This window comes from Campylobacter geochelonis (assembly GCF_013201685.1).
GTDB classification, from domain to species: Bacteria; Campylobacterota; Campylobacteria; order Campylobacterales; family Campylobacteraceae; genus Campylobacter_B; species Campylobacter_B geochelonis.
This window is the reverse complement of record NZ_CP053844.1, coordinates 346028-403698: the sequence shown is the minus strand read 5'-3', so window position 1 is coordinate 403698 and position 57671 is coordinate 346028. Positions and strand designations below refer to the sequence as shown.

At 34.9% G+C, this 57671-nt stretch carries 56 protein-coding genes and 1 pseudogene (2 of these 57 running past the window's edge); 13 read left to right on the top strand and 44 right to left on the bottom strand.

Annotated elements, in window-relative coordinates:
* A protein-coding gene (gene bamA / locus CGEO_RS01940) for an outer membrane protein assembly factor BamA (protein WP_075494002.1) crosses the window boundary here: on the top strand, positions 1-505 show its final stretch. It extends 1739 nt beyond the left edge of the window; only the last 505 of its 2244 coding nucleotides appear in the window; the start codon falls outside the window, past its left edge; the stop codon is at positions 503-505.
* Between the two features lie 578 nt (positions 506-1083).
* On the opposite strand, the pseudogene CGEO_RS01935 reads toward bamA, so the two are convergent.
* The 6 genes and pseudogenes from CGEO_RS01935 to accD all read right to left on the bottom strand — a co-directional run bounded on the left by CGEO_RS01935 (position 1084) and on the right by accD (position 5962).
* Positions 1084-1801: pseudogene (locus CGEO_RS01935) on the bottom strand (IS1595 family transposase).
* 501 nt (positions 1802-2302) lie between these two features.
* The gene (locus tag CGEO_RS01930; RefSeq protein ID WP_075539806.1) at positions 2303-3226 is read right to left on the bottom strand and encodes a tRNA dihydrouridine synthase; all 924 of its coding nucleotides are present in this window, start codon (positions 3224-3226) and stop codon (positions 2303-2305) included.
* Positions 3226-4224, bottom strand: coding sequence for a hypothetical protein (locus CGEO_RS01925; RefSeq protein WP_075539807.1), 999 nt, complete (start codon positions 4222-4224; stop codon positions 3226-3228). The genes CGEO_RS01930 and CGEO_RS01925 overlap by 1 nt, the downstream gene beginning before the upstream one ends.
* An 11-nt stretch (positions 4225-4235) precedes the next feature.
* Positions 4236-4589, bottom strand: coding sequence for an RNA polymerase-binding protein DksA (dksA, locus tag CGEO_RS01920; protein ID WP_075493520.1), 354 nt, complete (start codon positions 4587-4589; stop codon positions 4236-4238).
* Between the two features lie 9 nt (positions 4590-4598).
* Positions 4599-5051 carry a 23S rRNA (pseudouridine(1915)-N(3))-methyltransferase RlmH gene (locus CGEO_RS01915; protein ID WP_075493522.1) on the bottom strand — a complete coding sequence of 151 codons (453 nt, stop codon included), beginning with the start codon at positions 5049-5051 and terminating at the stop codon, positions 4599-4601.
* A gap of 2 nt (positions 5052-5053) precedes the next feature.
* The gene (gene accD / locus CGEO_RS01910; RefSeq protein ID WP_075531394.1) at positions 5054-5962 is read right to left on the bottom strand and encodes an acetyl-CoA carboxylase, carboxyltransferase subunit beta; all 909 of its coding nucleotides are present in this window, start codon (positions 5960-5962) and stop codon (positions 5054-5056) included.
* 152 nt (positions 5963-6114) lie between these two features.
* On the opposite strand from accD, the gene recO reads away from it, so the two are divergent.
* Positions 6115-6729: a recombination protein RecO gene (recO, locus tag CGEO_RS01905; protein WP_075539808.1), complete on the top strand. Its 615-nt coding sequence runs from the start codon at positions 6115-6117 to the stop codon at positions 6727-6729.
* Here the strand turns inward: recO and CGEO_RS01900 are convergent.
* Positions 6726-7058 carry a DMT family transporter gene (locus CGEO_RS01900; RefSeq protein WP_075493528.1) on the bottom strand — a complete coding sequence of 111 codons (333 nt, stop codon included), beginning with the start codon at positions 7056-7058 and terminating at the stop codon, positions 6726-6728. The genes recO and CGEO_RS01900 overlap by 4 nt on opposite strands.
* 63 nt (positions 7059-7121) lie before the next feature.
* Positions 7122-7952 carry a thiamine-phosphate kinase gene (locus CGEO_RS01895; RefSeq protein WP_075539809.1) on the bottom strand — a complete coding sequence of 277 codons (831 nt, stop codon included), beginning with the start codon at positions 7950-7952 and terminating at the stop codon, positions 7122-7124.
* Between the two features lie 99 nt (positions 7953-8051).
* Between CGEO_RS01895 and CGEO_RS01890 the strand changes: the two genes are divergently transcribed.
* On the top strand, positions 8052-8237 hold the full coding sequence (locus CGEO_RS01890; RefSeq protein WP_133147181.1) for a hypothetical protein: 186 nt from the start codon (positions 8052-8054) through the stop codon (positions 8235-8237).
* Between the two features lie 303 nt (positions 8238-8540).
* On the opposite strand, the gene bioA is transcribed toward CGEO_RS01890, so the two are convergent.
* The 29 genes from bioA to CGEO_RS01745 all read right to left on the bottom strand — a co-directional run bounded on the left by bioA (position 8541) and on the right by CGEO_RS01745 (position 32735).
* Positions 8541-10505 carry an adenosylmethionine--8-amino-7-oxononanoate transaminase gene (gene bioA, locus CGEO_RS01885; RefSeq protein ID WP_075539810.1) on the bottom strand — a complete coding sequence of 655 codons (1965 nt, stop codon included), beginning with the start codon at positions 10503-10505 and terminating at the stop codon, positions 8541-8543.
* 44 nt (positions 10506-10549) lie between these two features.
* Positions 10550-11293 (bottom strand): tRNA 2-thiocytidine biosynthesis TtcA family protein, encoded by a 744-nt coding sequence (locus tag CGEO_RS01880; RefSeq protein WP_075531390.1) that lies wholly within the window; start codon positions 11291-11293, stop codon positions 10550-10552.
* Positions 11290-11973, bottom strand: a complete 684-nt coding sequence (locus CGEO_RS01875) for a 5'-methylthioadenosine/adenosylhomocysteine nucleosidase (protein WP_075539811.1) — start codon at positions 11971-11973, stop codon at positions 11290-11292. Before CGEO_RS01875 ends, CGEO_RS01880 begins: the two co-directional genes overlap by 4 nt.
* Entirely contained in the window at positions 11970-12899 is a 930-nt protein-coding gene (gene fabD, locus CGEO_RS01870; protein WP_075539812.1) for an ACP S-malonyltransferase, read from the bottom strand. The genes CGEO_RS01875 and fabD overlap by 4 nt, the downstream gene beginning before the upstream one ends.
* A gap of 3 nt (positions 12900-12902) precedes the next feature.
* Positions 12903-13517, bottom strand: a complete 615-nt coding sequence (locus CGEO_RS01865) for an FKBP-type peptidyl-prolyl cis-trans isomerase (RefSeq protein ID WP_075493540.1) — start codon at positions 13515-13517, stop codon at positions 12903-12905.
* 61 nt (positions 13518-13578) lie between these two features.
* Positions 13579-14481 carry a tetratricopeptide repeat protein gene (locus tag CGEO_RS01860; protein ID WP_075539813.1) on the bottom strand — a complete coding sequence of 301 codons (903 nt, stop codon included), beginning with the start codon at positions 14479-14481 and terminating at the stop codon, positions 13579-13581.
* A 6-nt stretch (positions 14482-14487) separates the two neighbouring features.
* A complete protein-coding gene (locus CGEO_RS01855) occupies positions 14488-14967 on the bottom strand; it encodes an OmpA family protein (protein WP_075493549.1) in 480 nt (159 codons plus the stop codon).
* A gap of 66 nt (positions 14968-15033) precedes the next feature.
* A complete protein-coding gene (tolB, locus tag CGEO_RS01850; protein WP_075539814.1) occupies positions 15034-16281 on the bottom strand; it encodes a Tol-Pal system protein TolB in 1248 nt (415 codons plus the stop codon).
* A gap of 51 nt (positions 16282-16332) precedes the next feature.
* Positions 16333-17223 (bottom strand): TonB C-terminal domain-containing protein, encoded by an 891-nt coding sequence (locus CGEO_RS01845; protein WP_075539815.1) that lies wholly within the window; start codon positions 17221-17223, stop codon positions 16333-16335.
* A gap of 3 nt (positions 17224-17226) precedes the next feature.
* On the bottom strand, positions 17227-17619 hold the full coding sequence (locus tag CGEO_RS01840) for a biopolymer transporter ExbD (RefSeq protein ID WP_075531385.1): 393 nt from the start codon (positions 17617-17619) through the stop codon (positions 17227-17229).
* 1 nt (position 17620) lies between these two features.
* On the bottom strand, positions 17621-18199 hold the full coding sequence (locus CGEO_RS01835) for a MotA/TolQ/ExbB proton channel family protein (RefSeq protein WP_075493557.1): 579 nt from the start codon (positions 18197-18199) through the stop codon (positions 17621-17623).
* Positions 18200-18592, bottom strand: a complete 393-nt coding sequence (gene atpC / locus CGEO_RS01830) for an ATP synthase F1 subunit epsilon (RefSeq protein WP_075493559.1) — start codon at positions 18590-18592, stop codon at positions 18200-18202.
* 13 nt (positions 18593-18605) lie between these two features.
* A complete protein-coding gene (gene atpD, locus CGEO_RS01825; protein WP_075493561.1) occupies positions 18606-20003 on the bottom strand; it encodes a F0F1 ATP synthase subunit beta in 1398 nt (465 codons plus the stop codon).
* Between the two features lie 14 nt (positions 20004-20017).
* Entirely contained in the window at positions 20018-20905 is an 888-nt protein-coding gene (gene atpG, locus CGEO_RS01820) for an ATP synthase F1 subunit gamma (RefSeq protein ID WP_075493563.1), read from the bottom strand.
* A 9-nt stretch (positions 20906-20914) separates the two neighbouring features.
* Positions 20915-22432, bottom strand: a complete 1518-nt coding sequence (atpA, locus tag CGEO_RS01815) for a F0F1 ATP synthase subunit alpha (RefSeq protein ID WP_075493565.1) — start codon at positions 22430-22432, stop codon at positions 20915-20917.
* Positions 22433-22445: 13 nt separating this feature from the next.
* Entirely contained in the window at positions 22446-22976 is a 531-nt protein-coding gene (locus tag CGEO_RS01810; RefSeq protein ID WP_075493567.1) for a F0F1 ATP synthase subunit delta, read from the bottom strand.
* The gene (locus CGEO_RS01805) at positions 22976-23494 is read right to left on the bottom strand and encodes a F0F1 ATP synthase subunit B (protein WP_075493569.1); all 519 of its coding nucleotides are present in this window, start codon (positions 23492-23494) and stop codon (positions 22976-22978) included. The genes CGEO_RS01810 and CGEO_RS01805 overlap by 1 nt, the downstream gene beginning before the upstream one ends.
* 2 nt (positions 23495-23496) lie before the next feature.
* Entirely contained in the window at positions 23497-23919 is a 423-nt protein-coding gene (locus CGEO_RS01800) for a F0F1 ATP synthase subunit B family protein (RefSeq protein WP_075531384.1), read from the bottom strand.
* 85 nt (positions 23920-24004) lie between these two features.
* Complete coding sequence (locus tag CGEO_RS01795; RefSeq protein ID WP_075531383.1) at positions 24005-24871, bottom strand: ParB/RepB/Spo0J family partition protein; 867 nt, start codon at positions 24869-24871, stop codon at positions 24005-24007.
* A 2-nt stretch (positions 24872-24873) separates the two neighbouring features.
* On the bottom strand, positions 24874-25653 hold the full coding sequence (locus CGEO_RS01790; protein ID WP_075493574.1) for a ParA family protein: 780 nt from the start codon (positions 25651-25653) through the stop codon (positions 24874-24876).
* Positions 25650-26285, bottom strand: a complete 636-nt coding sequence (locus CGEO_RS01785; RefSeq protein ID WP_075539816.1) for a biotin--[acetyl-CoA-carboxylase] ligase — start codon at positions 26283-26285, stop codon at positions 25650-25652. The genes CGEO_RS01790 and CGEO_RS01785 overlap by 4 nt, the downstream gene beginning before the upstream one ends.
* The gene (gene fmt, locus CGEO_RS01780) at positions 26266-27177 is read right to left on the bottom strand and encodes a methionyl-tRNA formyltransferase (protein WP_075539817.1); all 912 of its coding nucleotides are present in this window, start codon (positions 27175-27177) and stop codon (positions 26266-26268) included. The genes CGEO_RS01785 and fmt overlap by 20 nt, the downstream gene beginning before the upstream one ends.
* Complete coding sequence (gene proB, locus CGEO_RS01775; RefSeq protein ID WP_075539818.1) at positions 27174-27956, bottom strand: glutamate 5-kinase; 783 nt, start codon at positions 27954-27956, stop codon at positions 27174-27176. The genes fmt and proB overlap by 4 nt, the downstream gene beginning before the upstream one ends.
* A 1-nt stretch (position 27957) precedes the next feature.
* On the bottom strand, positions 27958-28998 hold the full coding sequence (gene obgE / locus CGEO_RS01770; protein WP_075539819.1) for a GTPase ObgE: 1041 nt from the start codon (positions 28996-28998) through the stop codon (positions 27958-27960).
* 99 nt (positions 28999-29097) lie between these two features.
* Entirely contained in the window at positions 29098-29532 is a 435-nt protein-coding gene (locus CGEO_RS01765) for a redoxin domain-containing protein (protein WP_075493584.1), read from the bottom strand.
* Positions 29533-29903: 371 nt separating this feature from the next.
* A complete protein-coding gene (locus CGEO_RS01760) occupies positions 29904-30713 on the bottom strand; it encodes a transporter substrate-binding domain-containing protein (RefSeq protein WP_075493586.1) in 810 nt (269 codons plus the stop codon).
* A gap of 290 nt (positions 30714-31003) precedes the next feature.
* Positions 31004-31258 carry a 50S ribosomal protein L27 gene (gene rpmA / locus CGEO_RS01755; protein ID WP_075493588.1) on the bottom strand — a complete coding sequence of 85 codons (255 nt, stop codon included), beginning with the start codon at positions 31256-31258 and terminating at the stop codon, positions 31004-31006.
* A 10-nt stretch (positions 31259-31268) separates the two neighbouring features.
* Positions 31269-31577, bottom strand: coding sequence for a 50S ribosomal protein L21 (gene rplU, locus CGEO_RS01750; protein ID WP_075493590.1), 309 nt, complete (start codon positions 31575-31577; stop codon positions 31269-31271).
* A gap of 147 nt (positions 31578-31724) precedes the next feature.
* Entirely contained in the window at positions 31725-32735 is a 1011-nt protein-coding gene (locus tag CGEO_RS01745) for a cytochrome-c peroxidase (protein WP_075493592.1), read from the bottom strand.
* 215 nt (positions 32736-32950) lie between these two features.
* Here CGEO_RS01745 and CGEO_RS01740 point away from each other — a divergent pair, with 215 nt between their 5' ends.
* Complete coding sequence (locus CGEO_RS01740; RefSeq protein WP_075493594.1) at positions 32951-33343, top strand: hypothetical protein; 393 nt, start codon at positions 32951-32953, stop codon at positions 33341-33343.
* Between the two features lie 35 nt (positions 33344-33378).
* Here the strand turns inward: CGEO_RS01740 and CGEO_RS01735 are convergent, their stop codons facing one another.
* Together CGEO_RS01735 and CGEO_RS10325 are read right to left on the bottom strand one after the other, a co-directional pair.
* Positions 33379-34710 (bottom strand): sodium-dependent transporter, encoded by a 1332-nt coding sequence (locus tag CGEO_RS01735; RefSeq protein WP_075531380.1) that lies wholly within the window; start codon positions 34708-34710, stop codon positions 33379-33381.
* Positions 34711-34929: 219 nt separating this feature from the next.
* Positions 34930-35040 carry a hypothetical protein gene (locus CGEO_RS10325; protein WP_367188333.1) on the bottom strand — a complete coding sequence of 37 codons (111 nt, stop codon included), beginning with the start codon at positions 35038-35040 and terminating at the stop codon, positions 34930-34932.
* 943 nt (positions 35041-35983) lie between these two features.
* Between CGEO_RS10325 and CGEO_RS01730 the strand changes: the two genes are divergently transcribed.
* Genes CGEO_RS01730 through CGEO_RS01705 form a run of 6 tightly spaced genes read left to right on the top strand, consistent with a single transcriptional unit; the run spans position 35984 to position 44067 of the window.
* Positions 35984-36223: a helix-turn-helix domain-containing protein gene (locus CGEO_RS01730; RefSeq protein WP_075539820.1), complete on the top strand. Its 240-nt coding sequence runs from the start codon at positions 35984-35986 to the stop codon at positions 36221-36223.
* Positions 36216-37061 carry a DNA damage-inducible protein D gene (gene dinD / locus CGEO_RS01725; protein WP_075539821.1) on the top strand — a complete coding sequence of 282 codons (846 nt, stop codon included), beginning with the start codon at positions 36216-36218 and terminating at the stop codon, positions 37059-37061. The genes CGEO_RS01730 and dinD overlap by 8 nt, the downstream gene beginning before the upstream one ends.
* 25 nt (positions 37062-37086) lie before the next feature.
* Positions 37087-38907 (top strand): HsdM family class I SAM-dependent methyltransferase, encoded by a 1821-nt coding sequence (locus CGEO_RS01720; RefSeq protein WP_075539822.1) that lies wholly within the window; start codon positions 37087-37089, stop codon positions 38905-38907.
* Positions 38904-40121 carry a restriction endonuclease subunit S gene (locus CGEO_RS01715; protein ID WP_075539823.1) on the top strand — a complete coding sequence of 406 codons (1218 nt, stop codon included), beginning with the start codon at positions 38904-38906 and terminating at the stop codon, positions 40119-40121. The genes CGEO_RS01720 and CGEO_RS01715 overlap by 4 nt, the downstream gene beginning before the upstream one ends.
* Positions 40122-40123: 2 nt before the next feature.
* A complete protein-coding gene (locus CGEO_RS01710) occupies positions 40124-40909 on the top strand; it encodes a DUF1883 domain-containing protein (protein ID WP_075539824.1) in 786 nt (261 codons plus the stop codon).
* 14 nt (positions 40910-40923) lie between these two features.
* The gene (locus CGEO_RS01705; protein ID WP_075539825.1) at positions 40924-44067 is read left to right on the top strand and encodes a type I restriction endonuclease subunit R; all 3144 of its coding nucleotides are present in this window, start codon (positions 40924-40926) and stop codon (positions 44065-44067) included.
* 133 nt (positions 44068-44200) lie between these two features.
* On the opposite strand, the gene CGEO_RS01700 is transcribed toward CGEO_RS01705, so the two are convergent.
* The gene (locus CGEO_RS01700) at positions 44201-45241 is read right to left on the bottom strand and encodes a cytochrome-c peroxidase (protein WP_075493604.1); all 1041 of its coding nucleotides are present in this window, start codon (positions 45239-45241) and stop codon (positions 44201-44203) included.
* 392 nt (positions 45242-45633) lie between these two features.
* Here CGEO_RS01700 and CGEO_RS01695 point away from each other — a divergent pair, with 392 nt between their 5' ends.
* Complete coding sequence (locus tag CGEO_RS01695) at positions 45634-46944, top strand: sodium-dependent transporter (protein WP_075539826.1); 1311 nt, start codon at positions 45634-45636, stop codon at positions 46942-46944.
* Between the two features lie 352 nt (positions 46945-47296).
* On the opposite strand, the gene CGEO_RS01690 is transcribed toward CGEO_RS01695, so the two are convergent.
* The 4 genes from CGEO_RS01690 to polA all read right to left on the bottom strand — a co-directional run bounded on the left by CGEO_RS01690 (position 47297) and on the right by polA (position 54044).
* Positions 47297-49789: a molybdopterin guanine dinucleotide-containing S/N-oxide reductase gene (locus tag CGEO_RS01690; protein ID WP_075539827.1), complete on the bottom strand. Its 2493-nt coding sequence runs from the start codon at positions 49787-49789 to the stop codon at positions 47297-47299.
* Positions 49790-49799: 10 nt separating this feature from the next.
* Complete coding sequence (locus CGEO_RS01685) at positions 49800-50360, bottom strand: hypothetical protein (RefSeq protein WP_075493610.1); 561 nt, start codon at positions 50358-50360, stop codon at positions 49800-49802.
* 143 nt (positions 50361-50503) lie between these two features.
* A complete protein-coding gene (rarD, locus tag CGEO_RS01680) occupies positions 50504-51397 on the bottom strand; it encodes an EamA family transporter RarD (RefSeq protein WP_082255630.1) in 894 nt (297 codons plus the stop codon).
* 16 nt (positions 51398-51413) lie between these two features.
* Positions 51414-54044: a DNA polymerase I gene (gene polA, locus CGEO_RS01675; RefSeq protein ID WP_075539828.1), complete on the bottom strand. Its 2631-nt coding sequence runs from the start codon at positions 54042-54044 to the stop codon at positions 51414-51416.
* Positions 54045-54355: 311 nt separating this feature from the next.
* Here polA and CGEO_RS01670 point away from each other — a divergent pair, with 311 nt between their 5' ends.
* Positions 54356-55201, top strand: coding sequence for a ChaN family lipoprotein (locus tag CGEO_RS01670; RefSeq protein WP_075539829.1), 846 nt, complete (start codon positions 54356-54358; stop codon positions 55199-55201).
* Positions 55202-55714: 513 nt separating this feature from the next.
* A protein-coding gene (locus CGEO_RS01665) for a TonB-dependent receptor domain-containing protein (RefSeq protein ID WP_075539830.1) crosses the window boundary here: on the top strand, positions 55715-57671 show its 5' portion. 263 nt of this gene lie beyond the right edge of the window; the window shows 1957 of its 2220 coding nt (coding positions 1-1957); the start codon lies at positions 55715-55717; its stop codon lies off the right edge, out of view.

Here is a 57671-nt window from a genome sequence, read left to right as displayed (position 1 = left end):
CGATATCGAGTATACAAAAGCTATGGCGAATTTTGACTGGTATTATGGCTTGAAAGATATTATAGGTTGGGATTTAATCTTTAGATATAAAGCTGATGTTGGCTATATATTTGATGATAAAGAGATGCCGGTTAATAGAAAGTTATTTCTTGGCGGTATGAAATCGGTTCGTGGATTTGATAGCAGAAGCATACCTAAAAAGCAAATTTGCTTACCTAATAAAGGCTGCAAATACATCGAAATAGGCGGCAAAAAGAGTTTTAACAACTCTGTTGAGCTAAGTATGCCATTGATTGAGAGAATTAAAATGAGACTTGTTACCTTCTTTGACTATGGAACGATAGGCGATGATAGTTGGAATGAGGCTAAAAGATACAGCGCGGGCGCTGGTATAGAGTGGATGACGCCGATTGGACCACTTCAACTGTTTTGGGTAAATCCGCTTAATGATGAACCATACGATGATACAAGTAGTATCGAATTTACAATCGGACATAGATTTTAAAACTAAGAGGGTGTTTTGCCCTCTTTAACTCTTCTTTTATCCTGCTATTTTTAAAATTTTCTAACTAAATTTATCTTTTTATACAACCAGTTTTTAAATTTATTATTTTGTAAAGCTTCTTTGAAATTAGCGAATATTTCTTTATATTTATGCGATAAAAACTGTTAGAAATAAGCTGATAAGCATTTAAATTCTTTGCAGTAATCAACTCAAAAAATTTGTTTAATAAAGTGCCAAAGTAGGAAATCTTAATAAATTTAGCTAATAAATTAATCAAATGGCTATGAAATTTAGAATGGTTTACAAATTTTTAGTTTTAAAACGTGTTTTAAAATTTTAAAATTGTTATAAAATTTATACTGTTAAATTTATGAAAAACTTGTAAATTTATTTATCAAATTTAGAAGTATTTATACTTTTTTGTTATGAATTAAATGTTGAAAATAAAATTTAATTCACAGAAATACAGTTAAATTTAAAGCTGAGTTTAAAATAGCAAATCCAACAGTTGTATTTAAACACATTTTAAAATGCACTAAAATCAAGCATAACAGATAAATCAGATAAAAATTCAAGGCTCAAAACAAGTTAAGCGGATTTTCTCTTATCAATTTAAGTAAAATTTGATATAAGTTTTCTCTGTTATTAAACCTAAATTCACACTCTTTTAAGTGCAATATAAAATTATCTTTTTTATGCCTTTAAATTTACTTAACCTATGCTTTGCATAACCCCAGAAATTCTCTATACCATTTATGTAATTTTACCATTAGCGAATTCATTTTTGCAGTGTTTTATACGGTAATGAGCTTTTGCTCCATAATCCACTAAACCATCATAAGCTCTGCAACTATCAGAGTAAATAATACTCTCATTTAGCTCACTAAACTCTCTTAATATTGACACTAGCTCACTTGCACTGCAGTTTTTAACTACTTGTGTATAGACCTTATCATCTTGTTTTAACATACCAAATACTGGTTGTTTATTAGCTGCACCTGCCTCTTTTGCCTCTTACTCTTTTAGCTTCTTCTATTTACAGTTACTAGCAAAGCGAAGTAAAAAGTAGCTTTCATCTATTTCTATCTCGCCATCAAATTTAGAAATTTTCTCGCATTCTTGTGCCATTAAAATTCTTATCTCTTTTAGAATTTTATTGATAGAATTTCTAGAAGTATTACAAATTTCAGCTATCTTTACAGCTTCTAAATCAAGGCAAAAATACTTGAGAATTTCACGAAATTTCTTTTCAGAAATTAGGAAACGGTATATGTATTTGTTTTTCATCGACAGCATAGTAGTTAAAAACCCCTTTAAAAGTTTTTAACTTGTCTTGAACCTAAATTAAAATAAAAAATTTATGACAGATGCCACAAGAATTTATTGCAAAAGAAATTTTAACACTTAAAAATACAAAGAATTTTTAGACAAAATTTAAGTTGTAATAAAACTAAATTTAAAGATTAAATTTTAAAACCAAATTTCTCAAACATATATTTTGCCGCGCTAAAAGAAGATAGAATTTATTAGACATATCTTAAATTTAAATTGTCACAAGTGCTTTAAATATTTTATTTAGTATCAAAATAGAGATTTTTATAAAAAAATTTAAGTATTTTACTATAAACAGCTGCTTAAGTCTGGCTAAAATTTTAGATTTTGCAAGTTTGCATGCGAATATAAGAGATTTTACGCGAAGTATTTTGCAACTATTTTTAAGAAACAATTTAATTAAGCTAAATTAAAAGTTAAATTTACATTAGAGCAGAATTTAATGATATAACTAAATTTAGCAATTTAAATTTTAAAAAATTCCAAAATTTTATCTCTCATCAAATCACAATCATTTATATGATTTACCTCTTCTCGAAAGCTTGAAGCATTTTCCAAACCCTTTGAGTATTCGTGCAAATGTTTCCTAAAAATGGCTACTCCATGCGCTCCATAGTATTTTATCATCTCTTCAAAATGACATAAAATAATGCGGTTTTTAGTAGTTTCATCTACGCTATCGCCAGTTTTTATCTCATGGAAAACCCACGGCTTGCCGATACTTCCTCGCCCTATCATCAGCCCATCAGCTTTTGTCGCGCTTAAAATAAATTTAGCATTTTGCGAACTTATATCTCCATTTGCAACCAAAGGAATGCTTACTGCCTCTTTGGCTTCTAAAATCGCCTCATAATCGACCTTTGCGCTATATCCGCCACTTCTAGTTCGCCCATGAACTGTGATAAAATCCACTCCAGCGTCCTCAACTCTTTTAGCTAAAATTCTAGGAATTTTCTCATCAAAACCAAGCCTAATTTTTGCGCTAAGTAGCTTTTTGTTTGAGTATTTTCTAATCGTTTCAAGTATCGTCGATAAGTTATCAAGATCAAGTAAAAGTGCCGAACCAGCGCATTGTTTGACAACTTTTTGAACTGGACATCCACAGTTTAAATCAATCCCATCAATCCCATCAAATTTGTTAATCACCTCAACAGCTTTTTTTATAACCAAAGCGTCGCTTCCTGCGATTTGAACGATAAATGGCGTCTCAAGCTCACTTTTTTCTAGCATTTTTAACGTTTTATCATTTTCAAACACAAGAGCATTTGAGCTTATCATCTCGCTAACCGTAACATCACAACCAAACTGCTTTACAACGCTCCGAAGTGGCGGATCTGAAAAACCCGCCAAAGGAGCTAAAAAAAGAGGTTTATTTAAAAAATCTATCATCAAAAAAGATATGACGCTGGTATGGCTTTGCCATTTTCTCGTAGTTGAAGCAGTAGGCTAAATTTCTCATTTTCTTCGCCATCGCTATAAGCTAGCTTCTCTTTAAGCTGATCTATCATACCAAGCTCATAAAGTAGGTATAAATACGCTTCCCCTGCATCTTCTTTTTCATTTTTAAGTCTATCAAACATAGCAAGTAAAATCTCAGGATTAAGCCTATCTCTTAGCTTTTTCACAAGCTGTATATACTCGCTCTCTGAGTAATCTGCCGCTACTATAAGAGCATAAAAGTCCTCTTTTGACATTTCAAAATTAGTATCATTTTCATATCTGTTAATCAACGCCAAAGCATCTTCTTTTGTAATAACTGTTTGATACTTTTTGATTTCTAAATATGAGGCTGTATTTAGTAAAACTTCATGAGCTTTTTTAACTAATTTTTCATCCAAATTTGAACCATTTTTTAAAATTTCGCTAGCGTAAGCGCTATCGTGCGCAAGTTTGTTAAATTCATTTTTTATATAGATTGGATTTTGTTTATCAAGCTTGTATTTTTTAAGCTCGACAACCTCGCCATCTTTAAGCATTTTAAGCATATTTATGATTTCTACTATCTCTTTGTTGTCTATCTCTACAGAATTTTCATGCCACGGAGATAAGAATTTAGTTACCTCTTTTGCAGTTTTATAAATTTCTGTTTTGAACTTTTTATCGGTCTCAACAGCTAAGAGTATCTCTTTTGCAAAGACTTCATAAAGCGCAGAATCGCTTTGTATAGCCTTTTTTCTTCTATATAAAGACAAGCCATTATACGCCATATGAAGCAAAGTCAAAATCGCAAACAAAAGCAACGGCAACACAAACCAAAGCGCCACCGGAAGCGTAAGTCCTATCCCGAAAATCGACGCAGTAAAACTAGAACCGTTTTGCACAAAAACTAAAATTCCAACCAAACCTATATAAATAAGCGAATAAACCATAAATTGCTTGAGTTTCATAAACTATCCTTCTAAACCTTATTTTTTTCTGAAATTTCCTTGCAAGATATACAAAGTTTAGCATTTGGTTTTGCTTTAAGCCTCGCCACGCTAATCTCCTCTTCACACATTTCGCAAATTCCATATGTTCCATTTTTTATCTTAGATAAAGATATATCGATATCATAAAGCTCTTCTCTTTGTTTGGCGCTTATAGAGTATTCTAAATTTGAGTCGCTGTTTATACTTGCCATGTCAAACTCATCAACAGCCCCACTCTCTCTTAGCTCATTTATCTCATTTGCAGAGACATTTATGTTCTTAACTATTTGAACTCGCCGCTCTTCAAGCATCTTTTTAAAAAATTCAAGCTCACTTTTCTTCACGCGTTTCCTTTATTTATGATATGGGTGATTTGCATTTATGCAAAGTCCCCTAAAAATCTGCTCATGTAGCATAAGTTTGGCTATTTTATGTGCTAAAGTTAGCCTACTTAAGCTTACTATTCTATCCATTTTTTTCTTAAATTCACCACTAAGCCCATACGCCCCACCTATAAAAAACGAAATTTGGCTTTTTGATGAGATAAGTTGTGCAAATTCTTTGCTATCTAGCATATCTCCACTCTCATCAAGTGCTATGCAAAAACCTTTGATTTTTGGCTCATAAATACTATCATAAGCAAGCAAAGACTCATCTTTTGACTTTGCTTGTGCTTTTGCTATCTTATCGTTAAAAATGGTAGTATCGTTTATCTTAGCATACTTTTTTGACATCTTTATATACTCTAAAATTTGCTCTTTGAACTCATCGCTATTTTTTTGTATAGAGTATACCGATATCTCCAAGCCTACTCCTCATCATCTTCGTTATCTAAATTTTTATCTTCTAACGCAGCTAATGCTTTTTCATCTTTTTTAGTTTTACTAAGAAGTTCTATCATATCGCTGATGTATTTTTTATGATCTTGTCTAGCAACAATGGCATCTATCAGCCCATGTTCTAGTAAAAACTCAGAGCGTTGGAAACCTTCTGGTAAATCCGCTCCAATCGTTTGCTTTATAACTCTTTGTCCAGCAAACCCAATCAAAGCGCCCGGTTCAGCCATGATAATATCGCCAAGCCACGCAAAAGAAGCGCTCACGCCGCCCATTGTTGGATCTGTTAAAACTGAGATAAATGGTAGTTTTTCATCTGCTAGTTTTTTAACCGCAGCTGAAGTTTTACTCATCTGCATTAAAGAGTAGGTGCTTTCTTGCATTCTAGCGCCGCCACTTGCGCTTACTATGACTAATGCTCTTCGTTTTTCTATACAGCGTTTTACCGCTCTTACAATTTTTTCGCCCTCAACTGAGCCTAAGCTTCCACCCATAAAAGCAAAGTCAAAAACCACAAGCTCTACATCAACGCCATTGATTTTAGCCTCGCCACTTATAACAGAGCTGTGTCTTCCTGTCTTTGCTTCGCTTTCGCTAACTCGTTTTTTATATGATTTTTTATCGACAAATTTTAAAGGATCAACAGGCTCAAGAGTTTTATCAAATTCAACAAAACTTCCCTCATCAGCTAAAAGCGCTATTCTTTGATCTGCTGTTAATCTCATGTGATGACCGCATTTTGGGCAGACATTATGACAAGCCTCCACCTCTTTATAATACATCAAAGAGTGGCAGTTTGGACACTTAATCCAATGCGCTGGTGCCTCGCTAGGATCGGCTTGCTTCCTTCTTATTTTTGAAAATATATCACCAAAATTCATTATATCAACCTTATACAAAAATTATATGATTATAACTAAATTTTCCTTATCTTTGCTTAGACTTACTAAATTTAGCCTTTTTGCGCCTTTGCAAGCATTAAATTTAGCTAAATTTATTGTATTTAAATCCTAATTTTTATACAATACAACCCATGCAAGGATATATTTTACAAATTCAAAAAATAAAAGATGAAGACTGCATTGTCTACATTTTAACTAACTCTTCGCTAGTCAAATCATACAGATTTTATGGAGCTAGGCACTCTAAAATCACGCAAGGTTACAAGCTTGATTTTGAGTTAGAGCACTCGATGACTTTTTTACCACGCCTTGTAAACACAATGCACCTTGGGCATAGATGGCTTATAAATCGTGATAAACTTTTTTTATGGCAGCAGTTTATCAGGCTATTTTATGAACATTTAAAAGAGTTAAATGATGTTGAAGAAATTTATTTTAACGTGCTTGAAGAGTGCGCACTAAAGCTTGATAAACAAAACGCAAAACGCCTTTTTATCGAAGCTTACGCTAAGATTTTAGATGCTGAAGGAAGGCTTCATAATTGCGATTTTTGTTTTTTGTGCGATTATGAGATTGGTGATAAAGTAGCACTTGCAAGAGGTTTTTTACCATCGCATGAGCACTGTATGAATCAAAATGGCTTTGATAAAGATGAGATTGAAGAGTTTTTTAAAACAAAAAAAAGCCTAAATTTAAGTGATGAAACTGTAAATAGGCTTTATAATATCTTGCTTGATGGGTTTTAACTTACAATTTTAAGACCTATGATTGATAAAATCAGCGTAGTTAAGAAAAATATCCGCCAAAACGATACCGCATCGCCAAAAAAGACTATCCCACAAACCACGCTAAGTGCCGCGCCGATTCCAGCCCAAACAGTATAAGCAGTCCCAACAGCTATGGCATTATCCCCACTCATGGCTTTATACAGTAAAAACATACTCAAGCCAACACTTAGTAAAAATGCACCTATATAAAGCCAAAACTTAAGCCCATCACTTTGCCCAGCTTTAGCTAAACTCGCCGAAAACCCAGCCTCAAAAAGACCGCCAACTATCAAATATATCCAGTTCATAAATCTAATTTTATATAATTTTACTTAAAATAATGTGAAATTATATAAAAACTTAAATTTAGCCTAAAAATGGTGCTCTTTGCACTTATTTATAAATTTTGTATTCTCATCTAGTTCAACGCACTGCCCAAAAATGGTTATTTTAGTATTAGTTTTGCAAGCGATTTTTAAAATTTTATCTTTAAATTTTGGCTTAAAAGCAAAAAGAATTTCATACTCTTCGCCACTACAAAGCTCATCTTTGCTAAGCTTTAAAAGCGGCTTAAATCCTAAAGAATTTACCTTAAGCAAACGACTTAAATCTTTACTTAAACCATCGCTTATATCCATCGCCGCATTGATGAATTTAGCCACTTTGTAAAAAAATTTGTCTTTTAAATTTGGAATGTAGAATTTAGAATCATTTGAAATCTTACCACCATTTTCAAGGATTTCAAACTCTTTTTTTACATCTCCCAAATTTCCAGTAAAAGCTAGCAAATCCCCATTGCTAGCACCTTTTCTATAAATCGGATTTTTTGTTTTTGAGATGATTGTTATACTAATAACGATTTTTTCATCGCTGATTGTATCGCCACCGATGATTTGCACCCCATACTCACGCGCAATTTTTAAAAACCCATTTGTAAGTTCATCAATCTCGCCAACGCTTATATCTTTTGGCAAGGAAACTCCCAAAAGCGCGTATTTTGGAACAGCATTCATAGCAATTGCATCAGAGATATTTACTAGCATACTTTTAGTTGCGATTTGAGTTAGACTCATCCACTCTCGCCTAAAATGCACACCCTCAACAAACAAATCCTTACTATAAACACACTTGCCAACAACTGCGCCATCATCGCCGTTTAGCGAGTTTTTAAATTTGTTAAATATATAGCTTTCTTTGTCCAAATTTTACCCTTTAAATGCGCTATTGTTTAAAATGCCAACATTATATCATTAAGCATGGCGATAAACTCCAAATTTCTACTTAAAGACATGGCATATGTTATGAAAAATTATAGCAAAAACAGACTTAACCATGCTTGCCAACACACACCTTATTTTCTACAAAATGATAGCTTAAAGCACTTTTGTCATAACTGCACAAGCGCCAACTCCAACTCCATAAAACAAGTATCATACAACGACAAATTTAATTTCATTATCACAAATCATAACAAAAACGCTGGCTGACAAACTGCTTTTTACTAAAGCAAGCTTAGCCAGTAAAATTGCGCCAAACCACGCAGAATAACTGCTAAAATAGTTTGTATTTACCAATAACTCTTTTATAATTTCAAGCACAGTTAACGTGCGAGTTTGCTTAATGATTTTAGTTAAAAAGCAGCCTTAGTCCAACAAAATCAAAATAGCCAAACTTGTGGCTGTAAAAAAGTAAATTTATACGTTTTAGTATCTGTTTATAACTAAAATTTGCTACATATTTTTACACTCAAAACATCTAAAAAGCTAGTAAAACCGCATAAAGGTTTAAAATTATCCTCTGAATTTATCCTCTTTAATCGCTACGCAAACCGCATCTGTTAGCTTTACAAGCTCATCTTTTGAGATGATAAATGGCGGCATAAGATATATATTTTTACCAAATGGACGTATCCAAACTCCACGCAAGACAAAAAACTCTTGCAAGCTTTGCACATTTACATCTTCTTTTAGCTCCACCACGCCAATAGCTCCAAGAACGCGAACATCACGAACTACGCTAAATTTAGCACATTTTGCAAGCTCTTGTTTTAAAATTTGTTCTATTTTAGCTACATTTTCACGCCAATTTGAACGCATTAAAATCTCTATGCTTTTAAGACTTACCGCACATGCTAAAGGATTTGCCATAAAGGTTGGTCCATGCATGAAAACTCCGCCATTTTGGCTTATACCATGCGCTACTTCTTTTGTCGTCAAAGTCGCCGCAAAGCTCATAAATCCACCAGTTAGAGCCTTGCCTATGGTTATAATATCAGGAGAAATTCCAGCGTGTTGATATGCAAACATCTCGCCCGTTCTTCCAAATCCAGTCGCAATCTCATCAAAAATCAAAAGCGCACCAAACTTATCACACAACTTCCTAAGTCCACGAAGATATTTAGGGTGATAAAACCACATTCCACCAGCCCCTTGAACAATTGGTTCTATGATTAAAGCTGCGATTTTGTTTTGATTTTGTTGGAAAATCTGGCTTATCTCATCAAGAGAATGCGGGTCAAAATCCTTGTTAAACGCGCATTTTGGCTTAGGAGCAAAAATCTGCTTTGCTAAAACACCATTAAACAAAAAGTGCATGCCATTTTGTGGGTCACACACACTCATCGCCCCAAACGTATCGCCATGATATCCGCCAAGCACTGTTAGGATTTGATTTTTTTCTTTGTTTTTGTTTTGTTGGTATTGAAGTGCCATTTTCAGGGCAACTTCAACGCTAACTGAACCGCTATCGCTATAAAAAATTTGATTAAATTCAGGCATGATTTCAAGCAGTTTTTTGCCTAAATTGATAGCCATCTCATGCGTTAGCCCACCAAACATAACATGTGAGAATTTATGAATTTGCGCCGTTGCAGCCGCGTTTAACTCGTCGTTGTTATACCCATGAATTTCGCACCACCACGAACTCATACCATCGATTAACTCACCACTTTTTGTGTAAATTTTAGCACCTTTTGCATATATAACCTCATGTGTTTTAAGTGGATGAAGTGCCGAGGTGTAAGGGTGCCAAAGATGTTTTTTATCAAATTCAAGGTTATCGTTTTTAAAAATTTGCTCTTTTAAAAGCTTGCTTTGAGTTTTGACAAAAGTGCTAAATTTAGCCGCCGCTGTTTTTATACTAGCATCTTTTTGATTTGGTACGCAAACAATTTCGCCTTTAAATTTAGCTCTTAAAAAATCTAAATTTGAAAGACAAATTTCATCATTTTCATCATGAAAATTTAGCACTAAAAGCGGAATTTTAACGCCACGATTTTGTAAAGCTTCAATGCTAAGTAGTATGTGGTTTAAACATCCAAGCTCATTTTTAGCTACTAAAATTGCTGGAATTTGACTAGCGCTTATAACATCGATGAAATTTTCACTCTCGTTTAAAGGAACAAAAAGCCCACCAGCGCCTTCAACTAGCGTTATATCGGCATTTTTTGCGTGATTTTCTATATATCGTAAAATCGCGCTCATTTTTATTTCTACATTTTCTAAATTTGCACTAAAGTGTGGAGAGGCTGGAAATTTAAGAGCAAAAAGTGGCTCATAGTCGTTTTTAGGATTTATTCTTTCATACTCTTTTACATCTGGCGCTTTAAGTTTTCCATCACAAATTTCGCAACCAGTTTGAACCGGCTTTATCGCTTTTGCATTAAATTTAGCATCTAAAAAAGCTTGTAAAATAGCACAAGTTATAAAAGTTTTGCCAACATCTGTATTTGTCGCAGTTATAAAAAAAGAGTTCATCTAACGCCTCGTTTATCATAAATTTAGGACAAATTTAGCTTGTCCTAACAGTTAAAAAATGTATCTGTGTGTATGTTTTCAAAAGCAGATTTTAAGCTTATGAAAAATTTCGGATTTTCTTTTTCAAATTTAGCCAAAAGCTCTTTTGTTTCAGCTCTTGCGCGCGGCTCTTTGTTGCCGTATTGTTTGGCTGGACAAGAGTCCTCTTCGTTCATTATCGGCAATTCGTTTTTTATAGCACAATCCCTTAGTTGGCGCTCTCTTGCTAAAATCAATGGGCGGATTAAAACCAACCCATTTTCGGCAGTATACTTTGGCGCAAGAGTTCTTAAAGCACCATTATAGGTTAAATTCATAAAAAAACTCTCCGCAGCATCGTCAAAATGGTGCGCGATAGCGATTTTGTTAAAACCATTTTCAATCGCATAACTATAAAGATAACCTCTTCTCATGCGACTACAAAAGCTGCAAAATGTCGTATTTTCGCGAATTTTTTCCTTACCATACTCAAAAATTCTACTATTTATCACATGATGAGGGATTTTATGCTCTTTAAGATGAGCTGAAACTGCGCTAAAATCCTCACCTATACCATAGCTTAAAGTTGCAGTTTGAAACTCCCAATCTAGCGGACTAACGCGCGAAAAATGTTTTAGCAAATGAGCTAAAACCATACTATCTTTTCCGCCACTTAATCCTAGCAAAATTTTATCTCCAGCTTCAAACATACTGTATTTTGCGTTAGTCTGTCCAACTACACGCAAAAGCTTTTTGCTAAGTTCAATCATAACCTATCAACCATCTTTAAAACAAAATTTGCACTTGTTTTTGCCGAATTTACCATAAACTCATCAAAATCAAACTCCGCTTTTTCGCCAGCTTCATCGCTGATTGCTCTCATTATAAAAAATGGCATACCAAGCGCAAAGCAAACTTGCCCAACACTTGCCCCTTCCATCTCTACAGCAGCAGCATCAAAAGTGCGTAAAATCCACTCTTTTCTACTCTCATCACAAACAAACTGATCTCCACTTGCAATAATTCCGCTGGTTAAATTTATACCAAGTTCGTTTGCAACATCAACTGCGATTTTATTTAACCTCTTATCAGTTTCTACAAAAACAGGGCTTCCAGGAACAAATCCAAAAGGGTGCCCAAAAGCAGAGATATCAAGATCGTGCTGCACTACTTTAGTAGCAAAAAGCACATCGCCGATTTTAAGTCCAGTTTTTAAAGCTCCAGCCACGCCGGTAAAAAGCAAAACTTCAGCACCAAATTTTTCACGCATTATAGTAGCGCTCATCGTTGAGTTTACCTTGCCTATCTTTGAATAAGCGATGATAAGCTCGTGGTTTTTATAGTTTGCTAGATAAAATTTATTATTAGCGTAATCAATCTCTTTAGTTTCAATTCGTTCTAAAAGTGGTGCGATTTCTTCTGGCATAGCACCTAAAATAGCCACTTTCAAAACTCACCCTTAGCAAAGCTCATAAACTCTTCAAGGCTTTTTATATCAGTTATCGAATAAGTTGGCTTAGAGGTGATTTTTTTATTCATTCCTTTTAAAACACCAGCGCCAAACTCAACATAGCAATCAACGCTAGAATCGATGTTTTCTATGCTTTGTTTATATAAAACCGGCTTAACAAGTTGCGCTTTTAAAAGTTGTAACGCTTCATCTTTGCTTGTATATGCTCTAGCTATCACGTTTGATACAACGGGATCAAATTCATCTTTTATAAGTGGCTCTAACTCTTTTACTAAATTTTCACTCGCATCTTTTAGTGTCGGACAGTGACTAGCTACGCTCATGTTTAAAAGCATAGCTCTTTTTGCGCCAGCTTCTTTAAATGTGCTTTCTAATTTGGCTAAGTCATCTTTGTTTCCAGCGACGACGATTTGTCCATCGCAGTTGTAGTTTGCTGCCCAAACTTGAGCGCCATTTTCTCTAGCATTTTGACAAATTTCTTCAACTTTGCTATCTTCAAGACCTAAAATCACCATCATAGAGGCATTTTTACCTTCGCAAGCTGCTTGCATAAATTTACCTCTACTGTTTACTAGCTTTATAGTATCAATCAAATCAAGCCCACCGCTCACTCCAAGAGCGCTAAATTCGCCCAAAGAGTGCCCAAGAGTTAAATCTGCTTTTAAAGCCATACTCTCTTCAAGGGCTAAATAACACATGAAAGAATTTAGCACTATTGCCGGTTGAGTAAACTCAGAGATAGCCAAATTATCATTTGGCTCAAATAGCAATTTTTTAAAATCAATACTGCAAAAATCGCTTGCTCTATCTAAAATTTCTCTTGCTTGAACAAAATTTTCATATATCTCTTTGCCCATGCCAACAGCTTGTGAGCCTTGACCAGGGAAAATAAAAGCGTATTTCATAAATTACGCCTTGTGTTTTCCGCAGCATCCACCATTTTGTCCATGATGCTCGCCACCACAACACTCATCTTCATCACTATGGTGTCCATGCCCACCACAACATCCGCCTTCTTCACCATGGTGATGTCCGCCACCATTTCCGCATGCACAAGATGCCGCACCTGCTACTACGCCACTTGCTGCTTCATCAGCGTCAGCTTCTCTGTTTTCTACTATCTTTACTTTAAACTCTAAATCTTTTCCAGCATATGGGTGGTTAAAATCTATCATAACCTCTTCATCGCCGATTGCTTTAACGATAACTCTAGCAGTTGAACCATCTTCGCCTTGACCAAAAAGCTCCATGCCTTCTACTAGCTCAATACCTGCAAATTGCTCTTTTGGTAAGCTTTGAACAGCTTCGTTGTTATACTCGCCTATACCTTCTTTTGCCTCAATTTTGATAGTTTTTTCATCATTATTTTCTAAATTTACAACATCATCTTCAAGTTTTTGTAAAATTTGACCAAGTCCTGTTACAAATGATATAGGCTCTTTGTCCCAATTTGTCTCTAAAAGTTCGCCACTATTAGCATCTTTTAGCTCATAAAACATAGTTATTACTCTGTTATTAGCCATAATATTTCTCCTATTTAATTAAATTTTGTTGATTTTACATAAAAAAAGTTAACAAGCTATTTTATTTTTTTATAGCTTTTGCTTCTGCACTATTTGGGTATTTGCTCTTTAACACACTGTAGAATTTATCAGCACTACTTTTATCGCCTATTTTTTCTAAGCTGATTGCTGTATGGCTAAGAAGCGTTGGCATGTAGGTTGCATCATCTTTGTGTTTGATACTTTTTTGATAGCTAGTTATAGCGCTAGAATATGACTTTTGATTATACGAAATTTCTCCAAGCATAAAATTTGTAAAAGCTGGTTTATAATTTTTACTAGCTAAATAATCATAATTTACTTTTGCTTTTGAGAACTCTTTTTTGTTAAAAAGATCTTGTGCATCTTGTATAATATCTTCTTTTTTCATATCATCGAAAGCCACGACCTTTTTTGCTGGTTTTTTTGTTTGAGTTTGGCTTGATTTTTCTTGTGTTTTAGTAGTAGTTTTTTTGGCTTGAACTACCTTTTCATCGCTTTTTTGAACTAAATTTTCATTTTTTTTTACGCCTTGTGTTCCAAGCTTTTGATTAATCACTGCAATTTGTGCTTTTAACTCTTGTATATCTTTTTTTAATCCTGCAATATCTTCGCTTGTTACTGTAGATGCCGATTTGTCTGCTAACTTACTAACTTTTCCAGTAGTTCTAATCTCTAAATCAGACACTCTGCTTTCAAGTTTTGAAATTTGAGAATTTGAACCCTCAAGAACGCTTCTTAAACCAACTATATCTTCTTCGTGGGTTTTTAAAGTAGCTTGTATGTTATCAACTCTTTTTTTATTAGCAAGAAGTACTTGTTCATTTTCTGTAAGTCCGTATGGATTATCAGAAGCTATATTACCCGCTTCAAAAACAGAAACTTCCTCAGCAAAAGTGAAAGAAGTGGCTCCTATAAGAGCCACCATTAATAAAATTTTCTTCATATAAGATTAGAAAGAAACTTTAAATTCATCACGTCTGTTTTGAGCATCGCAAGATTTTGTTTTATCTGTACAAACCGGATTGCTCTCGCCATAGCTTACTACAGAAACTCTATCAGCGTTGATACCTTCACTAACCAAAGCATCTTTTACAGCTTTCGCTCTTTTTAAGCCAAGCGCATAGTTATACTCATCTGTTCCCCACTCATCGCAGTTGCCTTCTACTTTAACATTTAAAGCCTCTGCGCCAGCTTGGTTGAAAAGTGCTGCATTGCTGTTTACAACTGGTTTTTGATCAGCTTTTACATTGTATTTATCGAAGTCAAAATATACATTTTGAACATCGTTTTGAATTTGTGATGCAAGTTGCGCAAGCTTCTCAGCATCTGTCATTTGAGTTTGACTCATGTCAACCTCTGGAGTTTTCTTGCTACAACCAGCTACAAAAAGAGCAACTACTGCTACTGAAGTTAAAACTATATGTTTCATACTACTACCACCTTTTATTAAGATTTTTGTGAATTATATCACAAATTTAAAAAAATTACTATAAGCTCACCAATCCAAAGATTGAATTTTACCGATTTTTAATGGAAATTGAAAACTTCTGTTTTCATTAACTCTTATTATACCAACCGCACTTTGATAACCTGAATCTTTTATATAAATAATACTTCCGCCATCGCTTGAAAATCTAGGGAACATATTTTTACCACCAGCTGTTAGCTGTCTGATATAATCAGTTTGAGTTGATATCATATATATGTTAAATTCTCCATTACTTTCACGACTTGAATAGACTATATAACTTCCATTTGTGCTAATCGAGTTGTTATTTTTACCATGAAATACCATCTGTTCGACATTTCCGCTACCTATATCTTGCGCGAAAATATTTGGATAACCAAGTCTATCGCTTACAAAAACAACCCTACTGTCATTATCAACAAAATTTCCATTAACATCGATTCCTGGATAGTTTGTTACCTTTGTTTTACTTCTACTTCTCATATCATATATAAAAATATCTGCTTGCTCTTCTGGCGCATCTGTTATAAGCAGTTTTGAGCCATCAAGGCTAACATCAGACGCTATAGTCATGCCTCTACCGGTAAATATTTGACTTTTTCCGCCATTTGAAAGATTATATTTATAAATAGTTGGAATATTTCCATTTATATAAGTTGTGTAGTAAAATGCCTCTTGGGCGGCTCCTGCCCATTTTGGAAATATATTTAAGCCGCCATTAACCACGCTTTTTTGATAAGTTAAAGTATAATCGGCTATTAAAATTTCACTTGTTTTTGCAGATGTGTATCTTGAAAAAAGTATCATCTTGTTCATCCAATCAACATCTGAATAACCCAAACTCTTAACTATCTCAGCAACCACGCGATGAGCTAAAAATGGGAATTTGTTTCCATCTTGCATATCAAATTTAGACTCATAAACAACGCTTCCATTAGTTGCATTTAAAACCTTTGTTTTAAGACTCATAGATGAGTTTTTAGAACCACTTACTTCATATCTTACAATCAGCGCTGGAGTTGAAGCTAAATTTGTAGTGTAATCTCCATCATATGAGCTTTGGTAATAACTACTATCTACTTCAAAAGTTGCTCCAACTTTTAAATCACCAACCATAAGTTTAAAAAACTGGTTTTGCAAATTTACATCACTTAAATTTGATGCATCTTGGACAACTATCTTGGGTAAAGAAACGCCTTGATTTACGATAGTTGTCGTTGCATCATCTGCAAAAAGAGCTAAACAAAATGAAAAAATTAAAAAAATTTTTTTCACACTTTCTCCTTTAAATTTTATTTTCTAATTCTATTATATATTTTTAAATTTCTAGTTATTTATCAGATCTTTCATCTTGTATCTGTGTATATAAGGCTTGCCATCTGGTGGCGAAGGGAACTGTATGCGCTCGACGCGAGATAGAAAATCTCTAAATTTTTGATTAAATTCAGTACTAAAAGAAAGCTGCGTTATAGTATAACTTAGCTTTCCGTTTTTATCTATAGTTATCTCAACTGTAGCATCTTGGTTTGGTAGCGCACGATACGTTGACCATATGTTTGTTAGCGTACTATCAACCTCGCCTATAAATTTATTATAAACGCCTGTTCTTTGTGACTTTCCTCGAGCCTCGTCGCCTTTGGTGGTTGCATTTTGAGTGCTTGTGTTTTTCTTAGTCGCACCAGTCGTTACTTTGTCGCTTTTTTTTCTGCTTTGAACCGCTTCTTCGTTTTTCTTAATAGCATCTTGATCAATGCTAGCAAAAAGATCACTTAAACTATCCTCTTTTTTTACCACTTTTTCTGGCTCTTTTTTAGATGTTTTATTCTCATCAACTTGTTTTTGCGCAAGTGGAGATAGCGTGGTTTTTTCCTCTTTTGCTTTATCTTCGCTTTTAGCTTTTTCTGTTTTTTTAGGAGCTTCTTCTACTTTTTTATTTGTAGTTTTAAGTTTTTCTTCTTCATCTGGTTTCTCTGCTTTTTTATCTATATTTTTCTCTTTAGTATCTGCTTTTTGAGGTGCGATTGGTGTTGGCGAGTCATCTATATCTTGCAGATAAATATCCATATAGGCATCTTTATCTTTTGTATATTTTACAGATGCAAGCTCACTTTTAGTCGCCGTATAAAGTAACGCTGATATAGCAAAAATATATATGATTATAGCTACTAGAAGCGATGAAAGCTCTGGAAAATTTACGCCAACTTTTTTGGTTTGCATATTTTACCCAGCAGTTTGAAGAGCGACTTTTATAAATCCTGCTTTTTTGAGTGTTTTTAAAACAAACATAACATCGTTATATACCAAATTTTTATCAGCTTGGATATAAACAGGAGAATTTAAACTATATTGCGATGAAAGCAAGGTAAGATTATCTGGAAATTCTGCCAAACTCATAGAGCTATTATTTATATGAACTACACCTTTAGCATCAACTCTTACAATCATATCTTGCTTTGTGTTGTTTGAACTTTGTTTTTGTGAGCCATCAGGAAGTAAAATTTGCTCTTCGTATATGATAGCCGGAGTCGTTACCATCAAAATAGCAAGCAAAACAAGCATAATATCAACAAGTGGAGTGATATTAAGCTCTGGTTTTTCATCGTAGTTGTACATTTTAGCTCTCGTTGTTTGCCGAATTTATTAAGATAACATCAGCAGATCTTCTTAAAATACTCATGATTTCATATGATTTTCTTTTTATAAGAAGATGAAAAGTATAAGCAGGAATTGCTACAAAAATTCCAGCTCCAGTCGCAACTAAAGCTTCACTAATAGCTGGTGCGATTACGGCTAGTCCAGCATTTCCAGAACCCATCTTAGAAAAAGTTTCTAGTATAGATACAACCGTTCCAAAAAGACCGATAAATGGCGATGTAGAAGCTATAATCGAAAGCCATGTAAGTCCACTCGTAGAGTCTTTTTCCGCTATAGACAAGCAGACATCTAACTTCGTTTTGCTTACATTTGTAGTTGCACATCTTTTTAAAACAGATGATATGTTAGAATTCTTTGCTCCTAAAAGCAAAGAATCAAGGGCTTTACTCTCTTTAGCTATCCATGAATTTAGCCCTATAGTTCTTGATATCAAAATCGTAAATGTTAGTATAAAGTAGATTGAAAGCCAAGAAAGCACAAATATTGTTATAAATGTGCTTCTTGAAATGTAACTTAGAAATATATCAAATAATTCCACTTATTTGGACCTTACCATTGTTTCCATTTTAGCAATTGTTGTTGCATATGCTGAACTTTCGCCCCCCATAGCATCAATAAGCTCTTTTGCTTTGCTTAAAGACTCTGCTATAGCGCTCTCGCTTTTACCGCCAACATAAACAGCGCCATCTGCTAAAACGCTAACTTTAGACTCATCTACTTTAACATATCCCCAGTTGATAGCAACGATATCTTTTTCGTTATCTAAATGCACCACTTCTATCAAACCAGCACTAAGTAACGTTACTAAAGCTGCGTGTCCTGGTAAAACTCCAAACTCGCCTTCTTTTCCTGGAAATTGAGCTGATTTTACCTCGCCTGAGAAAATCATACCTTTTGGTGTGACTATCTCTAATTGAAATCTATCATTCATTTTAGTCTCCTTATCAGCCTCTTAATTTTTCAGCTTTTTGGATAACCTCATCAATATTTCCAACCATATAAAATGCATTTTCCGGTAAATCATCATATTTACCATCTAAAATTCCTCTAAAGCCTTCCATAGTCTCTTCAAGTGTTATATATTTTCCAGGGCTTCCTGTGAAAACTTCAGCAACGAAGAATGGTTGAGATAGGTATTTTTCTATCTTTCTTGCTCTATCAACTACAAGCTTATCCTCTTCGCTTAGCTCATCCATACCTAGAATTGCGATGATATCTTGCAAATCTTTGTATTTTTGAAGAACAGCTTGAACGCCACGAGCTATTTTATAATGTTCTTCGCCAACGATTTGAGGATCAAGCATTCTTGAAGTTGAATTTAGCGGATCAACTGCTGGATAAATTCCTTTTTCAGCTATGCTTCTGCTAAGAACTGTTGTTGCATCAAGGTGAGCAAAAACTGTAGCAGGTGCAGGGTCAGTTAAGTCGTCTGCTGGAACATAAACAGCTTGAACTGATGTGATTGAACCTTTTTTGGTTGATGTGATTCTTTCTTGAAGTTTTCCCATCTCGCTAGCAAGTGTTGGCTGATAACCAACTGCTGAAGGGATTCGTCCAAGAAGCGCTGACATCTCTGAACCTGATTGTGAAAATCTAAAGATATTATCAATAAACATCAAAACATCAAGCCCCATCTCATCTCTAAAGTATTCTGCCATCGTAAGACCAGTAAATGCTATACGGTTTCTTGCCCCTGGTGGTTCGTTCATCTGTCCATAGCATAGGGCAACTTTATCCAAAACGCCAGAGTCTTTCATCTCATTATAAAGGTCATTTCCCTCTCTGGTTCTCTCGCCAACACCAGCAAATATAGAATAACCACTATGTTTAAACGCAACATTGTGAATAAGCTCCATAATAATAACTGTTTTACCAACACCAGCACCACCAAATAGTCCAACTTTACCACCTTTTGAATATGGAGCTAGTAAATCAACTACTTTAATACCTGTTTCAAAAATTTCACTTTTTGTGCTTTGATCTTCAAATGCCGGAGGATCTCTATGAATCGACCATTTAAGATCAAATTTCTCATCTTCTCCCTCATCAATCAAATCTCCAATAACATTGAAAATTCTTCCAAGAACTTTTTCGCCAACTGGAACAGAGATAGGTCCACCTAAAGCAGTAGCTTCAAGTCCTCTTCTTAAACCATCGCTCATATCCATAGCAATAGTTCTTACTCTTCCATCACCAAGATGTCCAGCTACTTCAAGAACAAGTCTTCTTTTTTCGCCCTCAACATCAAATAAAACTTCGATAGCTTCGTTGATTTGTGGTAAATACCCTTCAAAATCAACATCAACTACCGGACCAGTAATTTGACTAATTACGCCTTTCATTAACTCTCCTTAATTTATTTCATCGCTTCAACGCCACTGATAATCTCGATTAATTCAGTGGTAATAGAACTTTGTCTTGCTTTATTATAAGCAAGGTTTAAAGCACTTACTCTCTCTTTTGCATTGTTTGTTGCATTTTCCATAGCATTCATTCTAGCACTATGTTCAGCAGCCAAACTATCAACTAGCGCATAATACATACCATACTCTAGATATTTTCTCATCAATTCATCTAATATATTAGATGCATCATCAGTTGGTTCAAACTCCATCAAAGAGCCATTTTCCACCTCTTTAGCAGCTGGCGGTTCGACTGGAACGACATCATTGAGTCTAATCTCTTGAGTAATCATATTTTTATATCCGTTATGAACCAAAATAACTTTATCAGTTTGTTTGTTTAAAAAGTCATCTATAGCACTTTTGATGATACCTTGAGCTTTCTCATATGTTGGAGATGCACTCACGCCGATATATTTTTCATAAAGCTCAACGCCTTGAAAGCTAAAGTACTCAACGCCTTTTTTACCAATAGCTCTTAAGCGAATTTTAACTTTTTTATCTTGATACTCTTTAATAAGGTTTTTAACAGTCTTTATAGTCTGTATGTTAAACCCGCCACATAAACCTTTGTCTGCTGTGATAAAGATGATATCAACGATTTTAATCTCGCTGTTTTTATCAAAAAAGCGACTTATCCTCTCTTCAGCTGGAATGCTTTTTAACTGAGCTGATATTTCACTTAAGACCTCGTTTATCTTAAGAGCATAAGCGCTTGATTGCCTAGCAACATCTTTGGCTTTTTTTAGCTTGACGTTTGATACAAGCTTCATGGCCTTAGTTGTTTTTTCGGTATTTTGAACGCTTTTAATCTGCTCTTTTATATCTTTTAAATTTGCCATAATTTAGCCTTATGCAACTGAAAAAGTCGCTTTAAATTCGTTTAGTGCCTTAGCTAAAGTATCCTCAAGATCTTTATCAAGAGTCTTTTTATTTCTTATCTCTTCAAAAATTTCTGGATATCTAGCTTCGATATATGGGTAAAGTTCTGATTCAAATTTACCAATAGCACTAACTGGAATATCATCTAAGAAACCTCTTGAGCCTGCAAAAATAATCGCTATTTGTTTCTCAACTGGAAGTGGTGAATAAGGTGGTTGTTTTAGAATTTCAACCATTCTTTGACCTCTATCAAGCTGTTTTCTACTGCTCTCATCAAGATCACTTGCAAACTGTGCAAAGGCTTGAAGTTCACGGTATTGCGCAAGGTCAAGTCTTAGCGTTCCTGAAACTTTTTTAATCGCTTTGATTTGCGCTGAACCACCAACACGACTAACAGATAAACCAACGTTAATCGCAGGACGAATTCCAGAGTTAAATAAATTTGACTCAAGGAAAATTTGACCATCTGTAATAGAAATAACGTTTGTTGGGATATACGCAGATACGTCTCCGGCTTGAGTTTCGATAATAGGAAGTGCTGTTAAACTACCAGCTCCTAAAGCATCACTTAACTTACTTGCTCTTTCAAGAAGTCTTGAGTGTAGGTAGAAAACATCGCCAGGATACGCCTCACGACCCGGAGGACGACGAAGGATAAGTGAAATTTCACGATATGCAACAGCGTGTTTACTTAAATCATCATATATGATAAGCGCATGGCGAGAGTTATCTCTAAAATACTCACCCATAGTACAACCTGAATATGGAGCAAGATATTGAAGAGCTGCTGATTCGCTTGCACCCGCTGAAACAACTATAGTATAGTCCATAGCGCCATACTCTTCTAGTTTTTTAACTGTTTGTGCTACTGTTGATTGTTTTTGTCCGATAGCTACATATATACATATAACATCTTGACCTTTTTGGTTGATGATTGTATCGATTGCAACTGTTGTTTTACCTGTTTGTCTATCACCGATAATTAGCTCTCTTTGACCACGTCCGATTGGAACAAGTGCATCGATTGCTTTAAGGCCTGTTTGAAGTGGCTCATGAACTGATTTTCTAGCCATAATGCCTTTTGCTTTTTCTTCAACAAATCTTGTCTCTTTTGACTCGATTGCTCCTTTTCCATCTATCGGCTCACCAAGAGCGTTTACAACACGACCTATGATAGCATCGCCGACTGGAACACGAAGAAGTTTGCCAAGTCTTTTTACGCTGCTTCCCTCAACTATACCAGTTGTATCGCCAAGGATAACTATACCAACAGTGCTTTCTTCAAGGTTAAGTGCGATACCTTCAACGCCATTTTCAAATTCAACCATTTCATTAGCCATAACATTTTTTAGGCCATAAACATTTGCAACACCATCACCTACCGAAACGACTTTACCCGTTTCTTCGATGTCAACACTGATATCAAAATTCTCAATGCGCTCTTTTATGATATTGCTAATTTCGTCAGCTTTAATCTTAGAACTCACGCTTTTTCTCCTTTTATATTGCTTTTAATATATATTCACTCATATCTTGTTTCAATCTATCGACTGAAAAACTAATTTCAACGCCTAATTCATCTAGGTCTACTTTGATGCCATTATACTCACTCTTAACATACTCAAGAGTTATATTTGCACCAAATTTCTTTGACAAACTATCTTGCATAGCCTTAATTTGGCTATTATTTATCTCATCTTTTGAATAAATCTTACCTATAAATTCATTATTTAAAGATGCAAGTTTTGTTTTAAGTCCTGCTAAAATCTCAGGTATAAGACCTAATCTTTTGTTTTGAGATAAAATTCTTAAAAAATTTCTAAATTTATCAGAGATGTTTTCTAATAAAGAAAAAACCAACTCTTCTTTTTTTTGAGCAGCAACTACTGGCGAGTTTACAATAGCACTAAATTTATTTAGCTTAAAAGCTTGTGTTACAAGCTCTAAATTTTTTATTATATCTTTTAACTCACTTTTATCAAACTCTTCTATAAGGGCGTTTGTGTATTTTTTTACAACTATATTATTCATCAACCAACCTTTTTATGGATTACATCAACAAGCTCATTTTGGCTAAGTTTGATGCTCTCATCTGCAAAAGTTTCATCTAAGATTTCAGATACAACAGATTTTGTGATTTTTTTGCTTTCAAAATCTTTTTTGTTATCATAATTTCTTTTTAAATGTTCAATCTCATCTTTAGTAGATTCTTCAATTTTAGTTTTTGTTAGTTCAATCTCTTTTCTTGCAACTTCTATCAAAGAAACAGCACGAGTTTTAGCAAGTTCTAACTCTTTTACAGCTTGTTCTTTTTTATCTTTTGACTCTTTAAGTTTAGCTTGATTCTCTTCTAATCTTGCTGCAATTGAATTTATTCTATTATTGTAGGCATTTTTTATAGGACCTTTTAAAAAATAGAACAAAATACCGAAAAATATAAGAAAATTCACAGTTCTTGGAACTATATCATAGTCTTTTGGGCCATCGCTTACCGATGCAAACACTACACACGGAATAACCGCTAAAAGCATAAAAAACAGTTTTTTCATAGCTAAATCCTTGCCAATCTGTCTTTTATATCGGTTTTAAACTCTGGAAGTTTTTCCCTAAGACTCTTTTTTAACTCATCTTTACTTTGAGCTAATTCTTCTAGATATGTCTCAAAATCAGCCTCAAATTCATCAGCTTTTGCCTTTAACTCTTTGCTGGCCTTAGTTTTAATCTCATCTATACCAGACTGTTTGATAGACGCTGCTTCATCTCTAGCTTTATCAAGAATTTCTTTGATTTTTGCTTGTTCTGAGCCAACATCACTCAAATTCTGATTTGCAAGCTCTTCGTCTCGTGATATAGCAGCTTCTCTAGCATCCATAAAAGCCAACAACGGCTGATACAGAGTTTTGTTGAGATATACAACTAGCGCTAAAAAGACGACTATAGTCAAGATAAATGCTGGCACATCTAACTCAATCATCCACCCTCCTTAAATTTTTATTTTAAATATAAAATCCCATTATTCTACAATAATAATATAAAAAAACAGATAAAACGAAATATTTTTAACTAATTTTTCTAATTAATTCTTGAATTTTTGAAATTTCTTTAAATTCTATTGATATTTTTCCACTTTTGATAGTGGCTTTGCCGAAGCGATTTAAGCTATTTTTTAAATTTTCCATCTCATTAGATAAATTTATATCTAAAGTTTTAGCTTTGCTTGGATTTTTAGTATCTTTTTTATCTTTGATTTTTTTAACTAAATTTTCAGTATCTCTTACATTAAGTTTTTGACCGATAATTGTATTTAATACTTCTAACTCATCTTTTTTATCAAGCCCAACTATGATTTTAGCGTGACCTTGAGAAATTTTTCCTTCACTTAAAGCAGCTTTTGTCTCATCGGTTAAATTTAGAAGTCTTAGTGTGTTTGTAATCTGCGCTCGCGATTTTTTAACGATTTCTGAAAGTCCATCTTGCGTTATTTTATACTCTTCAATCAACTCTTTATATGAGTTTGCAAGTTCAATTGGGTTTAAATCCTCTCTTTGAATATTTTCAATTAACGCAAGCTCTCTTAAATTCTTAGACTCGATATCAGCAACAACTGCCTTTATAGTATGCTCACCTAAAAGTTTAGTAGCGCGAAATCTTCGCTCACCTGCGATTAATATATACTCATCATCTTTTTTAAAAACGATTATTGGCTGTATTAGTCCGTGCCTTTTTATCGATTCGCTTAGCTCTTTTAGTGCATCTTTATCAAAATTTTGTCTTGGTTGATATGGATTTGGTCTTATTTTATCAACTTCAATCTCTAAAATAAGATCTCTTTTTCCGCTCTCTATCTCTTTAGTATATGCAAGCTCAACATCGCCTAAAATCGCGTCCAGTCCTCTTCCTAAGCCACTTCTTTTAACTTTTGCCACTATTACTCCAATATACAATTTGCCAAATTTTGATAAGCTATGCTTCCAGCTGATTTAGCATCATAAAGTATGGCTGGCTTGCCAAAACTAGGTGATTCTGCTAGCTTAACATTTCGTGGTATTATGATAAAACCATTCTCATCTTTGATTTTAAAAAGCTTTTGCTCAAAATGTTGTTTAAGATTATCAACAGTCTCCTTAGAAAGGTTGTTTTGCGAACTATACATAGTCGGTAAAAAGCCCTTTATACACAGTTTTGGGTTAATTGTTTTTTTAATAATCTTAACTGTGTTTAAAATAAGTGCTAGCCCTTCTAGCGCGTAAAACTCACACTGAATCGGTATGATAACGCTATCGCTTGCGCTTAAAGCATTTACCGTGATACTACCAAGTGTTGGGGGAGAGTCAATGATGATATAATCATACTTGCTTTGAACTTCTGCAATTTTCTTTTTAAGAACTAGTTTAAAGTCCTCTTCTTGCTCTGAAAATTCCTGTTCTATACCGACTAAACCGATGTTTGAAGGAGCTATAAAAAGAGTTTTTATCTCAGTTTTTAGTATAACTTGTGATAGTTTTTTACGCCCTGTTAATACATGATATATATTAAACTCATAATCATTTCTGTTAAACCCAAGCCCTGTGGTGGCGTTTGCCTGCGGATCGACGTCGATTAAAAGCACTTTTTTGCCAAGTGTAGCCAAAGACGCTGCTAAATTTACAGCTGTTGTTGTTTTGCCAACTCCGCCTTTTTGGTTGGCGATTGTTATTATTTCACTCATCTTAACCCATATACCTTTTTGTTGTTTATAAAAATAGAACCATCTTCACAAAGAGTTGCGCTGTGCAACGATATCTTTTCGTTATTTATATGTGAAGTAAAATTTTTCGATTTTTCGAATTCTAACAAAAATTTACTAAAAATCTGCTTCCATGAAATTTTATTTTTTAATAACTCCACAAATCCCAAAACTAAGGAATTCGCAGAGATTTGGATATCAAGAACGCCTGCATAATCGGGGCTTTTGGCTATATTTATCCCCATACCACAAACATAACTATTTTTTATTTTTGTTGTGATAACCCCTCCGATTTTTTTGTCTTCAACATAAAAATCGTTTGGCCATTTAAGCCACAAATTTGAACCCAAACTCGCTATATGCTCTTTCATCAAAAAAGCAAAATATATACTCATTGAAGAAAGTGGCACATCTGATGGAATTTCTCTCTCATCTATACAAAAAGAAAAATACAAATTTCCTTCCTCGCTCTCCCATTCACTTCCCCTACTTCCAACTCCGCCATTTTGGCGTTTTGCTACTAGACAATAGGGTGGTTTTATAACCGAGTTTTTAAGACCTTCGATTATCTCTTTTTGTGTAGAAGAGCACTCATCAACAAATTCTATCATCAACACCCAGCCTTTTTCCATTTATAAAATCTTTTGCTAAAACTGCCTTTTTACCGACTTCTTGAAGTTTTAGAACTTCTATTTGTCCATCTTGAAATTGTAAAATAAAGCTGTTTTTATCTATATTTATAATTTTTCCTAAATTTTCGCTACTTAAATTTGAGTAAATTTTGATATCTAAAAGTTTGATTCCATTTTCTAAAAAAACTCCAGGCCATGGGAAAAAAGCTCTAAATTTACGCATCACTTCATCAACGCTATCACTAAATTTAATTAACCCATCTTCTTTTTTTATCTTTGTGCATTTTGATGAAAGTGCGTGAATTTGAGCGATGGGATTGATTTGGCTAAAGTTATTTAAAACTTTTATAGCTAAATTTGCCCCAAGAGTTGCAAATTTTAAAAAAAGCTCTTGTGAGTTTAAAGAGCTAATACCCATAAACGAAAATCCTAGCATTTCTCCATCATCAAGCCCCTCGCCCATTCTCATAGCGCTAACTCCACCGAGCGTATCGCCCGCTAAAATCGCACTTTGAATCGGACTAGCACCTCTAAATTCTGGCAAAATAGAAGCGTGAAGATTTATACAAGGTGCGATTTGTAAAATTTCTTTAGGTAAAATTTGTCCATATGCAGCAACTACGATAAAATCAGGCTTAAGCGCTTCTATACTTTTATGAATTTCGCTATTTTTTAAAGTTTGTGGCTGGAAAATTTGCGTTTTAATGTTATTTTCTATGATGAAATTTTTCACATCTGGTGGCGTTAGAACCTGCTTTCTGCCAACTGGTTTATCGGGCTGAGTAAACACACCAACAACATCAAAACCAGCTTCTAAAAGCTTTTTTAAAATCACAGTTGCATACTCTGGAGTTCCCATAAATACGATTTTCAACCCATCACCTCTTTACAAATTTCTTTTTTAAACAATGTTCCGCCAACTTGCTTGTTTTGAAGTAAAAATTTCCTAGCCACTTCTAGCTCAAATCCACTTGCTAAAAACATCGCTTTGTTATTTTCAAGTAAAAAATTTGCCGCTTTTAGCTTAGTTACTATCCCGCCAGTGCCAAACTGACTGCCCGCACTTGGCTTTTGGTTTAGCTCATCTTGGCTTAAAAAGCTTATAAGAGGTATGATTTTAGCATTTTTGTTTGCACGAGGATCAGCGTCGTAGTATCCATCAATATCGCTTAAAATAACTAAAATATCGGCATTAAAGTAGTGCGCTACTCCGGCGCTTAAGCGGTCATTATCACCAAAAAGTATCTCTTCTATGCCGGTTGCATCATTTTCATTTATAATGGGCAAAATTTTTCTCTCACAAAGCGCGTCGATGACGTTTTTAGCGTGGTTTGTGCGTTTTCTTGAGTCAAAATCTCCAGCAGTTAGTAAAACTTGAGCAACATTTTTACCTAAATTTGACATAATCCTATCGTAATTTTCCATCAAAAACGGCTGTCCGATTGCAGCTAACATCTGGCGATTTACAACGCCCTCTTTTTTGATATCAACCCTACACATTCCAGCACTTATCGCACCAGAACTTACTAAAATAACCTCATATTTTTCCATCAAATCAGATAGAAATTCACAAAGTCTTTGCATTCTTTCTTCGCTGATTTTACCCTCATCGCTTATAATATGAGAACCGACTTTTACAACAACGCGTTTCATTTTAGCCTCTGTTTTTGTCTTTTATAAGCTCTAAAATATTAAATTTAAGCTCTTTTATATTTTGGTTTGTTGCGCTTGAGATTGGAAGTACGAAGTATGGTTTTAAAGCGTCAAATTCATCTAAATTCTGTTTTTTTTCAAAGCCAAATTTGGCTAAAAACTCATCATAAATTTTATCTAAATTTTCGCACGCATCGATTTTGGTTATAGCTATAGCAAATTTAGAATTTGCTAAATTTGGTGAGAATTTTTTAGTCTCTTCTTTAAGCGTGATAAACTGCTCATCTAAACTTCTGTAATTTATGCTATCAAGCACATATAACAAAATTTCTGTTCTTTCTATATGCTTTAAAAACTGTATTCCAAGCCCCTTGCCATCGCTTGCACCCTCGATAATCCCTGGGATATCTGCCATTATAAAACTTGAAAACTCATCTACTTCAACCATGCCAAGTTTTGGAGTAAGAGTTGTAAATTCATAGTTTGCAATCTCAGGTTTTGCGTTTGAGATAGTTGATATAAGCGTTGATTTACCAACGTTTGGAAAGCCAACAAGTCCAACATCGGCTATTAGTTTTAACTCAAGTCTAAGGCTTAAACTCTCGCCTAAAAGCCCAGGCTGAGCGTAATCTGGTCTTTGATTTACCGAGTTTTTAAAGTGGGTGTTTCCAAGCCCGCCTTTTCCGCCTTTTAACAAAAGCTCTTTTTGCCCCTCACTTGTCAAATCAAGCAACAACTCGCCACTTGCATTATCATAAACAGCCGTTCCTGGTGGCACTACTAAGACTAAATCTTCACCCTTTTTACCGCTCATTCTTTTGCCCATTCCGCCTGCGCCATTTTGTGCTTTTAGAAGTTTTCTTCCCTTATAGTTAGCCAGCGTATGAGTGTTGTTATCAACTAAAAAATATACATTCCCGCCATCTCCGCCATCTCCGCCATCAGGTCCGCCAAGAATGACAAATTTTTCTCTTCTAAAACTCACGCATCCTGCGCCACCCTTGCCTGATTGGACGCTAAATTTAACACTATCAACAAACATTTTCTACCTTATAAATTTTTGCTGATTATATCAAAACTAGCTGAAATTTGCGCATAAGCTAAATTTAGACAAAATTTCATCTTATTTTAAGCTTTAAATTTAGCTTAAGTTTTTTAAAATTTCCATCACATTTTTCACATCATCTTGTGGATTAGCTACAAAATCGAAACGTTTTACAAGCTTGCCATCTTTAAATATCAAAGTCTGTCTGTGATAAAACTTTTTGCCATCATCTGTTGAAAAAGTCTTTAGCTCAAGCTCTTTTTCAAATTTAAAATCAACATCGCTTATAACTTCAAAACCAAGTCCGAGTGAAGTTATAAACTCATTCATATCTTCTTTGCTTTGAGAGCCGATAGCTATGAGTTTGTAGCCTAGATTTTGTATTAAATTTAAGTTTTCTTGATAAGCCTTACACTGCATCGTACAACCTGTTAAGCCGTCTAAATCTTTTAACTCATCTGGTAAAAACTTCCCGCTTTTTCCCATTTTCGGATAGGTAAACACCACGCAATTTTTTGCTAAATTTAACATCTTTTTTCCTTTTATCGTTTTATAAATTTAAAATACTTATACAAATTTATATAAGTATTTTAAATTTAGTTTTGTTATCTTGATGCAGATAAAACATCATCTTAAAATACAAAATCAATTTTATCTAATATCTTTAAATTATACTTGTAAAAATATTTATTTTAGAAATTTCTAAACAAAAAAAGGTTTGTTTTCAAAATCTATTAGTCTTAAAATCTGCTTTGTCGTACAAAGTTTTGAAAAATATATAGAGTTTTAGTAGTAAAATCGGCTAAATTTTATACAAAATAGAGCCGATTTTAAATAAGAGCTAAGAAAGCTTTCTAACCAATCATCGCAAACGCCAAATTTAGCGGCACTGTTGAGTTAAATTAGTTAAAGAAATTATAAAGATCGTCCAACAAAAGATATTTTTTATCTATTGTACCTTTATAAAATGGATTTAGAGTATCGTTATATGCTTGTTTGAAAAATCCATTTTTACTAAGCTCAAGAATTTGGTTATTTACCGCTTGCATTAAGTCATCATTTCCTTTTGCAACTGCTGCGCCGATAAACTCAAGTTCGCCAACAACTTTGATAGAAAGCTCAAGCGAACTATCGATTAGCGGAAGGTAAGCAAGCAAGATGTTTGTATGGATATACGCATCACCCTCACCACTTTGTAACTTATCAAAACAATCTTTTGTATTTGAGCAATACACGATATTAAAGCCACCTTTTTTCTGTATCCACTCATCAGTAGTTGTGTTTGGTATGACTAAAACTTTCACGTTGTAAAGATCTGCAACGCGTTTTATACCTGAACTTTTTTTGCTAACGACTGCCGTGTTATTTGTAAGATAAGGCATAGAGAACAAAACTTGCTTTTCACGCTCTGGGGTCTTTGAAAAGTTTGCAATCATCAAATCAGCTTTATTCTCATTTAAAAATGGGATTCTATCTCCAGCATTTACACCTATAAGCTCAACCTTACCATCTTTACCAACAATATCTTCACCAATTTTTTTAGCCAACTCCACCTCAAAACCAACAAATTCCTTGCTATCATTAAGCTGTGAAAATGGCGGCTGAGCAAGACGCACGCCTATTCTTATGGTTTTAGTTTTTTGTATAGTAGCTAAATCATTGCCAAAAACAAATATAGCAGATAGCAAAATAATAGTTAATATTTTTTTCACTAAACATCCTTTTTATAAAATTTCAACTTGTAATTATATCAATAATTTCTTAAAATTAAGATAAAAAAATTTATTTATATTTTAATTAATAAAAGCTTTATTTACTATTTATAAATAAACATAATAACTATTAATGCTAAAATAACTTAAAAATCAAGAAAAATTTTGAAAGAAATGAAGAAAACTAGGTAGATAAACGGTGATAAAATTTAAAAAATATATATAAGATAAATTTATATTTGTTTAGAAAATGGGGGGGGGTTGGCTTATATTTCTACAAGCCAAAAAATTTATGCCGGGTAAACAGAAACTTGTTTTCTAGTTTTATCAAATCTTTCAAATTTAACGAAACCATCAACAAGAGCAAATATAGTATGATCTTTGCCTATACCAACGTTGTTACCAACGTGTGTTACAGTTCCTCTTTGGCGGATTATGATGTTACCTGCTCTAACAAACTCACCACCAAATTTTTTAACACCTAGGCGGCGACCGATGGAATCGCGGTTATTTTGGGTTGAACCTTGACCTTTTTTGTGTGCCATACTTTACTCCTTAGGCTTTTATACTTGTAACTTTAACGCGAGTAAATTCTCTTCTAAAACCGCGTTTTAATTTTGAGTCTTTTCTTCTGCGTTTTTTATAGATAACGACTTTTTTATCTTTACCTAGTGTCACAACTTCTAAGACAACCTTTGCACCCTCAACGAACGGTGCGCCTACCTTTAAACTGCCATCGTTTACTGCTAAAACTTCAGTAACTTCTACAGTTTCTTTTTTTTCAGCTTCAAATCTGTCTAAATTTAGATAGTCACCTTCACTAACTTTATACTGTTTGCCGCTGTGTTTGATAATAGCATACATCAAACTGTCCTTTTTATGGTAAGTAACCACTAAGCACTCTAAATTTAGAGATTTAAAAGCTTAAATGGCCCGAATCGAGTATTCTACCTAAAATTTGATTAAATAAAACTTATAGGGTATTGCAAAATAGCAAAACCCTATATTATATTATTTTGGTAGTTTTGGCATCTCTATGTAAGGTGGTTTTCCATCAAGTGTTTGAAAAAATTTATTAATTTTTTCTATATCTGCTTTATCTACTGTGATTCCAAGCTGAACTTTTCCCATAGTTGTTACCGCATCTTCGATATCAACAACGGCTCCGTTGTGAAAATACGGATAAGTTTGAGTTATGTTTCTTAAAGTTGGAACTTTTGTTCTTCCAAAGCTATCTTTTTGAAGCACGCCTATATCTCTTCTATCAAATGGTGCGGCAAGTTCAAAAATCTGCATGCTTCCGCCTAAATTTATGCCATTATGACAAATAGCACAACCAAGGTTTAAAAATGTTAAAAATCCCTCTTTTTCTTCATGAGTTAAAGCATTTAAATTTCCTTCTAAATACTCATCATATCTTGAAGTTGTTATCAAAGTAGCTTCAAAAATCGCAATCGCTTCAGATACTAAATCAAAGTCTATCTTTCTGCCTGGTGCGATTTGTTCAAAAGAGTCTTTGTATCCTTTTATAGAATTTACCACTTTTTCAACGCTTTGCGGTGTTGAGTTCATCTCAAATGGTGCTGTTAGTGGGCCACCTGCTTGCTCGGCTAAGGTTTTAGCTCGCCCATTCCAAAACTGAGTTTGGTTAAAGATAGAGTTATAAACTGTTGGTGAGTTTACGCCATTTGGGTTTAGCTGCCCATCAACGCCAACTGCTACTTCAAGCCCATCAACTCCATAAGTGTTAAGATCATGACAGGTGTTACAAGATACTTGACCGGTGCTTGAAAGTCTAGGATCAAACCATAGCTCTTTGCCAAGTTCGATAGTTGCAACGTTTAATGGCAAGGTTGCTGATTTGATATACTTATTTTTAACAAGCTCGAGTTGCTTTTGTGGGTCTGTTGGTATAGGTATAAGTTTGCTTCTTTTGGCTTTAGCTAAAATTTGTTCATCGATATCACCGCCAAAGCTAACAACGCTAAAAATAACAAAAAATAATAAAAGATATTTTTTCATCTAAAGAATCCCCCTTATAAAGTGTTCTGTTATAATACTAAAATTTTATTTAACGGAAGCTTTTTTATAACTTAAACTAAATTTATTTTTAGTTTTTCTTCTTATTCTTTCTTATACTAAATTTATTTTAAAAAAGATATTTCGCTTTGATTTCTTGTAAAAAATTTGGTTATAATGCTAAAAATATTTAAAACCTCTAAATTTAAGGAGTAAAGATGAGTAAAATTTATCTATTTGCAGTAGCTGTGGCAGTTTTGTTTGCTGGATGCAGCGCGTCAAATTGGAATTTAGGAAAAACGCCTATACAAGGTAGTCAAACTGACAAAACCCAACCAACAATGCAGCAAACTCAACAAAACAGCAGCCAAAATTTTCACATAAACACAGTTATAAACACATGGGGTGAGCCTGATTTGACTAGAACAAACTCGGCTGGAAATCAAGTATATGTATGGCAAAACTGCAAGGCAACTGGCAAATATATAGAAAGATGTGATCAAAACACATGTGAAACCATTCCTGAGCAAGAGTGCTGTGAAAGAGCGTTAATCACAGATCAAAACGGATACGTGCAAAACTTAAAAGAGGCTGTAAATAGCTGTATGTAGAGCTAAATTTGCCATTTAAAATGGCAAATTTAAACTTATATAATCTGCCTTATCATAATGATAATCAAACAAATCGGAGCTACAAATTTAAGCATAAAAAACCATATATTTATAAGTTTTTGACTCATATATGGTGCAAAAAGAGTATAAACTTTGTTTTTATCTATAAAATATCCCACAAAAATCGAAGTTATAATCCCAGAAATCGGCATGATTAAATTTGAACTCGTATAATCAAGTATAGAAAAAAAGTCTTTTCCAAAAAATGTCAAACTAGCGCCAAAGTCCTTAGTCTGCGATAGAAGCGACAGCACACCAGCTATATAGACAAAAACTCCAATAACGCCTAAAGCTTTTTTTCTTGAAAAATTATGCCTTCCTATAAGATAGGAAGCAAATGGCTCTAGCATCGAAACTGCCGATGTAAGCCCTGCAAAAATCAAAGCTATAAAAAACATCACCGCTAAAACATTTCCAAGAATTCCAAGCTGATAAAAAAGTGTCGGAAGAGAGATAAAAACTAAGCCTGGCCCTTGTGATGGTTGTGAGCCAAATTCAAAAACAAATGTAAAGACAATCAACCCCATAACCAAAGCAATCGCAACATTTATAAGTATGATTATAACAGAAGATTTAACTATATCTGTGTTATCTGGCAAGCTTGCTGAGTATGCGATGATGGTACAAACTCCCAAAGATAGGGTAAAAAAGCTAAGCCCAATGGCATCAAGCAAAACTCTAAGTGTGATTTTAGAAAAATCAGGCACAAACAAAAACTCCACAGACTTAGAAAACCCATCCATCGTAAAAGAAAAGCCAAGCATAATCAAAAGCAAAATTCCAAGAGCTGGCATCATCCAGACATTTAGTCGTTCAATTCCGTTTTTAATCCCTCTTGATACGACAAAAAAACAAAAAACAAAAGATATGCTAAAGTAAAAAATCTGCCCTAAGATATCTGAGCTAACAAAGCTAGTAAAAACTTGCGTTGATTCTTCTATGTTTTTTGGTAAATTTGTAGCTAGCAAGATGGTGTATTTCATAATCCAGCCGATTATCACCATATAAAATGAGATGATTAAAAGTGCGCCGATAGAGGCAAAACCGGCTAGTTTCCATATATTTTTATGTTTTTTAGCTAGTCCTTCATACGCAGTTACTGGGTCTGATTCTGAAAGTTTTCCTATGGAAATTTCAGCAAAAAATATAGAAATTCCTATCGTAAGCGTTATAAGTAAGTATAAAATAACAAAGGCGCTTCCGCCATTTTCTCCAACCATATACGGAAATTTCCACGCATTTCCAAGCCCAACCGCACTTCCTGCAACAGCTAATATAAAACCTATTTTTGAAAATTTACTACTCAAATTTTAACCTTTTAAAAAATATCTTGTAAGATTAACATAAATTTTGAAAAAAACTGCAAATTTAGTGTTTAAATTTAGAAATTTTTTATAAAAAGATAAAATCCTCCAAAAAGGGTAACTCGCTAAGGGATTTTATTCCCTTAAACAATTCGGCATAGTCGTGAATATAGGCTATGCCATTTTTTCACGCTTTTCTGTAAGTTCACTGGTTTAATACAGCTATAGATTATCTAGATACAACTGCGTCCTGCGACTATCGACCTTTTCTACTTTGAACATTATAATCTTACCAACAAACTTTCGAATAATCTCAATATCCAATTCCTTAATGTCTGTCTACTTCCTCACCAACGATATAAAGTGTTCAGCGTTGAGTTGTTTTTCTTTTGCATGGTTAATGAAGTCCTGCAAAATAGCCACATAGGCATTAAGTTCTTTTTGTCCACTTCGTATGCAGCTGACATTTTATGAAATGTTCATCGCTAATTTTACCTCAACATTGTCTTCATAGAGTATTTGAATAATAAAATAGTATCCAACTTACTGATATGAGCCTTTGCTTGTTTATATTTCTTGCGGCTGTCTTTTAGCTCCTCGTTTAATTCCTTTTCTGAATTGCTTATAATAAGCTACAAAAACTCATCTTAATGCTTCCTTGCAAATGCGCTCACGCGCTATAAATCCCGTAATAGCAGTTGCTCTACTATCATATTTCTGATTTGCCGAGAACTGCAGTTTGCGATAGGTGGCACATATACAATAATATTCTTTATCATATTTCCAACACTTACCACAAACTCGATATAACTTATTGCCACAGTCTGTAAAACTTCCCACAGTTTATGACATTCATGGCTTTTTCTACAACGCTCTCATCAGAAAGAAAGCCCCAAATTTCGGAAGAAATATTTCCTTACACTTATCAATGGAGATGAATGCGTTTCATTGACGAAACTTTTTCAACTTCTTATGGACACAAACTCTTGATTTGGGCGGGAATTTCTTTTTTTCAATTTCCCACTGGAGATACATCCGCAAGTTGAGCGGATTCTTTCTTCCTATCTTTCAAAGGACAGTTACTACGAAAAAATCACGGATATTTGTCCTCTTGATTTTTTAAGGGGTGATTTAAGAAGATATCCCTAGAGTTTCTGAATGCTTTGAGTTATAGGCAAAAATAAGCAGCCACAGTCGGCTGTTTAGTAGAAATATTTATAAAATTATGCTATGATAACGCTATATTGTTGAAATGTATTTGCTAAGGAGATACAATATGAATTTCCCAGAAGAAATTAAAAGAGTAAGACAACATCTATTTATAACACAAGAGGATTTTGCGAAAGAAATCGGTGTGGCTTTTTCGACTGTAAACCGCTGGGAAGGCGGTAAAGCTAAACCCAACCTTAACGCAATGAAAAATATTAAAGAATTTTGTCTCAAGCATGATGTGGATTTTTCTGCGATTGAAGAAGCATGGCTAAACTATAAGACAGGGAACAAAAAAAATGGATAAAAGAAAAATCGAACAAATTCGTCAGCAATATGACAGAATAATTCACAATGATAAGGATATTGATATTGAGTTTTGGTATGCTCGTGAGTTAATGATTCTACTTGGTTATGAACGTTGGGAAAACTTTGATAAGGCAGTCTGTCGTGCAATGGAATCGTGTGATACTTCTGGTGTGAACGTAACAGACCATTTTCGTGAGGTCACGAAAATGGTTGAACTAGGTAGTGGCGCAAAGAGAAATATTAAAGATTACATGCTTACTCGATATGCTTGCTATTTAATTGCTCAAAATGGAGACCCTAAAAAAGGGGAAATTGCTTTTGCACAAAGCTATTTTGCGGTACAGACAAGAAAGCAGGAACTAATCGAAGAACGTATTGCTTTGATCGAACGTACAGAGGCTCGTGGTAGACTACGCGAATCCGAAAAACGACTATCCCAAAACATATACGAACGTGGTGTAGATGACGCAGGCTTTGGACGTATTCGTTCCAAAGGGGATAAAGCGCTTTTCGGAGGTTATTCTACACAGGAAATGAAAAAACGGCTTGGTGTAAAAGATAATCGACCTTTGGCGGATTTTTTGCCAACACTTACAATTGCAGCAAAAAACCTTGCTGCAGAGATGACAAATTATAATGTTGAAGAAAAGGATTTACAAGGAGAGCCTTCAATTACCGAGGAGCATATTCAAAATAACCATTCTGTTCGAGATATGCTGGAACAACGTGGAATTAAACCAGAAAATTTACCTCCTTCTGAAGATATAAAAAAATTAGAGCGACGGGTAAAATCACAAGAAAAGAAAATTGCAGAGCAAGCAGGGAAGTTACCATAAATACATAATGATGAGGATAAGAAAAATGATTAACATAAGAAAACTTGAAGCAGAACTGTGGGAGTCAGCAGATTTATTGCGTGCTGGTTCAAAGCTTACATCCAATCAATATTGCATGCCTGTATTGGGACTTATCTTTTTGCGTTATGCGTATAGCAGGTATAAAAAAGTCGAAGAAGAAATTCTTAAGAACAGACCTTCCCGTGGAGGCAGAGTCATACCAGTTGAAGCAAGTGATTTCGCCGCTAAAAGTGCACTCTTCCTTCCAAAAGAGGCCCAGTACGATTATCTGCTGAATTTGCCGGAGGACGTCAAAGCGGCAAAACTTAAAAATAAAGCCGGACACATCATGACCAGTCTTGGCGAAATAGTAAATAATGCCATGCAGTTGATTGAGAGCCAAAGCGAACAGCTGACAGGTGTTCTTCCTAATAGTTATACGGATTTTTCTGACGAGATACTATCTGAACTGCTTCGAATATTCAACAACAATTCCCTTGATGAAGTTGGCGGAGATATCGTAGGTCGGATTTATGAGTATTTCCTGAATAAGTTTGCGAAGAATATCGCCTCTGATGACGGTGTGTTCTTTACACCTAAATCATTAGTTAAAATGATTGTTAATATCATCGAACCAAAGAGTGGCGTGTTACTTGATCCCGCTTGTGGTTCTGGCGGTATGTTCATTCAAAGTGGTGATTTTGTAAATCAATCCGGCATGAATGCCAACAGTGCCATGACATTCTATGGGCAAGAAAAAGTAGAATACAACGCACAGCTGTGCCTAATGAATATGGCTGTTCACGGATTGACCGGCGTTATTAAATCCGGGGATGAAGCAAACACGTTCTATCATGATGCTCACAATTTAAATGGTAGCTGTGATTATGTAATGGCTAATCCACCTTTTAATGTTGATAAGGTAAAATCGGAGTCTTGCGAAAATGCAAAAAGACTTCCTTTTGGTATGCCAAGTGTTAATGCGAAAAAAGAAATAGGAAACGGTAATTACCTGTGGATTTCTTATTTTTACAGTTATCTGAACGATCATGGTCGTGCAGGTTTTGTTATGGCGTCCTCTGCTACGGATAGTCAAGGCAAGGATAAAGATATCAGAGAAAGCCTGATTAAAACAGGTCATGTAGATGCCATGATTAGTGTCAGCAACAACTTTTTCTATACAAAGAGTCTGCCTTGTTCTTTGTGGTTCTTTGATAAAGGAAAGTCAAAAGAAATTAAAGATAAAGTTCTGTTCATTGATGCAAGAAATTATTACACCGTTGTAGACCGCACTCTTAATGAATGGTCAGAGTGGCAGTTAAAAAATTTGAATGCCATCGTATGGCTCTATCGCGGAGAAACTAAAAAATATAAGAAATTACTTACCGAATATCACACCGCCCTTGACAGTAAAAAGCCATTTGACAAGCAGGTGCGCGAGCTTTCAGATAAAGTAAAAGCACTTCGTGCGGAAGCTAAAAAGGCTGTCGAAAACGCAGAAAAAAAAGATAAAAAGAAAACTCAAGTAGAGTATGATACAAAACTTGAAGAATTAACAGATATACTCACCGTTGCAAAAGAAGCAAATTGGTTATATGAGAAATTTGGTGATGGCGTATATGCCGATATTCTTGGTCTTTGCAAAGTTGCAAACAGAAACGAAATCAAAGAAAAAGGATACTCACTTACTCCGGGTGCGTATGTTGGTGTTGCAGCTGCCCTCGACGACGGTGTGGATTTTGAAGAACGTATGGCGGAGATACACCGGGAACTGCTTTCATTACAAGCAGAATCTAATGACTTGATGGATGCCATCTCACAGAATATGAAGGAGATGGAGCTATGAGTTGGGAAAAAGTAAAATTGAGTGATTTGTGTTTTGTTATAACAAAAGGTACAACACCTTCAAATATTGGAGAAAAATTTGTCAACTCTGGAATTAACTATATACGATCTGAGATGCTAACATCTTCAAAATATGTTGTTGGGGATTTTTTGCACATTTCAGAAGAAACGCACAAAAAATTGAAACGTTCACAGTTAAAAGAAGGAGATATCCTTTTATCTATGGCAGGAGCGTATTTGGGTAAAACCGCTATATTAAGATCCGAAGATGTTCCTGCTAATACAAACCAAGCAACTGCACTGTTAAGAATTGATCAAAAGAAATGTAACAATGAGTTTGTATATTATTATTTAAATATTCCGGAGGTTGTAAAAACTATAAATGCTGTTCAGAGTCAATCGGCACAGCCTAACATAAATTTAAAACAAATAGGCTCACTGGAAATAAATATTCCGGATGAACCAACTCAGGAAAAAATCGCAAACATTTTATCTGCATATGACAACCTAATTGAAAACAACCAAAAGCAAATCAAACTTCTTGAAGAGGCTGCACAGCGACTTTATAAAGAGTGGTTTGTGGATTTGCACTTCCCGGGATATGAGGATGTGCCTGTGATTGATGGCCTGCCGGAGGGATGGATAACACGTTCTGTAAGTGATTTCGGAGATGTTATTACTGGGAAAACACCTTCTACTGCAAAATCAGAGTATTATGGTGGAAGTATTCCATTTGTAACAATACCGGATATGCATGGTAATGTTTTCCCCATAAAAACAGAAAAATATTTATCAACACAGGGTGCGAATACGCAAAAGAATAAGTTCCTTCCAAAGAACAGTGTTATTGTATCGTGCATTGCTACAGTAGGATTGGTTTGTATTACCGTTGAGCCATGCCAAACTAATCAACAGATTAATTCCGTTATATTGAATGATGAAAATGATTTATACTTTTTCTATTCAGCAATGAAATTAATTAAATCATTACTTGATGGTGTTGGTAGCAATGGCGCAACAATGACAAATGTAAACAAGACAAAGTTTTCAAATATCCAAGTTTTATATCCTACAGAGGATATATGCAAGTCTTTTAATGATTTCTGTAAACCAATATTTGAAATTATATTTAATTTAAGTGTTGCAATTAACAAGCTAACTCAGGCTCGTGATAGATTACTTCCGAAGCTAATGAGTGGTGAATTGGAGGTATAGAAATGGAATTTACAAAATATGATTTCGGACAGTTGGAAAAGGGACGAATAGTTGAAATTACATTACAAGGTAGTGCTGCAAATGTTCAATTGATGGATAGTTCAAATTTTAATAATTATAAAAATGGAAGACGATACCGTTATGTGGGCGGATTGGCAAAGCAATCACCCATTAGATTAGCAACGACACATTCAGGACACTGGTATCTTGCCATAGATATGAGAGGTTTGGTAGGACGTGTGAGATCTTCAGCACGAGTATTGCCACAAGCGCTTCCTACTATAAAGCAAAGACCTTTATCAGAAATACCATCACTGGTTCATAATACAGGATTTATTTTAAACGAAGATGCAGGAATAGAGCCACAATATGATGTGTTTATTTCTCACGCGTCTGAAGATAAGGATGAAGTCGTTCGTCCACTTGCAAATGCTTTGATAAATAAAGGAGTATCCGTATGGTATGATGAATTTGAATTAAGAATTGGTGATAGCTTACGTAGAAAAATCGATAAAGGATTAGCAAATAGTCGTTTTGGTATTGTTGTTGTGTCGCGAGATTTCATAAAAAAAGGATGGACAAATTATGAACTCGATGGAATTATTACTAAAGCTGTTTCGGGAGAACAAATTGTATTGCCAATTTGGCATAACATAACTAAGAGAGAAGTTATAGATTACAGCCCATCTTTGGCTGATAAATTAGCCAGAAATACAGCTGTTGATACGATTGAAGAAATTGCAAATGAAATATCTACTTTAATTTTAGAAAACAAAAATCCAGTGTGAGGAGGTGCAGTCATATGAGCTACGATTATTCTGAAAATATCCTTGTGCAGGAAAGTGCCGGAAATCTGCTTCACAATGAATTAGGATGGGATGTGGAGTTTGCCTATAATACAGAAGTGTTAGGTAAAGACGGTTCTTTCGGAAGAACCAACTATCATGAGATTCTACTTGTCCGCTACTTTCAAAAAGCATTGAAGAAACTTAATCCGTGGATAAACGACACACAGATGTTAGAAGCACAGAAAGTGCTGGAAAACCGACTCTCCACATCTTCTTTGCTACAGGTAAACGAGGAGAAGTATTTCCTTATTCGTGACGGCATTCCTGTTACCGTGAAAAAACCGAATGGTCAGAATGAAACAAAGAAAGCTACGGTTATTGATTTCCAAAATCCTGACAACAATCATTTTCTTGCTATTAAAGAATTAAAAATACACGGTGATTTATACCGGCGCCGTACTGATATTGTCGGATTTGTAAATGGTGTACCGCTTTTATTTGTGGAATTGAAGAAAAACACCGTGGATGTGCAAAATGCCTATGATGACAACTACACCGACTATCAGGATACGATTCCGCATTTGTTCTATTACAATGCCTTTCTGATGCTTTCCAACGGAACAGAGGCAAAGGTCGGAACGCTTGGCAGCAAATACGAGTTCTTCCACGAATGGAAACGTCTTGCCGAGGAAGAGCAAGGTTGCGTTGCTCTTGAAACAATGCTCCGCGGTATCTGTAAAAAAGAGAACTTTCTTGATCTGTTTGAGAATTTTATTCTGTTTGACCATTCAAACGGATATACAGCAAAAATTCTTGCTCGTAACCATCAATACCTTGGTGTAAACGAAGCAATGAAAGCGTACGCAACAAGAAAACTGACTGACGGTAAGCTTGGTGTTTTTTGGCATACACAAGGTTCAGGCAAGAGTTACTCTATGGTATTTCTTGCACAGAAAATACGCAGGAAGTTTAAAGGTTCGCCGACCTTTGTCGTCTTGACTGACCGCGAAGAATTAAATTCACAAATTAGTGATACCTTTGAAAACTGCGGTTTGCTGGGTAAAAACATAAAGGCATCGCAGTTTATTACCTCGAGTGGCGATGACCTTGTAAAAAAGCTGCAGGGAAATCCCAGCTTCATCTTTACACTGATTCAGAAATTTAATAAACCTAACAAAGAAGCAATTTACCCGGATCATGACATTATCGTTATGTCCGATGAAGCACACCGCAGCCAGTATGGAATCTTTGCTGATAATATGGTGAAATTACTACCTACTGCCGCGCGTATCGGATTTACCGGGACACCGCTATTATCCAGTGACAATATTACCGCGCGTACCTTTGGTGGTTACGTTTCTGTATATGATTTCAAACGTGCGGTTGAAGATGGCGCGACTGTTCCGCTTTATTATGAAAATCGCGGCGAGAAAATTCTTGACCTGCACAATCCGGAAATCTCCGATAAAATTCTTGACGCTATTGAAAGTGCAGATTTGGACGTTGACCAGCAATATAAACTTGAGGCGGAATTCGCAAAAGAAATTCATTTACTCACTGCTGAACCAAGACTGAAATCCATTGCCCATGATTTTGCCAATCATTACTCTGATTTATGGACGAGCGGCAAGGCAATGTTTGTCTGCCTTAATAAAGTAACCTGCATCCGTATGTACAATTATGTACAGGAGTATTGGAAAGAGGAAATCAAAAATCTGAAAGCCAAAATTAAAACCGCAACACAGCAAGAGGCGTTGGAGCTGGAGCGTAAACTCAAGTGGATGCAGGAAACAGAAATGGCGGTAGTAATCAGCCAGGAACAGAATGAAATTCAAACCTTTAAGAAGTGGGATTTGGATATCAAATATCATCGTGCAAAAATGGAGAAGCGTGAACTGGATAAGGAGTTCAAAGACTCCAAGAACCCACTCCGTGTTGTGTTTGTCTGTGCAATGTGGCTTACAGGATTTGATGTGAAGTGTTTGTCCTGCTTGTATCTGGACAAGCCGCTAAAGGCGCATACGCTTATGCAAACTATTGCCCGTGCAAACCGTGTCAGTGAGGGCAAAAGCAATGGATTAATTGTCGATTATATCGGAATTGTAAAAGCGCTGAGAAAAGCTCTTGCAGACTATACGGCTAATGTTGGTGGCAATGGTGTTACAGACCCTACCATTGATAAAGATGAACTGATATCACAAATTATAGACACGATAGATAAAGCAAAATCCTTCCTGTCAGAGAAAGGTTTTACCCTGCAATTACTGATTGATGCCTATGATTTTATGAAACTATCATCTTTGAATGATGCTGCCAATGCAGTATGCGGTACTGTTGAAGATAAAAAAGCTTTCAGTACATATGCAACAGAACTTATTCGTCTCATGAAATACACAGACCGAGATGATGTAACGGGTGCTACCAGAAAAGAATACGACGCTATCGCCGCAATCTTTTCTGAATTGCAGAAGAAACGTAAGCACACGAATACCACTGACCTTATGATTGAAATCAATAAAATCATCAGTGAATATGTAGAAATTCAGCGTACACCTTTGATGGCATGCGATGAACCACGCAGATTTGACATTAGCGCAATTGACTTTGATCTGCTGCGCAGGGAGTTTGCGAAAGTACACAAGAAGAATCTAGTGATGAAGGATTTGGAAGACGTTATCCAGCAGAAGCTGAATAAGATGCTGTTCTCCAATCCAAACCGGATAAACTACTACGAACGTTATCAGCAAATCATCACCGATTATAACAGTGAGCAAGACCGTGCCAACATCGAAAAGACTTTTATGGAATTAATAGATCTGGCAAATCAGATGGATCAGGAAGAACAGCGTTATACCCGTGAGGGATTCACTAGTGATGAGGAGTTATCCCTATACGATATGCTGTTTAGGGATGATTTGAGTAAAAACGATATCAAGAAGCTAAAAGACGTTGCCGCAGCACTATTGCAGAAAATCAAGTCTAAGATTGCGGAACTCGACCATTGGACTGATAAGCAGGAAACGAAAGCAGAAATTGATAATCTTATTCGGGATACTCTTTGGGCAGACTTACCGGAGTGTTATGATGAAGTTAGCATTTCCTCTTATCGTCAGCAGATTTATGAATATGTCTATACTCGCTATAGCGTGGTAGCATAATACAAAAAAACCTACACCCAAGTAATACCCTGAAGATGTAGGCCTTTCTTTTGCCGCCAAGTGAAGGCGTAGTTCAAAATTTATCTATTTTTCGTAAATTCCTAAGTAAATCCTCCAAAAAGGAGGATTTGTTTTAGTAGTCAAGTTCTGGTTTTGGAGTAGCGTCTGTTGAAGCTGGGAACATCGGATAAGTGATAGCTGGCATTCTACCTGTTAAAGAGTTAAAGAAAGTTGCTATGCTTTCTGCTTTATCATCTGTAATGTCAATGCCAAGTTGAACGCTTCCCATTGTCTTAATGGCCTCTTTTAGCGACCAAATCGCACCATTGTGGAAGTATGGAGCTGTAAGGTGTATGTTTCTTAAAATCGGAGTTTTAACAAGTCCATTTGCATCACCTTTAAAGTCGCCAACATCTGCAAATTTATACTTAGCTGCTACTTGGAATGGTTGCATTGTACCACCTAAATTTACGCCATTATGGCAAGTTGTACAACCTTCGTTTATAAATAGCTCAAGTCCTTTTTTCTCATCTTTGCTAAGCGCTTTTTCATCGCCATTTAAAAAGTCATCAAATCTTGATGGAGTAACAAGAGTTCTTTCAAAAATTCCTATCGTTGTTGTAATCAAATCAAATGTGATTTTAGTATCTTCGCCATAAGCGTCTTTAAACATTCTAACATAAGCTGGCATTGAATTTAGTCTTTCTTCAACTAAAGCTGGAGTAGCTGCCATCTCTGGATCTGCTGTCATAGGGCCTGCTGCTTGAGCTGCTAAGTGAGCTGCTCTACCATCCCAAAACTGAACTGAGTTAAATACTGAGTTGTAAACTGTTGGAGCATTTATATGATGTGGGTTTGGTGTCCATTTATGTCCTGTTGAAGCTGGAACGCCATCAACGCCGCCAAGTCCAAGGTTGTGACAGGTGTTACAAGAGATGATTCCGCTTTTTGAAATTCGTGGTTCAAAATATAGTTTTTTACCAAGCTCTACTCTTTTATCTGTTGTAGGGAAAGCTTTTGAATCAGGCGATGAGTCTTCTATAAGCTTGTTTAACTCGGCTTTGTCAGCTGGTAAAGCTACAAGTCCAGCATCTTTTGCTGTTTGGATAAGATTTTGGGCAAACATTGTGCTTGCAACTAACGAAGAACAAAGTAAAATTCTACTCAATGTCATTTTTAACTCCTTAAAATGTTGTAGTGGCAATCATAGTAAAATAATTATTAAATTAAAATTAAAGTTTGCACTTAATTATTATCAGATTGTAAAAATTATTAGAAGTGTTACTTTTCGTTATATAAATTAGGAGTTAAATTACCCTATTTATGGGCTTAATAAGACTTATTTTATCTAAATTTAACATATTTTCTTAAATAAATTTATTAGTTTTAAGATATGGTTATGAGATATTTATTTTATATAAAGCTCTCTTACTGCAAATTTATATTAAATTCTATATAAATTTAATGGCTTATATATGTAAATTTGTATTAAATTTAGCTATATAATAAAATAATTAGTTCACTTTGGTATAATTTAGCTTTTAATAAACAAATTTGGATAGTAAAATGGAACGAAATTTTAAAACTCGCTGGGGCTTTATCATCGCTTGTGTAGGCTCGGCTGTTGGCATGGCAAATGTTTGGGGCTTTCCTTATAAGCTTGGAAGTAACGGTGGGGCGGCATTTTTGATAGTTTATCTGTTTTTTATAGCGCTTTTTTCTTATGTAGCACTCTCAGCTGAATACGCCATCGGAAGAAGGGCAAAAACTGGAACTCTAGGTTCATATGAATACGCGTGGAAATCACGAAATTTAGGCAAAGTTGGCAAAATTCTCGGCTGGCTTCCTCTAGCTGGTTCAATGTGTATCGCCATAGGATATGCTGTAATTATCGCTTATGTTTTTAAAGCACTCTTTCAAGCACTCACCGGCTCACTTATGAGTGTTGATACAAACACTTGGTTTGAAAGTTTTGCACTAAGTGATTACTCAGTCGTGCCATTTCACTTTATTATCGTTGTTGGCACGCTTTTGACGCTTTTTTTTGGTGCAAAAAGTATCGAAAAAACAAACAAAATCATGATGCCACTATTTTTTATACTATTTGCTATCTTAGCAGTTCGCGTAGCAACGCTTGATGGGGCGTTTGCTGGGTATAAATTTTTATTTACGCCTGAGTGGAGCAAGCTTAAAGATCCGATGGTTTGGATATCTGCGATGGGGCAAGCGTTTTTCTCACTTTCAATTACCGGCTCTGGAATGATTGTTTATGGTGCGTATCTATCTAAAAAAGAAGATATTGTAGACTCTGCTAAAAAAACAGCGTTTTTTGATACGATTGCGGCGATGGTTGCAGCGTTAGTTATGATACCAGCAGTATTTGCTTATCATATGGATCAAGCAGCAGGTCCAAAACTACTTTTTGTAACATTGCCAAAGATTTTACAAGATATGCCTGGTGGGCAAATTTTTGCTATTATACTTTTCACCGCTGTGATTTTTGGCGGTATTACATCGTTACAAAATATGTTTGAAGCAGTCGCTGAGTCAATCATGCATAAATTCCCACAAATCAAACGAATTCCTATGCTTATCATCTTATGTGTGATTTGTTTTGGAGTTGGGGTAAATATGGAGGCGATTTCAAGCTGGGGTCCTTGGATGGATTATGTTTCGATTTATATTATCCCGATTGGTGCGGTTATCGGTGCGATTTCATGGTTTTGGATACTTAAAAAAGGTGAATTGCTAGATGAGATAAATACAGGCTCAAAAACTCACTATGGAAATTTGTGGTATAACATCGGAAGATTTGTCTATGTCCCACTAGCGCTTGTTTTGTGCATAGTGGCTCTTAGTATGAAGATAGCTTTTTGAGATTAAATTTATAAAGGTGTTTAAATTTTGAACGCCTTTTTTAAATTTATAACTTTAAATTTAAATCAATAAATTTAATCCCTTTAATTTCTTTTTATAAAAACTAAATTTATATCTTTTTCTTGATTTAGACATTTTAAATGGTCAAATTTAACTCTTTTTGAAATTTTACCAGTTCTAAAATCGCAAATTTAATCCAAACTTTTATCTAAATTTATTAAAATTTTTATTGCGGTTTTTGTTAAATTTTATATTTTAATCGCACTTTTTTTAAAATAAAAAGATTTTAAAAGATAAATTTGGCTATTAGATATGAAGAAATTTGCCCCCAAATGAGGGCAAATTTATATGCTTACGCCTTTAAATCTGGATGTTTAAAAATACTAAGCTCTGGCGCTTTTTCTTTATAAACTTCTATGTTTACTAAAAGCGTATGTGAGATGTTTCCATTTGCTAGTTTTGATGTTGGGATATCGATAGTTAGCACGTTTGCTGAACCATTTTTACAAATCGTGTTATCCTCTTTTGGATTTGCTGGATCATACCACGCTCCCTCGCTAAGCTTAACAACGCCCTCTTTAACATCATCAGTTAAAACCGCTCCGGCTAAAATTTGACCACGAGCGTTAAATACCCTAACCAAATCGCCATCTTTTATGCCTTTTGCTTTTGCATCTTTTGGATTTATCCATATAGGCTCACGACCAGCAACAGCGTATTTATCTCTTAAAGATACGTTATTTAGCTGTGAGTGAAGACGATCTGTTGGGTGAGATGTTATCATGTGAAACTGCGCTGGTTTATCCTTCATACCCAACCACTCAATCGGCTCAAACCATGTAGCGTGAGCATGGCAGTCATCATACTTCATCTTCTCAATCGTCTCAGAATAAATCTCAATAAGTCCAGATGGCGTTCCAAGTGGATTTAGTATAGGATCTTCGATAAAATCGGCAAATCTAACATAAGCCTCACTCTCTTGAGTTGGCATAAAATAAACTGGTTTGTTTTCAGTCCAAAACTCTTTAAATGGTTTCATTTCAACGCCATTTAGCTCTGCAAGTTGCATTTTTTTAGCTTGCTCGTAAGCTGCTGTGTAGAACTGCTCTATCCACTCAAGCGCAGTTTTACCCTCGGTGTATTCTTTTTCTATGTCAAATTCTTTAGCCAAATCAGTAAATATCTCAAAGTCATCTTTGCTCTCACCAACTGGCTTAACAGCTTGTTTCATCGGCGCTATACCTAAATTTGAGTAATCCCCTAGCATAGAGATATCATCTCTTTCGTAGCTTGTTGTTGTTGGCATAACGATATCTGCCATTCTTGCTGTTGGAGTCCAGTAAATTTCATTTACGACAACTGTTCGTGGTTTTTTCCATGCTTTTACTAGTGTGTTTGTATCTTGATGATGAACAAATGGATTCCCGCCGACCCAATATACAAAATCAATATCTGGATAAGTTATTTTTTTACCATTGTGATCGATTGTTTTGCCTGGATTTAGCAAGGCTTCTGCGATTCTAGCAACTGGGAAGGCAAATTGCGCTGATTTTTGTAGCCAGCTTTGACCTGTTCCACCGGTTGAAGTACCAGAACTAATGCCACCTACTATGCCAGCTTTTGCTGTTGGAACACCACCGTTACTGTAGTGATAACTCAAACCAAATCCACCACCTTTAGTTCCGATTTGTCCTAGCATAGAACAAAGTGTAACTAACGCCCAGTGTGGTTGCTCGCCATGATGAGCTCTTTGCATACCCCAACCGCTCATTATCATAGTTTTATTATCATAGAAAGTATGGGCTAGTGTTTTTATAGTCTTTGCATCAACGCCACAAATTTTAGCCGCCCACTCTGGAGTTTTAGGAGTTTTATCGCTATCGCCAAGCAAATAAGGCAAGAATTTATCAAAACCAGTTGTGTAGTTTTCTAAAAACTCTTTGCTATATGAGTTTGTTTTATAAAGCTCATACATCATACCAAGCATCATAGCAACATCGGTATTTGGGTTTGGTGCTATCCACTGCGCGTTTAGATACTGGCAAGTTTCGTTTTTAACTGGATCGATAAATATAAGCTTTTTGCCACTTTTTTTAAGCTCTTCAAAATACTTAAATCCTTGTTCATCGCTAACTGTCCACGCTATCCTTAAAGTTGCTATAGGATTTGCTCCCCATATAACTACGACATCAGAGTGCTCAAGTATCAAAGGCCATGATGTTTGTTGCTCATAAACTTCTATTGAGCCTACGACATGAGGCATTATAATCTGACTTGCTCCAGTTGAGTAATCCCCCAAACTTCCAACAAATCCACCACTTAAATTCATAAATCTATGAAGAAGAATTCTTGAGTTTTGAACATTTCCCGAACTTTTCCAACCATAACTTCCAGCAAAAATTCCATCAGCCCCACGCTCTTTTCTTGTTTTTTTAAGCTCTTTTGCTATAAGTTTTATAGCGTCTTTATACTCTACTCTCACCCACTCATCAGCGCCTCTTAACTCGCGTTTTGGATCATCTGGATTTTGCAAGTAGCTTTTTCTAACATATGGATATTTAATCCTATCTTTTGCATAAACTAGCTCTGCTGTGTAGTCTTGTAAAGGGTTTTTGATATCTGAAGTTTTAGATAGTGGTTTTGAGTCTACTATCTTGCCATCTTTTATACTAAGCTTTAAAACGCCCCAGTGAGCCGCTGTTATAACTTCGCCATTTGTTATTAGTGTAAAACCTTTGCTAGCATTTTGACTAGAAAAAAGCTCTGTTTGCATAAAAAGCGGTAAAGCAGCTAATGCGCCTATAGTTTTTAAAGCGCTTCTTCTTGATAAATTTGTATCTGACATCTTAATCTCCTTATTTTTTGGTAGTTGTTTTTTGAAGGTATTGTTCGACTAAAAATCTATCGTTTTTATCGATTGCAGTTCTATCGACCATAGATTTAAACACGCTTGGCCATTGGTTTGCGGTGTATTCATTGACTTCATGAAGCGCATGACACATCGCACAATTTTCACTAAATAAAGCCGAAGCTTTATCCATCATAGGCTTTAACTCTTTTTCAAAACCATCTTTTGTGGTATAAGCCTCAACGCTTACTTTGCTATATTCACCATCTTTTTCTAAAACTTTCTCCTTTATGCCTGAGTTTTTCTTAAATGCAGCATTTAGGATTCTTGGACCTTTTGAAAAGTAAATGGCTTGAGTTTTATCGCCTTGAACGTATCCTTGTATCTGAATTTTTACAAAATCCCCACTATGTTCTAAAATTTTAACTTCAGCTGTTGGAAGAAGTCTGCCAACTGGACTTTTATCGGCTGGGTTTAAGTAAAGGGATTTTACTGTATTTGGGTAGGCAAGTTCGCTTGCAAAGATTGTGCCACAGGCTAGTAGCATTGCTAGTGATATTTTTTTCATATATTCTCCTTGTTAGAAATAATTTTATTCTAAATTCTCTTAATACTTTTTTAAATTTTAAAACAATCTTTAAAAATTTATATTAATATATTTATGTGAATTTATATTTATATAATAAGTTATATAACGAAAATTGAGTAAATTTAGGCGTTTGGTTTGTGCTTTTTATGCCTGTGGTAGCTATCAAAACTAACTATAGCTATACTTATCCAAATAAGTATAAAGCTTGCTATCTTAGCGTTATTTAGATGCTCGCCATATGCCAAAACCGCTAAAAAAACTCCGATAGTTGGAGTGGTATATTGTAAAAAACCAAGAGTGCTTAGGCTTAGATGTTTGGCTGCTATGTTAAAAGTTATCATCGGCACTATCGTTACTAAGCCACTTAGTATAAGCAAAATCCATGTATAGCCGTGAGTAAAACTGCCAACGCCGCTAAATTCTAGGTAAATAACATAACCTAAAGTAAGTGGTAAAAACATCATAGTTTCTATAAAAAGCCCCTCCATCGGCGGTATTTGAAGACGTTTTTTTAAAAGCCCATATATAGCAAAGGACGCTGGAAGAAAGATGGAGATAAAAGGGATTTTACCAAGTGCATAAATTTGGATAGCAATAGCTACAAAAACGATAAAAATGGAAATTTTAGCTGCTAAATTTAGTCTCTCTTTTAAAAAAATAGCTCCTAAAAACATAAAGAAAAGCGGGTTTATAAGTTGTCCCAAACTCGCTTCTAAAATTTGGCTACTAAAAACAGCATAAATGTAAATTCCCCAATTTAGCGTTATAAAAACTCCTGAGATTAAAAGTTTTTTTACTAGCTTTCTTTTATGTAAAATCCGCGTTAAGCTTTTTGTCTTATGCGTAAAAACTATAAAAAAATACAAAAAAATAACCGACCAAAAAAGCCTATGCGCCAAGCCTTCTGTTGCTCCAACGTTTGAAAGAAGCTTAAAGTAAACCGGAAAAAGCCCCCACATAGTAAACGAGGCAACTCCATAAAATAGCCCTATTTTGGCATTTGGCTTTATTTTCACGCTTTTTCCTTTGCTCTTACTTCAAATCGCCCCAATTTTTCGCACTACTTAAGCTTGTGATAAGCAAAACATTTAGTTTATAAATTTGCTCCATCGTCTCTTTTGCAAATTTACCAAATTCATCTATTTTTTCATCTTTTACTTCAAAGATTAACTCATCGTGAATTTGTAAAAGTAGCCTTGCATCATCATTTAAATGTGGTTGAATTTTTACCATTGCCATTTTTATAATATCTGCCGCACTTCCTTGAAATACCGTATTTACCGCCTCTCTTTCATACATCGCAAGCTGCATCGGGTTAGCATTTGCAAAGTCAAAATACCTTCGCCTACCTAAAATAGTTTGCGTATAGCCTTGCTCTTTTGAAGTGGTTTTAATCCCTTCTAAAAACTCTTTTATCGTTGAAAACGCCGCAAAATAGCGCTCTATATACTCTTTTGCCTCATTTCTTGAGACATTTATTTCGCGTGATAATTTACTTGAACCCATACCATAAATCAGTCCAAAATTTATACTCTTTGCGATAGCTCTGTTTTGCGGGTTACTCTCGCCAAATATACTCACAGCCGTTCTTGCGTGGATATCCTCGCCATCTTCAAATGCTTTAATTAGCGTAGGATCTTTACTAAAATGCGCTAGTAGTCTAAGTTCAATTTGCGAGTAGTCAAGCCCAACAAAGCTATATCCATCGCTTGCTACAAAACACGCTCTCATCTGCTTTGCCAAACTACCGCGCGCTGGGATGTTTTGCAAATTTGGATTTTTACTTGAAAGCCTGCCTGTTGCAGTTCCTGTTTGTAAAAAGCTAGTGTAGATGCGGTGTTTTTCATCTTTTAAAGCCAAATTTAAAAGCGGCTGAGTGTATGTGCTTTGAAGCTTGTAAAGCTCGCGGTATTCAAGTAGTTTTGGTATAACTGGATGAGTATCAACTATCGCACTAAGCACGCTTTCATCGGTGCTATAGCCTGTTTTTGTCTTTTTTTGCGATGGAAGCGAAAGTCTATCAAAAAGCACTTCGCCAAGCTGTTTTGTGGAATTTATGTTAAATCTTTCGTTTGTTAGCTCATAAATTTCATTTGTTAGCGTTTTTAAACTTGTATCTAGTTTCTCTATCATCTTTCTAAGCGCATTTGCGTCCATTGCGATGCCGGTTTCTTCCATATCTAAAAGCACTTTTATAAATGGAAACTCAAGCTCGTTTGCTAACTCAAGCAGTTTTGTAGCTAAAATTTTTTGATATGTAAAGTAAAATTTCAAAGTTATCCACGCATCTTCGCTAGCGTATTTGGCTGCTTCTTTGATGTCTAAATTTGAAAAATTCTCACCTTTTTTTACCACACTTTCAAATTTAATCGTATCATAATCATAAAGCCGTTTTGCCAAAGCGTCCATTCCAACGCTACTTCCTGGTTCGCTAAGCCACGCTAAAATCATCGTATCGGCATACTCTTTTGGTGGCATAAGTCCAAAGTTATGCCAGATTATCGCAAAGTCATATTTTAAATTCTGCCCAACAACCTTGCCTTTATAAATTTGGGCTATCGCCCATTTTGCAAATTCAGATGAAATTTGCTTTTCTACACCTAAATAACTGTGATTTATAGGCACGTAGTAGGCTTTTTGCTCGTTAAAGCAAAACGAAAAGCCAACTATCTTTGCACTTTTGCTATCAAGTCCAGTAGTTTCAGTATCAAACGCTACGATTGTGTCTGATGAGATATCTAAAAGTAGTCTTTCTAGCTCACTCTCATCGGTTAGTAAAATCGGCTCAAATTTAGTAGTTTTTTCAACTTTTGGCGTGTCTAAAATGGCTAAAATTCGACTCAGCGAATACTCTTCTAAAAGCTCTTTTACATTTGCTAAAGGATTGCTTTGTGGGAATTTTGCAGTTTCTAAGCTTGGAATTTCAAGCTCTTTATATAAAGTGGCAAGTTTTTTGCTTAAAAAGGCATTTTCTTTGCCATCAATTAGCAAATTTCTAGTTCGTTCATTTAAAACTTTATCTAAATTTTCATATATCTCTTCGATATCTTTAAACTGGCTTAAAAGCTTCTTAGCTCCCTTATCGCCGATACCTTTAACGCCTGGGATGTTATCACTCGCATCCCCACAAATAGCTAAAAAATCCCTAACTTGTGGCGGATAAACGCCATATTTCTCAAAACATCCAGCACTGTCATAAAGCTCTTTTTTTGCAGGGCTGTAAATGGCAACTTTTCCATCAACGATAAGTTGATATAAATCTTTATCATGCGTTACAACGTTTATAAAAATATCCTCATCTTTTAGCGATTTTACCGCACTTGCGATGATATCATCAGCTTCGTATCCATCAACGCCGATTGCGCAAAATCCCATTTTTTCTATCATATCAATACAGACTGGAAGTTGTGCTTTAAGCGCTTCTGGTGGGGCTTGTCGGTTCATTTTGTAGTTTGGATCGATCTGGCTTCTAAAGGTTTTCCCCTTGCTATCAAGCGCAAAAATTATATAATCACTCTTAAACTCATTTTGTAAATTTAAGATAAAATTTGCAAAGCCGTGTACCATTCCGCTTGGTTTTCCATCTTTTGTTTTAAGCCCACTCATCGCATAATAAAGCCTAAAAAAGAAGCCAAAAGTGTCAATTATCGTTAATGTTTTCATAAATTTCCTACGTTATAAAAATAGCTAAATTTATAGCACAAGTTAAGTAAAATCTTTATAAATTATAGTTAAAATACCATTTTATCGGCTTTGAAAAGGCATTAAATATATTTTTATAGTTAAATTTATCAAATTTATATTTTCTTTTGGCAAATTTTTTTGATTTTTAGCAATATTTTTAACTATTTTTTAGCTACTAAATTTAGCTAATGTGGCTTAAATTTAAAAACTTAAGTATTTTTTTATAAAATTGATAATAACATTCAAAATCTATTTATAAAGATTTATTTCTTTTCCAACTAGGAGATACCTTGAAAAAATTTATAACTTTGCTTTTTTTGCTGATTTTTACCGGATGTGCGATAAATGAGCCACTTAGAAACAGAACTTTAAACGATGAAAAAATCGCTATCATCGACACCAAAACCAACAAATCCATACCATACTCAACTTTTATCGATAAAATTCAAAAGCACAATATCATCTTGCTTGGCGAATACCACGAAATTCCAAACCACATGGCAATGGAAGTTAGGATATTTAAATCCTTAAATGAGTTGCAAAATTTAGATGTTGTTTTTGAGATGTTAAGCAGCGATAAACAGGCTAAAATCAATGAAGCAAAAGCAAAACAAATCTTGCCAAACGAGCTTAAAAATGCCATAGATTGGGATGAAAAGTGGGATTATCGAAATTATGGCGAGCTGGTTGAGAGCGTGTTTTACTCAAACTCAAATTTAATAGCTGGAAATTTAAGCAAAGATGAGATAAATACGATTTTTAACGGTGCGTTGCCCATATATGGGAAATTTTCTACCACAGATGAGATAAAAAAAGCTTTGAAAACTTTTGTAGCCACATCTCATAAGTTAGAAAATGATGAGAAAAACTCGGCACTTTTGGATAAATTTATTCAAGTTCAGCTTTATAAAGATAGGCGAATGGCAGATAAACTGGTTCACTCAAAAACAAAATCGCTTCTTATAGCTGGGCAAATTCACGCTTCTAAAACTGTTGGCGTTTATAATCATATTTTGGATTTTGACCTAAAAAAAAGCGTTGTTTCTGTTATGCTTGGCGATGAGAAAAGTTTTGATTTACTAAACGCTCAAGACGCTATCAAGGCGTTTTGCGATTATTATATTGTATTTAAATGAGTTTGTTTTGGTAGTAACAAAAAGCTTTTTAGGTTAAATTTATCTAGCTTTTTGTTTGTAAAATTAGAAAATTTAAGTAAAAATTTGTATATTTTTTGTGCGAAATTTAGTTTAAATTTAAGCTATATAACCGTATTTATATGTTGTAAAATTTAATTTATAACTTTAACTTAATGCGTAATTTACGCGGCTTAAATTTATAGTTAAGAGATTAAATTTACTATATAAAGAAAGCTAAAAGGTCTAAATTTAGAGATAAAAAGCACTAAATTTAGACTAACTTTTATAAAAAATCAAAGATAATAAATATGAAATAATAGTTAAGAAAAACAAATTTTATATTTATTCAAATAAATAAAATTTAGTTTATACATTTAAGGTTTGTTTAATATATCTTATACTATCATTTCTCTTCTATATCGTTTTGATAATTAGTATCATTACTATTTATTTTGATTTCCAAACCAAAATTCAACCATCAAACGATAAATTTATATAACATAGGAACTCTTTATGAAAGTAACTAAGTTAACGCTTTTTTTACTTGTTCTACTAACCTCTTTGAGTGCAGATGAAGTTAAATTTGACACTCTTGAAATATCTGGCAAAAAGCTAAAAAACGATGAGTTGCCCTACATCACGCCAGGCGCAGTTAGCTCGCGAAATGATATCTTAACAGCAACGCAAAGTATCGATTCGATTATAAGAAGCATTCCAGGGGCTTACACTCAAGTCGATCAGTCACAAGGAACAGTCTCGGTTAACATACGCTCGATGACAGGACTTGGCAGGGTAAATACAATGGTCGATGGCGTTACACAAACGTTTTTTGGCACAAGCACCGACAGCAAAGGCTTTCACTTTGCTGGGAATTTAGCAACTTCGGCTTTTGGTGCGATGATAGATCCAAATTTTTTAACTGGTGTTGATGTTGAGCGTGGAACTTTTAGTGGTGGTCATGGTGGGCTTATGGGAAGTGCAAATTTTAGAACCATAGGCGTTGATGATGTGATAAGTAATGGGAATAACTTTGGCTTTTTAGGAAAATACTCCTATGGTTCAAACCGTATAGGGCCAAGCTATATGGGAAGTGTGGCAAGTAAATTTAGCACTGAAAATGGTGGTAGTTATGGCGTTTTGTTTGGTTATAGTGGTAAAAAAACAAGACAAGATTACAAAACTGGAAATGGCACAAGGATAAACGAAACTGCTGGCTCGGTTGCTTTTATGGGTAAAAAACAGCTAACCCAAAGCCCAAAAAGTTGGCTTTTTAAATTTGAAGCGATGCCAGATGAAGCAAACAAAGCCACGCTAACTTACCGCAAATACAGCACTTACCTTGCAAACAGAGATATGGATAGCGATACTTATCAGCTTGATTATCGTTTTAATCCTGATAACAACTTTATTGATATAAATTTACTAGCTGCATACAACCTCATCGAGCAGGTCTATGATAAAGATGCTAGTATCGGCTGGGGCAAATTTGATAAAGGCATGAAACTTCAAAACAAAGCGACCACTTTTGACTTAAGCAATACGATGAAATTTAGCCTATTAGATGTCGATTTAACAACTGCTTTTGGGGTAAATTATCTATCAAACAAATACGATAGAATCACCGATGATGCTGATTATAACAGGCTTTATACTGGATATAGCGTTCCAAAAGGCAAACAAACTAGCAAAACGTATTATTTAAATAACACTTTTGATTATGGTATATTTTCTTTGGGTGCGAATTTTGCCCTTTTAGATTGGGAAGTTAGCGGTATAAAAGGACCTTGCGCAAAGTCAAATCCATACTGCCCACAAAAAACTGCTGGTAACTTTAGCAAAAGCGAAGATAGTCTAAACTACTCTTTTATACTGTCGGCTAACATAGATGAGCTATTTAGCCCATTTGCAAGTTATACAAAGGCTACAAGGGGCTTAAACGTTCAAGAGATGTTTCACTCTGGCTCAGTTTATGATGATATAAACACGCTTTTAAAACCAGAAACCGCTAAAACTTGGCAAGTCGGTTTTAACAGTTTTAAACACGGATTGATTAATCAAGATGATGTTTTTGGCTTTAAACTTACCTACTTTAACACAAGGATAAAAGACTTTATATATGATCAAACTTATATATTTCAAAATCCAGATCCAACGCTTTTTGCGCTTAGAATGAACGATAAAGCAAAGCTTAGTGGTATTGAAATGGAGTTAAAGTATGATATGGGCGTGTTTTATACAAACCTTTCATATACTCATCAAAAAGCAAAATACAAACAATCAGATAGTATGATACTAGACTGGGGCGCTGGTCCTAGTAGCGGATATACGCAGTTTAGCCTCTTGCCAAAGGACTCTGCAACCCTTGATATAGGAACAAGACTGCTTGATAAAAAGCTAACCTTAGGTTCGCTTATCAAATACACCGGAAAAGCAACAAGGGTAAATCCAACAGTTAAATTTACAAAACAAC

Excerpts from the sequence above, each read along its gene's own strand:
- CGEO_RS01890 (WP_133147181.1), top strand. The coding sequence starts at position 8,052 with ATGAAAAATTATAGCAAAAACAGACTTAACCATGCTTGCCAACACACA.
- fabD (WP_075539812.1), bottom strand. The coding sequence starts at position 12,899 with ATGAAATACGCTTTTATTTTCCCTGGTCAAGGCTCACAAGCTGTTGGC.
- recO (WP_075539808.1), top strand. The coding sequence starts at position 6,115 with ATGCAAGGATATATTTTACAAATTCAAAAAATAAAAGATGAAGACTGC.
- atpG (WP_075493563.1), bottom strand. The coding sequence starts at position 20,905 with ATGGCAAATTTAAAAGATATAAAAGAGCAGATTAAAAGCGTTCAAAAT.
- CGEO_RS01740 (WP_075493594.1), top strand. The coding sequence starts at position 32,951 with ATGAGTAAAATTTATCTATTTGCAGTAGCTGTGGCAGTTTTGTTTGCT.
- rpmA (WP_075493588.1), bottom strand. The coding sequence starts at position 31,258 with ATGGCACACAAAAAAGGTCAAGGTTCAACCCAAAATAACCGCGATTCC.
- proB (WP_075539818.1), bottom strand. The coding sequence starts at position 27,956 with ATGAAACGCGTTGTTGTAAAAGTCGGTTCTCATATTATAAGCGATGAG.
- CGEO_RS01710 (WP_075539824.1), top strand. The coding sequence starts at position 40,124 with ATGGAATTTACAAAATATGATTTCGGACAGTTGGAAAAGGGACGAATA.
- bioA (WP_075539810.1), bottom strand. The coding sequence starts at position 10,505 with ATGAACTCTTTTTTTATAACTGCGACAAATACAGATGTTGGCAAAACT.
- CGEO_RS01800 (WP_075531384.1), bottom strand. The coding sequence starts at position 23,919 with ATGATTGAGTTAGATGTGCCAGCATTTATCTTGACTATAGTCGTCTTT.
- CGEO_RS01720 (WP_075539822.1), top strand. The coding sequence starts at position 37,087 with ATGATTAACATAAGAAAACTTGAAGCAGAACTGTGGGAGTCAGCAGAT.
- CGEO_RS01805 (WP_075493569.1), bottom strand. The coding sequence starts at position 23,494 with ATGAAAAAACTGTTTTTTATGCTTTTAGCGGTTATTCCGTGTGTAGTG.
- rplU (WP_075493590.1), bottom strand. The coding sequence starts at position 31,577 with ATGTATGCTATTATCAAACACAGCGGCAAACAGTATAAAGTTAGTGAA.
- CGEO_RS01685 (WP_075493610.1), bottom strand. The coding sequence starts at position 50,360 with ATGAAAAAAATATCACTAGCAATGCTACTAGCCTGTGGCACAATCTTT.
- atpD (WP_075493561.1), bottom strand. The coding sequence starts at position 20,003 with ATGAAAGGCGTAATTAGTCAAATTACTGGTCCGGTAGTTGATGTTGAT.
- obgE (WP_075539819.1), bottom strand. The coding sequence starts at position 28,998 with ATGTTTGTTGATAGTGTTAAATTTAGCGTCCAATCAGGCAAGGGTGGC.
- atpC (WP_075493559.1), bottom strand. The coding sequence starts at position 18,592 with ATGAATGATAGATTTCAATTAGAGATAGTCACACCAAAAGGTATGATT.
- CGEO_RS01700 (WP_075493604.1), bottom strand. The coding sequence starts at position 45,241 with ATGACATTGAGTAGAATTTTACTTTGTTCTTCGTTAGTTGCAAGCACA.
- accD (WP_075531394.1), bottom strand. The coding sequence starts at position 5,962 with ATGAATTTTGGTGATATATTTTCAAAAATAAGAAGGAAGCAAGCCGAT.
- CGEO_RS01790 (WP_075493574.1), bottom strand. The coding sequence starts at position 25,653 with ATGAGTGAAATAATAACAATCGCCAACCAAAAAGGCGGAGTTGGCAAA.
- CGEO_RS01845 (WP_075539815.1), bottom strand. The coding sequence starts at position 17,223 with ATGCAAACCAAAAAAGTTGGCGTAAATTTTCCAGAGCTTTCATCGCTT.
- CGEO_RS01840 (WP_075531385.1), bottom strand. The coding sequence starts at position 17,619 with ATGTACAACTACGATGAAAAACCAGAGCTTAATATCACTCCACTTGTT.
- CGEO_RS01690 (WP_075539827.1), bottom strand. The coding sequence starts at position 49,789 with ATGTCAGATACAAATTTATCAAGAAGAAGCGCTTTAAAAACTATAGGC.
- dinD (WP_075539821.1), top strand. The coding sequence starts at position 36,216 with ATGGATAAAAGAAAAATCGAACAAATTCGTCAGCAATATGACAGAATA.
- CGEO_RS01860 (WP_075539813.1), bottom strand. The coding sequence starts at position 14,481 with ATGAAGAAAATTTTATTAATGGTGGCTCTTATAGGAGCCACTTCTTTC.
- CGEO_RS01930 (WP_075539806.1), bottom strand. The coding sequence starts at position 3,226 with ATGATAGATTTTTTAAATAAACCTCTTTTTTTAGCTCCTTTGGCGGGT.
- CGEO_RS01745 (WP_075493592.1), bottom strand. The coding sequence starts at position 32,735 with ATGAAAAAATATCTTTTATTATTTTTTGTTATTTTTAGCGTTGTTAGC.
- CGEO_RS01865 (WP_075493540.1), bottom strand. The coding sequence starts at position 13,517 with ATGGCTAATAACAGAGTAATAACTATGTTTTATGAGCTAAAAGATGCT.
- CGEO_RS01810 (WP_075493567.1), bottom strand. The coding sequence starts at position 22,976 with ATGAATAATATAGTTGTAAAAAAATACACAAACGCCCTTATAGAAGAG.
- CGEO_RS01900 (WP_075493528.1), bottom strand. The coding sequence starts at position 7,058 with ATGAACTGGATATATTTGATAGTTGGCGGTCTTTTTGAGGCTGGGTTT.
- CGEO_RS01695 (WP_075539826.1), top strand. The coding sequence starts at position 45,634 with ATGGAACGAAATTTTAAAACTCGCTGGGGCTTTATCATCGCTTGTGTA.
- CGEO_RS01705 (WP_075539825.1), top strand. The coding sequence starts at position 40,924 with ATGAGCTACGATTATTCTGAAAATATCCTTGTGCAGGAAAGTGCCGGA.
- CGEO_RS01855 (WP_075493549.1), bottom strand. The coding sequence starts at position 14,967 with ATGAAACATATAGTTTTAACTTCAGTAGCAGTAGTTGCTCTTTTTGTA.
- polA (WP_075539828.1), bottom strand. The coding sequence starts at position 54,044 with ATGAAAACATTAACGATAATTGACACTTTTGGCTTCTTTTTTAGGCTT.
- CGEO_RS01925 (WP_075539807.1), bottom strand. The coding sequence starts at position 4,224 with ATGAAACTCAAGCAATTTATGGTTTATTCGCTTATTTATATAGGTTTG.
- CGEO_RS01730 (WP_075539820.1), top strand. The coding sequence starts at position 35,984 with ATGAATTTCCCAGAAGAAATTAAAAGAGTAAGACAACATCTATTTATA.
- CGEO_RS01880 (WP_075531390.1), bottom strand. The coding sequence starts at position 11,293 with ATGATTGAACTTAGCAAAAAGCTTTTGCGTGTAGTTGGACAGACTAAC.
- CGEO_RS01765 (WP_075493584.1), bottom strand. The coding sequence starts at position 29,532 with ATGTTAAATTTAGCAAAAAATTGCGTGGTGTTTACCTATCCGAAAATG.
- CGEO_RS01715 (WP_075539823.1), top strand. The coding sequence starts at position 38,904 with ATGAGTTGGGAAAAAGTAAAATTGAGTGATTTGTGTTTTGTTATAACA.